This window comes from Ancylomarina salipaludis (assembly GCF_004122035.1).
Lineage (GTDB): Bacteria > Bacteroidota > Bacteroidia > Bacteroidales > Marinifilaceae > Ancylomarina > Ancylomarina salipaludis.
Map to the genome: position 1 here is coordinate 115,344 of NZ_SAXA01000008.1, position 57,671 is coordinate 173,014.

The window sequence follows — 57,671 nt, forward strand, 5'->3', positions numbered from 1 at the left end:
AATATTCTTGGCTTCTTCCAAAGGCGTGGGACTTTTCGAATTGATCAGTGAAGTCAGGCCCAACTGATTCAACAACAAATCAATTTCATTCACATCGTTCTGCACAATCTGTCCTCTTAGCTCGCTCATAATATCGAGAACTGCGGGCTGGTAGAATTGCGTAGGGTGTGCCGTCAAAACAATACGGACTTTAAAGGCGTTAAGTTTTTGAAAACGATCATCCCCATAGCCACCACTTTGGGTTTGACTCAACAGATCGGATAGCTTTAAATCGTCTGCATCCTCACGAATTTCGGGCAAAGCAGCATCTTCAATACTATCGAACAAAACCACCTGCCGCTCAACGTAAGAAATCACCCGAAATAAGAAATCGTTCCTCTCTTCTTCCGTCTTAAGATGGGTATGGGTATCAAAAAAAGAGTCGATAATTTCAATAGGACTTTTTGATGCACTCAGGCTTTCTTCGCAATAGGCAGACAGCAGAGGCAAAAGCTGCCCAACATCTACAACACCCTGATAAGGCAGATTCAGAAACAGGCTGTTATAAACCAGATATTTCTTTTCGATTAAATTCTCAAACTTCTTTAGACTGGTATTTTCGAACGGGCTTTTCATGGGCAGACAATTGCAAGAGTGATACAATAGTCTTAAAATACAAATTTTAGGGGGAATTTAGGTCTTTTGAGAAACTTTGTTCAAACCTGTCGCATCTCCCAAAGTTATCTGATGAATTTTCTTAAACGTGATCAATCATCAGATAACTTGTTAGGCTTCAGCTCAGAGGCTACCGTACGAACCCTTTCGTGTGGCTTCTACAGAACAAAGCTGCCCCTTTTAAAATAGAGTATTTGTTATTTTGAATTAGTTAATCACAGGATACAATCGTGCAACAACGAGGAAACTTTGTTCAAAAAACTCGCATCTCCCAAAAGTTATCTGATGAATTTTCTTAAACGTGACAAATCATCAGATAACTTGATAGGTTTCAGCTCAGAGGCTACCGCACGAACACTTTCGTATCGCTTCAACAGAACAAAGCTGCCTCTCTTAAATAGGGTGCCTTTTCAATGAACCAATTCATTTTATAGTGCTAATGCGTCAACTTTCCAAAATGTGAAGGCATTACCATGGACAATTCCACCAAAAGCATAAAAATGAACTTTTCCCTTTAATTATTGATGGTCTTTTCAATTTGTTGGCCTAGTGCCATCGAAAATTCATCAACTTCCCAAAATGTGAAGACATTGCCATGGGAAATTCCACGAAAAAGCAAAAAAATGAACTTTTCAATTTGATTATTGATGGTCTTTTCAATTTGACAACTTATTTCCATAAGAAATTCATCAGCTTCTCAAAATGTGAAGGCATTGCCATTGGAAATTCCACGAAAAAGTAAAATGGAACTCATTTCTGTTGGAAACAGCTCAACAGTTCAAAATGCCAGCTTATTTCTCTTGAAATCTAACACCTCTTTAAAGAAAAAGCTCTATAAAATTCGTTTTTTATAAAACTTTTTCCAAAAATCAAAAAACTCTCACTCAACAACATAGCTTTATATAAAAAATATTGTTAACAAAAAATTAAACTTCTCGGGTTACTTTTCCAGTTTTATAAGAATATAGAAGTACATTATTAATTTAACCTATGAAATTTTTATGAAGAATTATTTTTTATTAGCACTAGTGGCTATTTTTTGTTTTTATGGATGTGAAAAAGAAGAGTTAGGACAGCTTGATAATAAAGCTGAAACAAATTCCGCTTTCTTTAGACATTACAAGAGTGGGGATGAGTTTACAAATTTTATTATTTCATCTTTAAGTCATGCTGATGACTCCATTGCTTTTACAGGTGATTTTGTTAACACATATGGAATTCCTAAATGGGATATTGGATTTAGCATTAATGCAGAAGACAGAAGCTCTTTAATTATTCCAATTATTGATGAAGATAATCAATTTTTAAGTGCTTTATATTACTTAAAATATAAAAACAACTATATTGAAACTTATATTTTAATAAATGATGAAGATGACATAACGTATAATGAAACAAAACATTTAATACAATTCTTTGAAACTAAATTAGGTTTAGAAAGGTCCAACAAGAATTTTGAAATTATAAAGCAATCAGGCTTAAAGTATAGTGCAATTGTCGTTGAAGAATGCTATTCGTGGTGGCAAACAGTATCTTTTGCAGATGGTTCTTTTTATGCATCTCAAGAATCAGAGTGTAGTTATGGAACTGAAGTCATATTTGATGATTACACAAGTGGTGGTAGCTGGGCAAATAGTGGGGGTGGCAGTTATCCTCCTAATGGTTCGTATGGTGGAGGCGGTGGTAGTACAGGAGGTTCTGACCCAATTCCAGAAATATTACCAAGCCCAGATTTTAAATTAGCTAAGACTGGATGTATTTATAAAAGATTAATGTTAGAAACTAGTTTTATGCAAGATTTACTAAAAGACTTTGTTCCTACGAATAGTAAACTCGATATAAAATTAGAAGTCGGTTATATTCCTATGAGTAATGGTATGTTTGTAGCTGGAAGGACATATTCAACTCGAAATAGCTCAAATCCGTATGAAAATACTATATTAATAAAAATACACGAACAAATATTGGATCAATCGCTATTGAAAATAGCAACTGTAATTTCCCACGAACTGATTCACGCCGAAATATTTAGATGGATAGAGGAAGGGAATTGGAAAGAACCTGCACTACAAGAGAGTTATCCTGATTTTTTTAGTGACTTCCTTTCTTCAGGAAAAAATTTAACTGTAGCTCAACACGAATATATGACAAAAAAATATGTGACAGATCTAGCACAATTACTTAAGTGGTTCGATAGAGCTCAACACTCAGATGATGAATATAATGCAATGGCTTGGTTAGGTTTAGATAGAACAAGTGCATTTACTAAAACTCAAAATGCTGATGAAATTAAGAAACTACAATCAAAAATTACAAGTGAAGAAAATAATTGTGATGATATCTAGAATAGCTTTAAGCGTTTTACTGTTATTTTTAAATAGCAATAATACTTATTCTCAAAGATTAGACACTATTGAGGTATCTAATTCCAAAGAAAAAGATAAGCTTGAGATATCAGTATTGTCATATTTTGAAACAAATACTCTTTGTCTTAAAATTGAAAAAACATTACCCATTGCTAAATTTGAGAATAAATCCGATTTTAAATCTGAATATATATATCAAATTCCCAATAGTCAGAAAGCTATTATTCATTTATTTTTTATTGATTCTAAGTTTGTAAGAGGAACATTCGAAAAGAAAGCAATGAGAAGAATCTTTAACAATGGCTTCCAGAAAAAAGGGACTATTGAAAAAAAGAACATTACAATAGATAAACTTAATATTGAAGGTGATAATATTGAAGGTGTTTTGAAAATACAACTTCCGTTTGCTTTTGGTTGGTTAGATTCTGATACCCTAGTAAAGGTGAATTTTAAAACGAGAATCTTACACAAACCTGTTAAACAGATATTAAATCCAGGTTTCGTTCAATCATATTCGATTAAGCCTAACTTAATTGATAATATAGATGAGGTATATTATGAGCCATGTAGTATTAATAAGGATACACTTAATGTCGAGCTTAATTTAAAAATAGGTTCTGCAGGTGGTATGGGAGGTAGTCTTGTTTATATTAAGATATCTGAAGAATCAGAAAAAATCGAAATTACTTCTTACGATTACAGCGATATAGAGGATGATGAATCTTATCACTATCCTTATTATAAGTTGGAATTTAATCATGATCCTTTTAAAGAGTCTGATATTCCTCTAATTGGGAAATATTTAATTGCAACTGATAGTCTTCCTAATAAATATGGAGACCAAGTAGTTCGTTCAGGATTCTTTAAATGTAAATAATTCTAAATCAACGCTCATTAAAAAACAATATATTCATTAATAAATTGCACCTCAAAAGTTAAACACAACATTTGAGGTGTTTTTTCACTATAATAAAAGAGATAAATTGTTCTTACAACTATTATGGGAAAAGAATTTTATCATTCAATAGGTCTTAAATTTCAAACAAGTTTTAGCTCTCCTACTAATAAAAATAGATTCTTGTTAAATTTTCACCCATCATATTAAACATGAGTAGTCAAATCGCAATATGAGAGCTTATTGAGTAACATGAAAATAAATAGGACAACATGATCTAAATAAAATTCGATATGGATGAATCAAAATTGATCCCTTTATCGCATATCTGATATAATAAAAAAAAGACTTCCCCATTCCTTTTTTAATCCTAATAATATAGTACCCTCGAATGTTTAGACCAGAAAACCTTGTTTTTAAGTTGAACTTAAGCAGCATTACGATAGACTAAAAACAATACAAAAAAAAAGTTTCAATCTAACCAATGGCTAAATCGAAACTATTTATGTTTCTATAATATAAATCTGAGCTTAAATATCGATTAAGTGTATCCTATTTAAGAGCTTTATCTACTAACTGTGTCATTTCTTCGACACTTTTAAACCCGACATCATTGGAAACTATCTCTCCTTTTAAATTGAAAAAAATAAAAGTTGGGAAACCTGACACTTTATGTTCATATCTGGCTCTATTTTCAATACTTTTATCCTCAATAGGATCAAGTTTTATGCATACAAAATTATCATTCATTTTCTTCGCCAGACTCGGATTTGTATAAACGGTGTTTTCCATTATTTTACAGGGAGTACAACCTTTGGTTGAATAATTAACAAAAACCTGCTTGCCGTCTTTTTTCGCTTGTTCGAAAGCTTGCTCAAGACTCAAATTTAAAAAATTAACATTCCCCTTTTTTTGAGCAGAACAGACTGTTAAACTTAATAACAGAATACAAATAGTTAGAATATTTCTCATTGTATATTAATTTATTTTCAAATAATTCTATGTTAAAGTAGAGCATTCAATATTGTACGGATATTAGGACTGGAAGGTCGATCAGCATTAATTGTGACTATTTTCCCTTCTTTATCAAATAGCATAAAACGAGGAATTCCCTTTATTCTGTATGCTTGAACAACATCCGAATCAAAAGCTTTATCGGCCATTATTTGAACACCTCCAAGTTTCTTATCTACTACAAACTTCAGCCACTTATCACGATCTTGAGGCTTATCAACAGAAATACTCATAAAAGTGATTGGTTTGTCATGATACTCTTTTTCCAACTTTTGCAAGGCTGGAATTTCCTTTCTACAAGGACCACACCAAGTTGCCCAAACATCTACGTAAACAATAGAGCCTTTAAAATCTGACAAGTTATGCTCTTTTCCATTCAAATCTGTACCAGCAAAGTCAAAAGCCAAAGCTCCCTTTTCAAAATTGCGGATTTTCATTTCATGAGCCTTCACTTTTTCTTCAAGGTAAGGTGTCAACAAATAAGGTGTGATAATTTCCTTAAAAGCAATATAAGAATCATCATATGCAATAAAAGAACTTAAATAACTTATTGCGAAATGACCTTTTAATAAGTTATTTTTTATCGCCCCTAGAGACAGTCTAATCATTTCAGGAATAGGTAAAGACATTGCATTTTCAGATACTATTTTATTCATAGTAAACAAGTGCATGTATTCAGCTCCATTGGGCAAGTTTAGTAATATCTCATCTGAGGGGGCACCATTCTTTTGCAATTGAGTGTAAAATTCCGGATAATTCTCTTTTTGGGGATGTTCCCCTCTTGGAGTATATAGTAGATTAAGTGCTGAGCAATTGATATCATTATTTACCATTGCATGTAATAGTTTATCAAACTTTTCATCTCGGGTGTTTGCATGATCCTGAAATTCTTCAGCTTGCTTAATAACTTTCAGCAATAAGGGAAAATAAACTTTGTATGTACTGTTTGTATAAGTAAAACCATGTGAATGAGTAAACAAAGTATCTACGATGTTATTCCATTCAGAAAGCATATTATTTTTCTTACAATTTGAGTTTAATAACTTATAATTGCTTTCACTTAAACTTAAGTCTATTTTAACACCATCTTCCAAGTAAAATCGCTTAAGGTCGTGATCTTTATTTACATTTCTTTGATCAGATTCCCAAACAACATTAAGAAGGAAAATTCCAGGCGTTTCAACAGCATAAGTAAAAGCAAAACGTCCATCGTCTCCTAGTTTAGTGCTAGCCACTGTTTCCTTTTTACCATTCAAGACTTTACTCAAGAGGATTTCTTTATCTTTTAAGTCTCCCTTATAAACGCCGGTAATCTGAGTATAATTTACAGATTCACCAGCACAGGAAAGCATTACAATTCCAATAAAAAAAATGCATATGAATAAGCTTATTATTTTGTTCATATAAAAAATATTAGTGATGTAAACTCTTTAGGTTACATTAAAATCAAAAGCAAAAAGAATGGCCTTTAACAGCCATTCTTTTTAGTTATTTATTTTGAATTTTGTTCTAGATTTGGATTTCTTGTAATCGCTTCAATTGAGAAAGGTTGAATATACAAGTGTGAATTAGGCTTTAAAGTATAAGTTTTACCTTTAAAAGTTTTGTTTAAAGTTATAGCATATTCAGGCTCTGTATTCAATCTTCTTAAATCCCAATATCTGTTAGGTGTTAAATACATCTCTCTTGCTCTTTCGGCAATAATAATATCCATGGCTTCTTTGATATTAGACGCGTTTAAAGCGACATAACTCTCAGGCTTAAAACGTTTCTCTCTTAATTTATTAACAATATCAATTGCATCCTGAAACTTTCCTCCTCTTGCCAAACATTCTGCTTTCATTAAGAATACCTCAGCAGATCGAATACCTCCAGCATTTTGTTGAAAGCTGCCGGGAATAAGACCATAATACATGGTACCTTCAGGTAAAAATGGAGCAGTGGCAAAAAATGTTTCCAAACGAATATCACCAGTTTCGAACTTTTCAACAAATTCAGGACTAACAATATTCAAAAACAAACCATTAATTGCATCAAATCCATATCTAAACAAATTATGTTCCTGCATACCGTAATCCACCTGAACAGTGTATGGACTTACTTGGTATTGCTCATTATAGGCAACTAAATCGAATAGATAATCATTGTATTTTAAGGACTCTTCAGCAGCAGTTAATGCCAATCCAAACTCCTTTTTAAAAAGATGTACTTTTGCTTTTAATGCATACCCCAAAGCTTTTCCTGGGCGAAATGTGTTATTAGGTTGAGCAGGTAAATGTTCCAATGCATCAGCTATGTCCTGCTCTATAGCATCGTAAACCTTCTGTACACTAGACTGAGGAAGTATAGCTTCCATATCAAAATTAACCGATAGAATCACACCTCTATCAACAGCAGCATTATCCTTATTATAATGTTTAGCATAAAAGTTAATTAAATAAAAATTGTTAAAGGCTCTTAATATCTGAGCTTGAGCTTTCACCTTTTTCTTTAGTTTATCATCTCCTTCAGCTTCGTCAATCTGATTAATAATGACATTATAGTGAGCAATTCGCTTATAACAGTTATTATATAACATATCCTGCTCAATAAATTTAGCTCGATCAGCCGATTCATTAAAGGTGAAATTTGCCTTCAAAACAGGAAATTCATCTTCGGTTATCCATCTTTCATCCATCACCGAGGATTCATCTACTAAATAACCAACGTCACCAAGAGGAAATGTAAAAAGATGGTCACTCTCTAGTAAAGCTGAATACTCTTCAGCGTTTTGAAGAATTTTTCTTCCTTTAGGTTCAACATCCAAATAATCATCACATGCAGAGAATAAAAGCCCTACAAAAGTTATAAGTATTATTATTTTATTTTTCATGTTTTTTTTTTGACTTTAAAAACCAAGTTTAACTCCTACTGACCAAGATGACATTTGAGGAAATTCTCTACTCCCATACTGTGCGTTAAAGGCTTCCGGATCAATATTATTTCCTGCAGAACACCAATACATTGGATTAGTAACCTGAGCTTTCACCTGAAATGTTTTTGCATGTAACTTTTTTGCTAATGCTTGTGGTAAACGATAAGCCAACACAACATTCCTTAATTTTACAAAATCGGCATTTAACACGTGTGTATCAGCATACCTCCAGTGCTCTCCTCTATATCCGTTATAAGAATAAGTTGCCATTCTCGGAATCTCAGTCCTTGTGTTTTCAGGAGTCCATCTTCTAGTAATATCACTATGTATATTGCCATATCCAATTCCTTCATACAAAGGTGTCACGTCTTTTCTTAATTTATGACCTCCGTAAAATACAATCAAAGCACTTAATTCAAAATTCTTGTAGCTAACCCTATTACTAAAAGAACCATTATAAACAGGATCAAACTGTCCAACATGTACTAACCCTTTCGGATCACGCATTTGATCATTAGCAATAATATTTCCTTCCGGATCATAAATAGATGGGTCTCCATTTTCTGTTAATCCCGCGTATTTATAGGCGTACAGTGAATTAAAAGCTTTTCCTTTTTCGTAATAATTTCTAGGATTATCTAAAAGATCTTCGGCATTGATCACATCGAAATTCACTTTCTCAACTTTATTCTTGTTCCAAGAGATTACTGCCGATGATGTCCAATTAAACAATTTTGTTGAAATCCAATCGTAAGAAAGAGATAATTCAAATCCATTATTTGACATGGCCCCATTGTTCACTTTTGCTTTAGCAAACCCTACTGCCGGATCTAAATTTTTATTAGCCAACAAATCTGAGCTATATTTATGGTATATGTCTACAACTCCTCTTAATTTATTGTTGAACATTGAAAAGTCTAGCCCAAAATTATAGGTCGACGTTTTCTCCCATCTTAACAATGGGTTTGGAGGGCTCATAATAGTTGCTGCCAAATTACTTGTTTTATAATTATTGGACATAGCAGCAATCAAATATGGGCTGGATGACTGATCAACATTTCCATTCACGCCATATGATGCTCTTAACTTTAACATATTAAGCCAATCTGCATCTTTCAAAAACTCCTCATTTGACAGATTCCATGCTGCCCCTAATGACCATAGAGGACGATAACGATATTTCGGATCAGAACCAAAAAGATCAGCTTGATCGACTCTAACACTCGCATTAAAACTATACTTGTTTAGTAAAGTGTAACCTGCATTTCCATATAAAGAGAAAAACCTGTGTCTTACTTCTCTCACATAATCAGAAGGAGTTAATGTTTGTGAAAACCTATTATACAGCTCACCACTAATGCCACTTGCCAATTTCTGCCAATCCATATATTGGGTCGATAAGATTGTTGCATCGTAACCATACACTTTTGTTCCCTGAGATCGATAGAAGTTTTCTCTCACTTCGGTACCTGCAATTACAGTAAGAGCATGATTTTCACCAAAGTTTTTATCGAAATTAAGCTGATTCCTTAATGTGTAGTTTTTAGCCGTCGTAAATTTAGAATCTAATGCTCCGGCATCGGGGACATAATATTTCAATTTGGTATTTTCCTGTACTGCATACTTGTTAATCAAATTACGCATTTCAAAACTTTCTCTTTCAGAATATCTTTCACTACTTGAATGTATTCTTTCGTATTGAAACTTTGTATTGTACTTTAATCCTTTTAGTAAATGAAAATCTGCATTCACAAACATTCTTAGGTTTTGAGTGTTGTCTTTTGTGAAATCTTTTTCCAGCTCGTCTAGTATGTTATAGCCAATATCATGCAACCCATCTATTTGTTGAATTTCAGACAAGCGCTTAGGGTTATAATTGTAGTAATTCACTCTGTTTCCATTTTCATCCAATACTCTTTCATATGGAAGAATATCTGTCATGCTTTTTAAAGCATCGTGAGACTTACCTTGACTTACAGAAAGATTTGCCCCATACCCTACTGAAAACCAATTATACAATTTTATATCATTTTTCAAATAGAAATTATATTTCTCATCGTTATGTGTACGAGTAGTATGTTGGTTTAGTAAGGCATTGGCTGAAAAAATCAAATTTGACTTTTCACCTGCTTTCCTAAAACTTAAGTTATATTGTTGCTTTAGTGCATTACGATATACCTCATCGCTATATTGTTTTCGATAGTCGTTCTTTCGTAGATTATTAATTTCCCGACTAGCTTCCTCCTTAGATAGTTTTCCTTCAGCAACCATTCTATAGTAGTTGTAAACTTTAGAATAAGCAGTCTGATCACGATCCAAATTATTGAAATAACTAAGGTTATCTTTTTTATAGGTTGGGTTGTTTTCTAAATAATTAATTTCGTAATCAATAATATCACTAGTTGAAGCATAAGAAAAGTAATCCATAGCAGGTTTCTCAGTTATCGTGAAATCTGCATTAAAATCAACACTTGTTTCTCCTACTTTTGCTTTTTTTGTAGTTACTACAATAATACCATTAGCAGCTCTAGCCCCATAAATAGAGGCAGCACCAGCATCTTTCAATACAACAACACTCTCAATATCGTTAGGATTAATCGAAGACAAACCACTTTCAATAGGCAAACCATCAACAACAACCAATGGATTACTATTTACGTTAAAAGAGCCTCTCCCTCGAATCACCATGTCTCCTTTATAAGAGCTTAAACCTGCCACTTTACCTTCAATAACTGTCGATATATTCGAAACAATTTGGGTTTCTAACTCTTCATTTTTAAGAATAGAATATGATCCTGTAGATCTTTCTTTTGAGATCGTTTGGTAACCTGTTACAATCACTTCGCTCAATTGACTTTGGTCCACTTTTAAAGTAACATTGATTATCGATTGGTTGGTAACCACTACCTCTTTGGTTTCCATACCTACAAAAGAAAATACAAGTGTTCCTTCCTTATCAAGAAGAGTCAAACTATAATTACCATCAAGATCTGTAGATACTCCGGAAGTCGTTCCTTTAACAACCACAGATACACCAGGTAGTGTTACCCCTTCTTCATCTGTAACAATTCCCGAAATCAGCTTTGGGGTCTGTTCTTGATCAGTAACAACCGGAATCGCTTTCTTTTTACTCTCAGGGTGAATAACAATCACTTTATCCTGAATATTATATCCAAGAGAAGTTCCTTCGAGACACTTATCTAACACATCAATTACTGTTGCATTTTTAAAATCTCCTTTCAAGTTAGTAACTCTATTTATATCTGAGGATTTATATAGAACTGTAAACTCAGTTTGTTTACGAATTTCACTAAACACCTCTTTTAATTCGGCTCCATTAAGCTCGAAAGAAAGTTTCCCTTGTTCTATGTAATTACCTGTCGCATATACATTGGATGCAACAAGCATAATTAAAATTAGACTTTTAAGGCAATAAAATATTTTCTTTTTGAACCAATGCCTCATTAGGTTCTGTGAAATTGTTTTCATAAGTTTGTCTTTAGGTTTACATTTTATTAATAAAAAATAAGGTGTACTATATCTAGGGAAGTGTGCCAGCACTTCCCCTTTTTCTAAACAAATATTTAATTAATGGATTTTACTATTTATTACTCATTTGATGGACCTTTTTAACAAGCACCACATCATCATTCACATAAAACTTAACTGATCTTGTCATTTCTAACAACTGTAAAAGCTGATTCAAATCGTCATATTTTCTTAAAGTACCCGTAAATTCATAGCCCTTTAAATCCTCTGACTCAAAAAATATTTTTAAATCGTACCAACGTGCCAACTCATCCAAAATATCTCCAAGCTTTTCATCTTCAAACTCAAACAGTCCCATCATCCAATCAATTTCCCGGCTAGCATCAACTTCCCTTACCTCTATATCAGCACTTGTTCCTGTTATGGCCTGCTCATCAGGTTTAATAATAACCTTTCTTCCAAAACTATTTTCAACTAAAACCTGACCTTCCAACAAAGTTGTATAAATAGCTTCGTCTCCCTGATAAGCTTTGATATTAAACTTTGTCCCCAAGACTTTCACTTTTGTTGCCTCAGTTTCCACCACAAAAGGCTTTGATTTATCATGAGTCACATCAAAATAAACTTCACCACTAATAGCTACTTTTCTAGAATCTCCTGAAAATTTAACAGGATAAGTGATACTAGATTCAGCATTTAGCCATACCACTGTACTATCAGAAAGCACCAACTTAAAATCAGTTCCTCGAGGTATCTTAACAGTATTTAATTGTGTCAATTCGTCTTTCATTTTACTAAAAGCCGAATAATCAACCACTCCTTGTTTCTTTTTGATTTCACCATCCTTTTCCAGAATACTGACTTCTCCTTCTTTTTCAAAAAAGACTTTCTTTCCAGATGACAATATCAATTCTACTTTTCCTTCTTTCGCATTAATTAATTTAGCATCGCTTATGGTTTGATAATCGGGAACTCCTGTCAATACAGTAAGCCCAATCCAGCCTGAAGCTATAATTAAGGCCATAGAAGCTGCAACTTTAATAAAACGCAATTTATTTTTCTTTTCTAAGTTCGTCTGCTTTAAGAACGAATCGAAAGCAGATTGGTAATCTAACTCATTTTGCACATCACTTTTCTCTTGTTCTTTATAAAACCGAATGGCTTTCTCATAGTATTTTTGATTTTCAGAAGAAGCCGACAACCAAGAATCAAGCTGCTTCTTTTGCTCAACACTTAATTGTCCTACAACAGATTCTCTTAAAATCCGCCAATCAATATGGATGTTATTTTTGTTCATTGTTATTAGTTAGTAAAGCAAAATTAAAAATAGGGTGACAGCACAATCATTATTTTTTAATAAAATAACTTATCAACAAAGTATGAAACCATTAACACCGGGTAAAACTCCTTTCCCAACACTTCTCTAAATCTTTTATAGCCCCTTTTCACATGAGTTTTAACCGTATTAATACTAATTTCTAACTCATCAGCGATTTCTTGATATTTCCAATCGCACAGGGTATGATATTCCAATACTTTTCGCATTTGACTTGGAAAAGAATCTAGTGTTTCCCGAATTTTATTCTGGAGGTCTCTATCGGGGATAGCATCATATTCGTAGGCAAACAAACAAGCTTCTTTCACTTGTTCATGATGCTTGTCTATGATATTGAGTTTCTTTAAACGATTAAAAGACTTATACTTTACACAAGAAAACAGGTAGGTTTTAATAGTCGTTTCTATATAAGTCCGTCCATGCTTATTCCATAAGTCCAGAAATACTTCCTGTACGATATCTTGTGCTTCGTCTTCATCAAATAAAATACCTCTGGCAAACTGTACCAAAGAAGAGTAATAATCACGATACAATTCTTCAAAAAACTCTTTGTTTTTGGGAATTATCTGCAGTTTAAAGTTCTTGTCCACGCTCATAAATTAGAGTTTGAGCGCCCAAGATAAAATTATCTTTTTGCAAAACAAGGAAGATTTTAAGTCTTGTTGTTCTATTAATACGAATCAAAGGTTAAGTCACAATAGGAAGGAAAGACACCGTCAGACTTCCGAAAGTATGAATCATTAAACATTTAGTCAATCTAAATTTACAAGCTCTTTGAATATTTGTTTTTTCGACCAACCAGTTTAATATTGTTTTTACAAGTTGGCTCATTCGTGTCGCAGATTCGTCATTTTTTCAAAAAGTCGAGCTTTTCGAGACACGAATGAGGTAAAAAAGCAAAAAGACGAGCTTTCCGTGTCGAGAATGACCCGTCTTTTCAAAAAGTAGGCTCATCCGTGTCGCAGATTCGTCATTTTTTCAAAAAGTCGAGCTATTCGAAACGCGAATGGGGCGAAAAAGCAAAAAGACGAGCTTTCCGTGTCGAGAATGACCCGTCTTTTCAAAAAGTCGGCTCATGCGAGCTTAGAACAATAAAAGGCCCGGCAATTAGCCAGGCCTTGTGTGAAACTTATATTACCCATACCATTCAGTCAATATCAGTCATCAGCTTTACCCCAGTTGGCATAAATATCGTTTTCTGGACTATTTGTTAAATTAATCTGATTAGAACCATCAGCATTCATAACATAGATCTCCATATTACCATCCCGGTTAGTTTCAAAAGCCATTTTGTTTCCATCAGGCGACCAGCATGATTGTCCGTCTATAGCTGGATTATAAGTCAGGCGGGTTACATCAGATCCGTCAGCACCCATTAGGTAAACTTCCCAATTATTATCGCGATAGGAAGAAAAGGCTATTTGATTCCCATCGGGCGACCATGACGAAAATCCGTCAAAAGCTTTATTATTTGTCAGATTAACTTTATTTGACCCATCTGTGTTCATGATGTAAACATCTACATTCCCATCACGATTGCTATGATAGGCAATCTTATCACCCTTTGGTGACCAACGTGGATGGGCATCAAAAGCCCGATTATCAGTTAGTCGTATTTCCCCGGAACCGTCGGCATTCATTGTAAAAATCTCATAGTTCTCTCTGGGGTGTAAGTAATTAAAAATTCTCACAAATACGATCTTTTCTCCGTCCGGAGACCAATCTGCCTTCCAGTCTGCTTCCGGACTATCTGTCAAGCGGGTTATTTCAGATCCATCAGCATTCATCACGTAGAGATCCCAATTGCCATTACGAAAGCTTGGAAACAAGATCTTTTTTCTATCAGGTGACCAAACTGAAGGACCATCCCATTCCGGATAATTTGTAAGACGGGTTTGTTTCGACCCATTGGCATTCATAACATAGACCTCCGGATTTCCATCGCGCCAACTGGTGAATGTAATTTTTGATCCCAAAGGAGACCATACTTTTCCGGCTTTTAGATTGTTTTCGTCCTGCTCTTGACTGATTTCGATTAGTTTATCCGAATTTTCACTACAGGAGTTGAGGAGTAAAAGTCCTACAAAAATTAGGACAACATGGATTAAATTTTGCGTCATTTTCATAATCTTCCCTTCTTTTAATTGATTTTCCTAATCTGCTTTCTATCACATATATGTTTTTCACAAACGCAATTATAAAATTAAGGCTTATAGCTAAGAAAATCAATTATAAAGCAGTACCAGACCTTTCTTCGGAACTGAATAATTAAGACTTTCAATAAAAAGACTCTCTATTCCTTTTATAATCCTAATAAAGCACTTATTTTTGTGATCCATTTTTATAAGCGTTATTTTGAGCGATATGGCAGATGCTTATTGCAAAACAAATCCATCTCCGCAAAGACTAAAACTTTTAATTTAGTTTGTAAGCAAATATCATGATGAGAGATAAGTACAAAGAAATATTCGAAGCCGGCACCGATTTACCTTTGGTTGAGGACTTCTATACCATACAGGGCGAGGGTTACCACACGGGTAAACCAGCCTATTTTATTCGTATTGGCGGTTGCGATATAGGCTGCCGTTGGTGTGACTCTAAAATTTCGTGGAACCCTAAAGAACATCGATTAATCTCGGTTGAAGAGGTTGTTCGCAAAGCGGTTGAATCACCTGCCAAATCGGTGGTGGTAACCGGTGGTGAGCCATCGCTATACAATTTGGAACCTTTGTGTACCGAGCTAAAGAAGCACAATATCGAGAATTTCCTGGAAACTTCAGGCGCATACGAAATCACCGGTGAGTGGGATTGGATTTGTTTATCGCCCAAAGCGAACAAAGCCCCCGTTGCAAGTTCATACAAAAAAGCCAACGAATTGAAGTTTATCATTTTCGATTTGGAAAAAGATTTTGCTTTGGCTGAAGAGCATGCCAAACTGGTGGGTGACGATTGTTTGCTTTATCTGCAATCGGAATGGAGCCAATACGTTCACAATATTAAAGCCATTGTGGAGTATGTGAAGAACAATCCCAAGTGGAATATCTCCTTGCAGTCGCACAAGTTTATGCGTATTCCTTAGGCAGGAAATAGCCTTTTGAAAATAAAATGACCATGAATCAGAAAGATAAATTTCTCTCTAATTCATGGTCTTTTTTTCGCTAAAGCCGCTGGGCTCTTACTTTTTTCTTAGATAAAAAAGTAAGCAACCCCGAAGGGCTCATGAGCACATTTGAAATGTAGTTTGCGAATAAAAAATCAAGTCAGCCTGATCCTTGTTTTCTCTTTGATGGAGAAACTGTGACACGCCCCACGGCAGGCTGACAAAGCCCGCCTAAAACTTTTTAATAAAATAAAATTATAAAAACTATTGTTTTGTTTTGGCCTCAGCGACGCAGATGGGGTACCCATAGACGAAGAAGACGTATAAAAAAGAATGCTGTTTGAACGAGGAACGAGTGAGTTCATTCTTTTTAGTCTTTGAGTCGTAATGGGTCATCGAGCGCTGGAGCCGATGATTTTTATTCACAATAAAATGTTCATGAGCTCGCTTCGCTCGGTTGTTACTTTTCATCAAGGAAAAGTAAGAGATATAAAAAATAAACCAGACTTCATTTTTTGGCTTGATCCAAAAAACGAAGCAAAAAAAATCAAGGCTGCATAAGACTCTGGGCGATAACTTCAGCTATTATAAGTGTAGCCGGGTGATCTCCTCGTTCCTCCTCGGTTGACTTCGTCGATTTCGCAAGCTCAATTCCCGGTTTTACTAATAATAGCTTCGCATTCTTACCCATCGTCTTCTGAGGCCAATCTATGCTTAACTGTGAAAATTAAAATATAAGAAAGACTTAAACAGACGGATAAAATCTCTCTCGAAATTATGGTCATTCTTTTTTTAATCCCTAATTTCGGATTCAAACAAGAAACTGTCAGAACCTAACATTCGTGATTTTTTTTAAGAGGCTATCACTTATTGTAGGGTCGGCCTCAGCGACGCAGATGGGGTACCCATAGACGAAGAAGACGTATAAAAAAGAATGCTGTTTGAACGAGGAACGAGTGAGTTCATTCTTTTTAGTCTTTGAGTCGTAATGGGTCATCGAGCGCTGGAGCCGATGATTTTTTGCTTACTTTTTTATCTAGAAAAAAGTAAGAGCCCAGCGGCTTAAGCTTAGAAAAAACAAAAAAAACAAAACGTGAAGAAAACCATCCTTATTCAATATGCCATTCCCAAAGAAGGACTTGAGATTCTCAGTCAATCCTATCATCTGATTTATCCTGAAAAGGACTGTTTCTCAGAAGAGGAGATGATAGCACGGATTCCCAATTGCGAAGCCTTGCTTTCCATCTTTAATCAAGCCGTGAGCAAAAAGGTGATTGAGGCTGGTCAAAAACTCGAGATCATTTCCAACTATGGGGTGGGTTATAATAATATTGATGTGGCAGCTGCCACGGCAAAGGGCATTGCAGTTTGCAACACCCCTGAGGCTGTATGCGAGCCCACCGCAGAGCTTTGTTTATCGCTAATGCTCTCGTTGAGCCGACGCGTGGCTGAATGCAACCACAGGCTTCGTACCGATGACGATTTTAAATGGGGTGTGATGCGCAACCTAGGGCAAACCCTCCGTGGAAAAACGCTGGGCATTATCGGCATGGGTAAAATTGGCCAATCGGTGGCACAAAAAGCGCAGGCCTTTGGCATGAAAGTGGGTTACAACAAGCGCACGCAACTTTCAAGCCAGGAAGAAAAGGCTTTGAACATCGAATTTTGTGAGTTTGATGAGCTCTTAAAAACAGCGGATATCATTTCCTTGCATTGTCCTTTGAACGAAACGACCCATCACCTGATTGGCGAGAATGAACTCTCAAAAATGAAAGCTTCGGCTTACCTGATTAACACGGCACGTGGCCCTGTGCTTGATGAACAAGCCCTGACACAGGCCTTAATAAATAAACAGATTGCCGGTGCAGCTTTGGATGTTTTCGAAAACGAACCTGAGATCACGCCTCAGCTTTTGGAACTTGATCAAGTGGTTCTGGTTCCGCATATCGGCACAGCCTGCATCGAAACCCGAATTGAAATGGCTGAGGAAGCCGCACAAAATATGATTGATCATTGGGAATATGGAAAATCGAAAAATCAGGTTAATTAGAGGATGAGAGGATATGGTGATGAGTTAATTAGATAATGTGTGCTAATTATCACCTACTGACTATTTAAACGCACTTCAACTCCGCTCTGTGAACGATAACTGAAAACCGACAACTGACTTTAAGCTTTATCCTTTTGAACTTTTGGACTTTTAGACTTTTAGACTTTTAGACTTTTAGACTTTTTAAACCTTTTAGACTTTAAAACATGGCAACCGAAATAGAACGCAAATACCTAATCAACGAAAACCTGTTGAATTTACCCACTGAAGGAAACCGAATTGTTCAGGGCTATCTTTGGAGTGAGAAAGGCAAAAGCCTGCGGATTCGCATTACAAAAGGCAAAGGTTTTTTAACCATCAAAACGGGAACAAATCCTCTATCAAGATTGGAGTATGAATATGAAATTCCGATGACAGATGCCGAAGAGCTTTTAGCTCAATGTGAGAAAAAAATAGAAAAGACCCGGTTCCTTATTGAGTTTGCCGGAATGTGTTGGGAAGTTGATGTGTTCGAAGGAGAAAATAAAGGCCTGATAATGGCAGAAATTGAACTGGAATCGGCCAATCAGGAATTTGAAAAGCCGGAATGGCTGGGCAAGGAAGTTACGGAGGATAAACGCTACTTAAACGTTAATCTGATCAATCAGCCTTACAGCCTGTGGTAGTATCCACAATCGTTTCAGTTGTATCGATAACAAAGGGTGGCATGATGGCATCATAAAGACATTCCTGAATCTTGGTTCTCACGTCCATCTTCATCAACCTGGTGTTCCATTCATCAGGAAACACACGGTTCGATAAAAAAACATAGACCAAATCGTAATCAGGATCAACCCAAACCATGGTTCCGGTAAAACCTGTATGTCCAAAACTATGGAGAGAAGCCTTGCATGTTGTAGGACCTGTGGTATCTGTGCGATCTAAAAAAGGCTTATCAAAACCAATCCCTCTTCGGTTTTCACCATCAGGATAAGCACGAGAACTAAATGCCTCAAGGGTTTCGGGCTGGAAAAAAGTCACCCCGCCATAGCTGCCTTTTTGCAAATACATTTGCATGAGTTTTGCCAGATCTTCGGCATTACCAAAAACACCGGCATGCCCTGCTACACCCCCCAGCATGGCTGCTGTAGGATCCTGCACATAACCTTTAATCAACTGCTTTCTGAAAAACCTATCGTTTTGAGTAGGCGCAATTCTCGATAAACTAAATCGCTGACGCGGATGATAGCCCAATGTGCCTGCGCCAAGTTTCCTATAAATGTTTTTCTTCACGTAGCTTTCCATGCTACAAGACAACTGCTCCTCAAACAATTTCTTCAGCAAGATAAAACCCAGATCGCTGTATTTGTAACCATTGGTCTCGCGGTATTCTGTGGCTAATATTTGCTTGTAAATGGTATCGCAATACCCCTCTCTGATATACAAGTTATCAGCAACCTGAATGGGATATTCTTTTGATGCACTTGAACTGAAAATGGACTTACAAAAGCGATAATTCTTGTTTGCAAAAAGATGATTCCCAACCTTCACCCGATAGATTCTCGACGAATCGCGGCTAAACAGATCCCTGCGCAAACGTGCGGTATCCACAACTTCGCGATGGAAAGGCTTCCAGGGTAAAAGGCGAGCCTCATGCGCTAAAATCTTACGCAAAACCAGGCTATCCTTATTGGTTCCTTTCGCTACGGACAAGTAATCCCCCAATTGGCCATCGATATCAATCTTGCCCTCGTCAACCAGTTGCATTAAAATGGGTAAGGAAGCCGCCACCTTGGTCACCGATGCCAAATCGTACAAGTCTGTCGTTTTAACATTCACATTCTTTTTATAGCTGTGGTAACCGTAAGCCTTGTCGAGTATAATTCGTCCCTTGTGCGCGACCAAAATCTGACAGCCGGGCATTGCCTTTTGCTCAATAGCATCCAAAGCAATTGAGTCTATCTTTTTAAGCTGGGAAGAATCAAATCCCGTCTGTTCCGCATAAGCATAGCCCAGCCTGTTTTTTTTTGTATCGATGCCGGTTCCTTCTGCCAGATCTTTATTGACTGAAACAGGTAAGCGTCCCTTGGCTCCTATGCCTCCAAAAATGATTTGAGCTGAAGCCATTTGTGTCTCGACATTATCCTCATACGACACCATGATGGATTCCAATCTGTCGAGTTTCTTATAAAAGTCAAGTGCATACGGACTGGCAAACAAATCAAAAATAACCTTCTTGCGTTTCGACAAACTATTCACGAATGAGACCGTCTGATCGGTCACGCCAAATTTCTTCGATGCCCTTAAGTTACTGTCGTGTTTACTCACAATAACCAGATTGTACGACTCAAGATTCTTCAAAAGCGTGTTGTACTGTTTTTGAGAGGCATTCTTATCAATCTGATAGAAATCGATATTGGTATAGCGCCCCAGGTACTCCTGAAAATGGTTGCGTTTTCTTGCCCCCATCGCCACAGATGCAATTCGTAGGGTATCCAATCGTTTCAGAGGCAGCAAGTCATTTTTATTACTCACAACCGTCATGGCATTTTCAATCAACAGGCGTCGTAAAATCATGCCTTGCTGTGTGTTCAATCCCGACCACAGATGATCAGAATCCACTGCTTTATAATTATTAAGTCCCAACCAATATTTGGTTTTCAGAATTTTCAAACAAGACTGGTTGATATCCTCCTGCGTCAGTTCACCCCTGGCTATAGCAGCCTTTATCTCTTCTATGGCTTTTGGCACATCTTCTGAAAACAAAAGCACATCATTACCGGCAATGGCCGCCTTGGCATCCACCTCTCCGGGCTTATAAAACTTCCGAACCCCCTGCATATTTAAAGCGTCGGTAAAAACCAGACCTTTAAAATCCAATTCCTTTTTCAGCAATCCTGTTACAATAGGTTGAGACAGAGTCGCCGCTTTTGCCTCCTTATCCAGTGCCGGTACATTCAGATGGGCCACCATAATGCCACCAATCCCGGCTTCTATCGATTGTTTAAAAGGTTGCAACTCGACACTGTCCAATGCCGCTCTCGAACGATCGACAACAGGCAAATCGAGATGAGAATCTGTATCGGTATCGCCATGACCGGGAAAATGTTTCCCTACCGCAACAACACCTCCTGATTGAAGACCTGAGGCAAAAGCAATGCCCTTGTCAGCCACATTTGTTTTTCCCTCGCCGTATGAGCGTGAGTTGATAACCGGATTTTTAGGATTGCTGTTGACATCCAAAACGGGTGCAAAATTGACATGAATCCCCATTCTTCGGCATTCAACAGCCATTTCTTTACCTACCTGAAAAAGTAAATTATTGTCCTGAACAGCACCCATTGTGATTTGCTGAGGAAATTTTAATGTTTCCTTCAATCGGGCTCCCAAGCCATACTCAGCATCCATCCCAATCCAAAGTGGCAAGTGGGATCTACTTTGATACAGATTAGTCAAACGAGCTTGTTCCTGAGGGGTTCCCTGAAAAAAGATCAAACCACCAATCTGAAACTTTTCTATCAGGTTCAGAATTTTCTTTTCCTCAGCCGATGTCTTATTTGAATAAGCTGCCACCATAAACAACTGAGCAATGCGTTGATCCTGGTTCATGCCTGCCATTATGGAATCGGCCCAGGGCACATCATTCACAAAAATTGAAGACAAGGGCTCTGTACTCGTAGAAACTGACTGAGCACGACTTGACAAACTCAAAAAACAGAAAATAGCTAAAACTAAATGTCTTAAGTTTGGAATCTTTAAAATCATATTAACAAAAGGGTTTTTATCTAAGGTTAATGTTACGAATTGTTACCGTACCAAACAAAAGTAGGAATCCCAATTAGAATAAAATAGAAAATTAAGGAATAATAACAGAGAAAGGAAAAATAAAAAAAGGGGCCTCCGCCCCCTTTTTATTACTTACAACTAAACCATATTTAAAACTCGATCGAATGATACAAGCACTAATATGCAAATTAAACATCAAACTGATGTGATCAACAAAAGCAAGATTTATCTTCTTTTGTATCTGCTCCTGTAAAAGTATTAGATACCTGCATGATATCCAAGTGTCAAGTTTGTCAAGTTTGTCACGGTGAACATAAACACATCGTATTCGATATCGAACAGCCAGCACACAATTGCAAGTATTACAACAGATAGAAGAGCAATCAAAAAAATCAGCTTGGAATTATCGTAAATAAAAACTACATTTAAGAGACTTGAATAAAAATCGACTTTTAACTAAAATATTCGTAGCATGAGAGTATTCATGATTATTCCGATACTAATTTTGGCCCAGCTCTCCATTGTGGCTCAAAACAAAAACACCATCAAAACAAATCTGGATGCCAATGGTGAATTACAGATTGAACTTCAATTAGACCAGCAGGAATTTCAGTTTGATCAGTATCAAAACTGGATTAAATCTGTGGATCACTTTGTTTCAGGTGAGGTTGTTCAGGTCAGTTCTGAGAAATTCATTTACAAAGGAAAAACATTGATTTATTTGAGCGAAAAACCCTCAACATTTCAAACAGAACTCTTGTTCACACTCAATATCACACAAAATCAAAGGGGAACGAAACTCGTGCTAAATGATATTCATTACAAATCGCTTCCGGAATATGGCAAACAGGGAACACCCGCCATACAAACAGATTGTTCGGATTGGTTCGCTAAGAAAAAGCTTTATAAAAAATCGGGTAAGATGAGAACGCTTAATCAAAACCTGATGAACAACTCAAGCCAATTTGCCGAAAAACTCATCCTCTCTTGTTTAGATTAAATCACAAACCATTTATAGAAAAAGGACTGCAATATGAGCAGTCCTTTTTTATTATCTAAACTTTTTTCTGTCCAATATATCGAATGATAGAAGCTTCACCCTGATGAAAGGCGCCTTCTGAAAGATCCACATCCAGCTCCTCCAGCTTAATTGTTTCCAATTCTGAGAAATCGTCCAATAAGTCCTCTTTCGAAAAGAGCATTTCCACTTGACCAGGGCCTCCTGATGCCTTTCCCAATTGCTGCTTTGAAAAGCCTTCAAGGATCAAAACGCCACCGGGCTTTAAATACTTAGCAATCGAAACATGATAATCTTTTCTCTTATTCTCGGGCACATGCGCATAAATTAAAGCAATACAATCGAAGCGCTCTTCCTCTGAGATGAAATCTTCAAAACCTGCTGTCACATACTCAATCGCCACCTGATTTTCAGCGGCCAATTTTAAGGCTTTTAATCTGCCTTGTTTGCTCTGATCAAAAGCGACAACCTGCCACGATTGCTTTGCTGCAAATACGGCATTTCGACCTTCCCCCTCGGCAGGCAACAAAATCTGACCCGCTTTTAATTTTAAAAGTTCGTCCTTAAAAAACGCATTGGGTTCGGTGCCATAAACAAAGCTTTCATTCGCGTATCGGTCGTCCCACATTTCACTGGCTGATTTCATCATCTTATTTCCTTAAATTTTTAACTGTCTGAATAATGGCTTCTGATGCACGATCCATTTCATCTTCGGTACTGTATTTTCCAACCGAAAAACGAATGGTTCCCATCGCATAGGCCTCATCAAGATTCATTGCTGCAAGGGTTGCAGATACCGAAATCGAGTCGGTATGACAAGCTGCTCCGGCAGAGGCCGCAACTTGGGGTAAATTTGCCAATAGCGTATTGGCTTCAATATTCTTAAAGGAGGCACTTAAAGTATTGGGCAAACAAAAATCCGGATTCCCATTAAACTGCACCTCATCGAGAACAGACAGAGCCTCTTTCAATCGATTTACCAAAGCCTTATCGTGCGCCACACTGCTTGCCAGGTTTGCCTCACACAATTCAGCAGCCGCACCCAAACCTACAATCTCAAGCACATTTTCGGTTCCTGCTCTTAGATTATTTTCATGATCGGCACCATGCATGAGTTTTTGCAATTGAATGTCATCGCCAATATACAAGGCGCCAATTCCTTTAGGTCCGTAAAGCTTATGCCCGGCCACCGTCAACAAATCAACTCCCAAAGCCTCAATATCTACAGGAACTTTCCCCACAGCCTGAGCACAGTCGGAATGAAGAGCGATTCCCCGTTTCTTTGCAATGGCACTAATCCCAGAAATTGGCTGTAAGGTTCCCACTTCATTATTGGCATACATCACCGAAATTAAAATGGTTTCAGGACGAATGGCCGCCTCAACATCAGCAAGCTGAACACGCCCCGTTGCATCCACAGGCAAATAGGTGACCTCAAAACCCTCTGTTTCCAAATACTTGCACACCTCGCTCACTGCCGGATGCTCAATACGCGTTGTGATAATATGATTCCCCTTGCTTTTATTAGCAAAAGCAAAGCCCTTAATCGCATAATTGTTAGATTCGGTCCCACCACTGGTAAAAATCAAATTCGATGCCTGACAATTGAGTAAGGACGCGACTTGCTGACGTCCTTTTTCCACCGCTCTCTTGCACGTCTGCCCATAAACATGAGAGCTGGAAGGGTTTCCAAAATGATCGTACAAATAGGGTTCCATGGCATCTCCAACCTCTTTTGCAATTGGGGTTGTGGCATTGTAATCTAAATATATGGGTCGCATAGCTTATCGTTTAAGTGTACTCTGATTTTATTTTTTTATCACTTTAAATTCAGTCCGACGATTCATCGCCTTCCCTTCTTCTGTTTTGTTATCGCCAATCGGTTTACTCGAAGCATAGCCTTTAAATGACAGGCGATCTGCCTGGATGCCTCTCTCGATTAGAGCGGAATAAACCGCTTTGGCTCTATTCTCTGAAAGGATTTTATTATTGGATTCAGATCCTGTATTGTCTGTGTGTCCGGCAATTTCGATACTCAGATTCTTATTCAAAACAAGTAAATCGTAAAGGCTGTTTAATTCGCTTTCGGATTCAGGTTTTATCTCCCAGGAATCCGTTTCAAAGAAAATATTTTTTAAAATAACTTCTTTTCCAATCTGAATCGCCTGTAAAGGAATATCCTTCTTTTGAGCCTGATCAAACTCTCCCTCTCTCATTTTAAAATGATCGGAATAGAACAAATAACCATCCGCTTCAGCATGGAACAGATAGTCCTTGCCTTCTGGTAAACAAACCAGGTATTCACCTTTCACCCGATCCGAATTCAGGTAAGCGATCGTATCTCTGTTTTCAATATCGAGAAGAATTAATCTGGCTGACAAGGGCTTCTTATTCTCCACATCGTAAACCTTGCCCTTCAGATAACTCACCTTGGTTGGCTGCAAATCAAGAGGCATATCAAACTCATAAATATCGCGTCCCTTTGCGGCTATTCGGTTCGACGAAAAGTAGCCCTTGTCCCCTTTGGCAGTTATAAACAGGCCAATCTCATCATTATAAGTATTAATCGGATAGGACAAGTTTTTAGGTTCGGACCATTCCCCGTTTGCCAATCGATTCACTTGAAACAGATCGTAAGCGCCCATCCCCACCAAAGCATCGGATGCGAAAACCAAATAGGTATTGCTCGCGTGAATAAATGGGGACATTTCGTTTCCGGATGTGTTAATGTTCAAATTCTCAGCCTGAGTCCAGCGCTGTCTGCCATCATCCAATATTTCCAATAGTTCAGATTTCCAAATATCCATTTTGCCTTTACCCGATTTACGATTACTCACAAAGTAAAGGCAACGACCATCAGCCGAAATACTAGGCTGAGCCTCCCAGGCTTTCGTATTGATATTGGCTCCGCAATTTATAGGCTCCGACCAGGTATCACCCTCCTTTTTCGAATAATAAATATCGCAACGGCCTCTGCCATCCTTTCGGCCACAAGCTGTAAAATACATATAACGCCCATCAGCTGTAATGGTCTGGGCGCCCTCATTCCTTTCGGTATTAATGGCTTCTGATAAAGCTTTGGATTCCGTCCAGGTTTCACCTTGTTTTTCAGAACAACAGAAATCTTCCTGAAACACCTCTCTATTTTTTCTGTCCAATTGGCCTGTAGGGAGCAAACGGGTAAAGATCAGTGTTTGCTCATCAGCCGTTAAACTTGGCCAATACTCATCCGCCTCTGTATTGATCAAATCGCTCAAACATTGTGCATTAAAATCACTTGGATGCTGCATTGCTTCCAGAGCAAACTCACAACATTTCACCTTATACAAACTGATTTTTCTGTTTTGATCTGATATTTTACCCAGATTCAAAAAAGCCCGGTAAGCATTTAATGCCTTTTCATATTTCCCTTGTTTTAAATAGGCATTGGCGAGATTAAAAAGGGCATTGGGGAAAAAAGAAGGATTTATGGCTGTGGCTTGCTCATAAACAGCAATCATCTTCTGACTTTTCCCCTGATCGCTATAAAGATCTGCTGAAAAAAGAAGCGCCTCCATAAAATGATTATCCCGCTCCACAGCTTTCTCCAAATACACCAAAGCCTCATCCGTCTGTCTCAATCGACTTAATTCCAAAGCCTTTTGATAGAATTTAATCGCTTTTTTATCATTGCTTGTGTATTTTTTCTGGGCAAAAGACACAAGAGAGAAAGTCAGGAAAAGAAAAACAAATAGGATACGTTTCATAATGGCTTAGCTAATAATGGGAATTTCTATTTACCTGTGACAAACTTCAATATACGGACAAGTTCGGCAAACATCGACATCTTCAACCTGACGAAATGGAATCTCAGGGTTAAAGATCTCCTCTAAAAGATCTGTAAATCCATCCAGAAATTCTTGTTTGTATGCCAAATAACTGCCCACCGGAACCCCTTTGCTTCTGCCCTCTTTTTGTTCAAGAACGCAGGCAAAGTTTGAATTGAAAATTGACTTTAAGCCATATACATTCGGTGATATGGCCAGATCATCACCATGTTTCATATCGTAAAACAAGCAATACAAAAAGGTTTGAAAAGCCGCCTTATTTCGTTTCTTATTCTCAGAATCGAAGAGCGATTCAACATCTTTAAAAACCAGCTCAGCTGCTCCCGTTTTGTAATCAATCACACGAATGGTATTGTCTACCTGATCGACTCTATCGATAATTCCCGCAATATTAACCTTTCTCCCATCTGATTTTAAGGGGATTTGTATGCTGTAAGGCCCTTCAACAGCCAGCATTTTAAAAGGAGCAAACGCCATGTCAACATTCAATAACCTGTCGATAAATTTCATCAGAATATTAAAGATCAATCTGTTTCGGCCACCTATCTCCACTGATTTCTCTTTATCTAAATTAAAATACAGCTCTTTAAAGGCCTCTTCCAGGATTAAAGCCTGCTTCTTTTTATCTTTCCTCAAAGCTTCAAGATCAGCTTTCGTAATAGTTTGATTGATATAGGGCTCATACAGTTTCTCCATAGCCTGGTGAAAAAGATTCCCAAACATGGGCGGATCAATCTCTTCCAAAATGGTATCAGGCTCTTTCATTCCGGCCAGATAGCGGTAATAAAAACGAAGGCTACATCCCATATAGGAGTTAAGTGCCGAAGGCGAAAAACGTCGGTTATTGTCCCCGCAATACGCATTCAGTTGCTGAAGAATTCGTTCATTTTTTGCAATGCTTATGGGTTTGGCATTGGACAGAACAATATCGTATGACGGGTGCTTTTCCTCAACCTGAAAGGCCGATTCGTATTTTAACTGATACAGGAATCGACTCATTTCGCCTGTTCGAATCCCATCGCTTTGTGTACTATATAATAGTTTAATTTCTTCAGGACGCTGAATCAATCGATAAAAATAATAGGCAAAAATCGCATCCTGATGATCGATGGTTGGCATACCAAATCCCTGACGCAAATGGTAAGGCACAAAAGAATTGGAGGTTCCTGTTTTGGGTAATTTTCCCTCGTTCATCGACAGAATAATTATTTTCTTAAAATCGAGCAAACGTGTTTCGAGTATCCCCATTACCTGCAAACCTGCCAGCGGCTCTCCCTCAAAAGGGATGCTCAATGATTGAATCATTTTATCCAGTAAGCGATAAAAAGTATCCAATTTTATCTCAATTTTATGCTCGTTCAAAAGACCTGTCAGACGTTTGATAGCTAAAAACAGATGGTAGATGTATTCCTTCTCAATCTTATCCAATCGCCCCTCGTCTTCTTTATTCAAATCCAGATTTTTATAAATGGCTTGCAATAAATCGAGTAAATACTTCGAAACCTCTTCGACCGAACTTAAGGGCACAAATAATTTTTCCAATACGGGATCACCAACCAATAATTTGCGATCGACATGCACCCAATTGCTCTTTATAATTTGTTGTGACAAACGATCAGCCAACTCCGAATTAATGGCATTCAAATACTGGTGATTCAGTAGTGACAATACCTGCTTGTGATGAAAAACAAAGCCCGATTTTTGTTTTCGTCCCCCTTTTTGCAAATCGATAATCAAACCCAATAAGCTTGCAACCGGCGTGTTTTTTGCCGGATACCCCATGGTGACATTCACATGCTCCACATTCTTAGGAATCGAATTTAAAACGGGCAAAAGCAACTCTTCATCAGCCAATATAATTGCCGTTTCTTCCAAACGGACATCCTTTTGCTCAGCATATGTCTTTAAATAATTATGAGCAAACTTAGCTTGTCCAACTTCCGACGATAAGGAAATAAACTCGATTGGTGCTCGTTCTGCATCAATGTTTTTAAAGGAAATAGCACTCTTGGGAGCCGGGAAACGTTTCAGGTTTTCGCGCATAAACAAACCTGCTTCGTGATAAGGATTGTTCACATAGGATTCATCGTAGTCCCAATAATAATCGGCAAGACCCCTGTCCCTAAGACAAGAAAAAATATCCTTCTCACATTTATTCAAGGCATTGAATCCTGCAAAAATAATTTTCTCATAATCAATCTCAATTTCCTTTTTCTCAAGACGATCAGCAACCAATCGGCTTGCCATTCCTTCATAGGCAAGTCCATTATTTGTCAACTGCTCTCCCAACTTTGAGTAAATTGTGTATAAACTCTCCCAAACCGAAACAAACTGATGCTGGTGTTCCGATAATTTCTCAGGGTTGAAGGTGCTCCAAAAAGAACGGATGGCTTCAATCTGTTCTTCATCCAGATAATCGAATATCGTTTCAATCTCTTTCTCATCTGCTAAATTCTGAAACAGATGTTTGGCGTCCACACGATATTTATCCAAATCATCAAAATCACCCAATATCATTTCGCCCCAATGATAAAACTCATCGAAAGTTTCATTGGTTTTGCATACCGAGCAATAAATTTTATACAAACGACACAATAGAGCCAAATTGTCCTCAATCATCAAAGGTGACCATTTTTTTATCAGCTCATTAATCGTCAAAACCTCCGGCGAAAAGCTTGGTTTAGTCACCAGTTCGTTTAAATATTTTGAGAAAAATAAACCTGCACGTCTGTTTGGAAAGACCAATAAACAATTGGCTAACCGATCGCCATATTGCTCAAATAGTTCTTTTGTGACTTGTTTTAAAAATGTGGACATATATTGAGAATGTGTGTGTTAAAATTCTGACGCGATCAACCGCGTTCCTACTTTTTTTTTATTTTCTTTCTACTTTATCCTTTAACCTTGTGATTTACATTATTTGCTGTAATCGAAAACCCAATCGATCTCTTTCGATTCTGACATACCGTTGGGATTACAGCCAGGCTCGCCCTCAGGAATTTCAACCCCCAGCTTCTTATAATAATCAAGCCAAACCGGATGAAACTTTCCCGTTTTAGGATCCTTAAATGTCATAGGCTTTAACTTGAATATTTCAGAACCATCACCTGAATGTTTAAACATGTCGTAAATCAATTCAGAACAGTAATAGCTTGAATCAGACATTAAATAAATCGAATCGTAAGGCAAGCCGAGTAAACTTTTCCCATAAGTGACAGCTTCACCCATTCTGGCTTGATGGCGTTTTTTTAATCGGGCAACACGAACTTTAGGCATTCTGTCAGCATTCAGACTTCGGGTTAAAAAGCTATCCAAAGACGTTAACTGAACCGCCTCACCAATGGCCTCCAAAACCACTAAATCTTGATTTTCGTCAGGAACTATTATGCCGACATGGGAAAAACTCATTGCTTTTTCTTCGGCCGTCACCTCTTCAATCGCATCAGATAAGGAACTGCCATCCAAATCCTGAAACAAGAGATCTCCCGTTTGCAATTTAAACGTCTCAGAAGCGTTCCGTGATCCGCAAGAAAAAAGAAAAATTGATAAAAAAAGAAAACTAAAACGAGGTATAGTGTTGAATTTCATAGGATCTTTATGGTTAAAAACAGATAGCTTTTAAAACAAGCTCAATCAAAATTAATCAATTCCCATTAGCCATCAAATATTGCGCGATAAACTATGCTTTAAATTAAAAAAAGCACTTACAATTCAATTGATAGAAAACCTCTATGTGCTTATTAAAAAAAAAGATGATTTTTTTATCTTTTAATCCTTTATAAACATTCGGATAAGACCCAATTTTAATACATTTGTTAATGTACAAGCGTTCTAAATTATTTTTTATAATTTAATACATCCGTTCATTAACAGATGAGATGCTCTAAATATTGATGACTGGAAGCTAAAATTCTATCTAGTTTATAGTCTTAGAGTCATCTTCATCCTGTTGATTGAATCAGAACAAAAACAAAACTTGACCCAACAACTTAATAATTTTATGGATAAATTCAGTTTTTTAGGAAATAGCGAAATCGAATTCATCGATGGCTTATACCAATCCTATAAAAAAGACCCCAATTCGGTTGAAGAATCCTGGCAAAAATTTTTCCAGGGCTTTGACTTTGCTTCTGAAAAATTTCCGAGTAAAACTCAAACAGTTGCACCAGGCACTGTTCCTGCTGAATCGATGAGTAAGGAATTCAATGTGATCAACTTGATTCAAGCTTTTCGTCAGCGAGGCCACTTGTTCACAAAAACCAATCCTGTTCGTACACGTCGTAAGTATTTTCCAACTCTTGACATTGAGAACTTCGATCTGTCTCAAGCCGATATGGAAACCGTTTTTCAAGCTGGTAACGAATTAGGTATTGGTCCTTCAAAACTTAAGGATATTCTAGAACATCTTCAAGAAACCTATTGTCGCTCAATAGGTGTTGAATACCTCTACCTACGTACGCCGGATAAAATTAAATGGCTGCAAAACAAGATGGAAACAAGTAAAAACCTGCCTAATTTTACTGATGAGCAACGTAAGCATATTTATTACCATTTGAAATTAGCTGTTGGTTTTGAAAACTTCATTCATAAAAAGTTTGTTGGACAAAAACGTTTCTCTCTTGAGGGAACAGAAACCCTTATTCCGGCTCTTGATGCCTTGATTGAAAAAGGGGCTCAACTCGGCGTGGAGGAGTTTATTTTTGGTATGTCGCATCGAGGCAGACTTAATGTCTTGGCTAATATTCTTGAAAAACCTTATGAAAATATTTTCAAGGAATTTGTTGGTGAAGAATTTGAAGATGATATTGCTCTTGGCGACGTAAAATATCACCTGGGATACGGCAATACGGTTAAAACCGATGATGGCAATGAAGTCAAACTTCATTTAACGCCTAACCCATCTCACCTTGAAACTGTAGGCGCTGTAGTTGAAGGTATTTCACGCTCGAAAATTGACAACGATTATCAGGGGAATGAGAACAAGCTTGTCCCTATTGTTATTCATGGTGATGCTGCCATTGCGGGTCAGGGTATTGTATACGAGACTGTTCAAATGGCTGATCTTCAAGCCTACAAAACCGGCGGAACCATTCATTTGGTTGTAAACAATCAGATTGGTTTTACAACAAACTACCTCGATGCCCGTTCAAGTACCTATTGTACTGACGTGGCGAAGGTCACCCGATGTCCTGTTTTCCATGTCAATGGTGATGATGTTGAAGCTCTGATTTATACCATCACATTAGCCATGGAATACCGTCAGGAATTTAAAACGGATGTTTTCATCGATATTTTGTCATACAGAAAATATGGGCATAACGAAGGTGATGAACCTCGTTTTACTCAACCCCTATTATACGATCAAATTGCTAAGCACAAAAATCCAAGAGATATTTATGGCGACTTCCTAATCAGTAGAGGCATTTACCAAACTGAAAATCTGAAAGAGCTAACAACAGAATTCAATAATCTTCTTAATGAGAAATTTGAACTTTCTAAGCAAATTGAGAAGCTATACATTCAGCCCTTCTTAGAAGAGAATTATAAAGGTATTCGTTATTCTAAGGCGGAAGATTTTCTGGAAACACCTGCCTTTAAAACTGAAAAGAGCAAGCTCCTCCAATTGGCTGATAAAATCACGACTTTACCCGAAGATATTCAATTTTTTAAGAAAGTGGGTAAGTTGATGGCCGATCGTAAGAAAATGATTAAAGAAGATCGTTTGGATTGGGCTATGGGTGAGTTATTGGCTTATGCAAGTTTATTGGACGAAGGACATGGAGTCAGAATTAGTGGTCAGGATTCAGAACGAGGAACCTTTTCTCACCGTCATGCATCATTGACCATACATGATTCGGCTCAAAAGTATTTCCCATTAAAACATATTAGCGAGAAGCAAGCCCCTTGTCATATCTACAATTCACATTTGAGTGAGTATGCTGTGCTTGGGTTTGAATATGGTTATGCATTAGCGCATCCTTCAGGATTAACCATTTGGGAAGCTCAATTTGGCGATTTTCATAATGTGGCGCAAGCCGTAATCGACCAGTACATCAGTGCTGCAGAAGACAAGTGGGGAATTAAAAATGGTTTGGTTCTTTTCTTACCTCATGGCTATGAAGGACAAGGTGCCGAGCATTCCAGCTCAAGAATTGAACGCTTCCTAACTCTTTGCGCCAATAATAATATGCAGGTTATTAACCCAACAACGCCAGCCAATCATTACCATGCTTTGCGTCGTCAGGTTAAACGAGATATCAGAATTCCTTTAATTTGCTTTACACCTAAGAGTTTATTGCGACACCCCGATTGTGTTTCAACACTGGATGATTTGGCCGAAGGTAAATTTCAGGAAGTAATTAATGACACTAATGTGATAGCCGAAGAAGTGAGCCGTGTGGTTTTCTGCTCGGGTAAAATCTATTACGATTTACTAGCAAGGAAAAACGAATTGAACGCTCAGGATGTGGCTTTGGTTCGTATCGAACAGCTTTATCCTTTCCCACAAAAACAAGTTGACGAGGTTTTGGCTAAATATCCTAAAGCTCTTCTGCACCTCTGGGTACAGGAGGAACCTGAAAATATGGGGCCATGGCAGTTTATCAATTACAATATTAAAAATGTAGACCTGGTACCAATAGCAAGACTTGCCAGTGGTAGTCCGGCAACAGGGCTTTCAAAAATTCACAATATCGGACAAAATGAAATCATCCGTAAGGTATTCAGAAGATGCGATTGTGAACGAGAATTGAAATATTGTGGTTTGCAATGTGTGGTTGGAAGTTCAAAAGAAGACATCCACCGTCAACACGAATATTTCCAGGATCAGAAAAGCAAATTACTGATGTAAGAATCACAGTCAAACAATAAAACACAAAAACACCAACAACTAATAATATCAAAAACATGCTTGAAATAAAAATTCCCAGCCCGGGAGAATCCATATCCGAAGTTGAAATTGCCAATTGGTTTGTCGCCGATGGCGATATCGTCGAGAAAGAACAGGAAATTGCTGAAATCGAATCTGACAAAGCGACTCTAACACTTGTTGCTGACGAAGGTGGTAAAATTTCAATTATAGCACAGGAAGGTGATACTGTAGCTGTTGGATCGGTTGCTTGTACCATCGACACCAGCTTTGCAGGATCAGCGGCACCATCTACTCCAAAAGTTGAGGCCAAAGAAGAGGCTCCAAAAAAAGAAGTTGCAACAACTGCGGCCGAGCCTGTCAAAGCTTCAGAAGAGTACAAGGATGTTAAGATTTCTCCGGTAGCTAAAAAACTAATGGAGGAAAACCAGCTTTCAGTTGATGATGTGATTGCCGGACTACAGCGTCTTTCGAAAAAAGATATTGAGCAAGTTGTGGCGAATAAAAATCAGGCGTCTGCTACTTTAGCACAGGAAGAACCTGTCGCTCGCGATATCGATCGTCAAAAAATGAGTAATCTTCGTAAGAAATTAAGTGCTCGTTTGGTTTCGGTGAAGAACGAAACGGCCATGCTAACCACCTTCAACGAGGTGGATATGTCATCCGTGATGCAATTGAGAAAAAAGTATCAAAAACAATTCGTCGAAACACATGACATCAAATTGGGATTCATGTCATTCTTTACAAAGGCTGTGAGTATTGCTTTAAAAGCCCATCCTGCGGTTAATTCTATGATAGATGGTGATGAAATTATCACCCCAAACTATATGGATGTGGCGATGGCTGTTCAAACCCCAAAAGGTTTGATGGTTCCGGTGATCAGAGATACTCAAAATATGAGTCTAGCTGATATCGAAAGAGAATTGATGCGACTAGCCAATAAAGCCCGATCAGGAAAAATCAGTTTGGATGAAATGACTGGAGGTACCTTTACCATTACCAATGGTGGAGTTTTTGGATCACTTTTGAGTACCCCTATCATTAACCCACCTCAATCAGGAATTTTAGGTATGCACAATATTGTAGAACGCCCTGTAGCGATCAATGGCAAAGTTGAGATCCGCCCTATGATGTATATCGCGTTATCCTACGATCACCGAGTGATTGATGGAAAAGACTCTGTTGGTTTCCTTGTCAAAATCAAGGAACTAATCGAAAATCCACATCGTATGATTACCATGGGACAAGATCCTGATAGCTTACTGCTTGGAATTTAAGTTTCTTGAATTAAAATTTAAGAATAATATAAAGGCCGGATTCTCGATTGAGAATCTGGCCTTTGTTATTCACTCAATTCTGATTTGAGGGTCTCACTTTTTAGTGAGGTTCTCAATAAGAAAATGCAAAAGTTAGTCATACCCTGACATTTGCAGCATGTCTATAGTCAGAGCATGACGGTATAAAAAAAACCTGTCAGGATTCGGAATCCTGACAGGTTTAATAAATATGATTATCGTTATTTTTGTTCCATAGACATTCGTTTTTTTAATTCATTTGCAATACGATCATTTTCTTTCTTAAGTTCAATCCTTTCTATCAAATTAATTGGATCAGCCCCATTACTTGCCCAACTAATCTTAAAAACATTAAACTTACATTCTTCAGCATATTCAAGAAGCTTATTTACAAAATATTCGCTGTTTTTATTTGATACTAAAATACCTTTTAGAGCAGATTTAATATTGATATATAAATCTTCATCTGAATAAGCACGTATTCGGTATTCATTCTCCCCCACATAATCTTTATGCTTATGAAAGATATATTTGTCTATCTGTCTGTTTACCTTTTCTAAGCAAGATGTATAATAAGAATCACGAAGATCGTTAGAATCTATTTCAATCTTTTTATTTTTTAGATCATCATAATTTACATACTTAACTTTCTTGTATTTATAGCCTTTATCCAACTGTTTTAATAATTCAGCCTTGGAAAGTATTAGACAAACACCATTATAATTATTGCCATATTGTTCCCACATTCTTGGTTTCATACAACCATAAAACTCTGCTGGTTTATTATTCATTTTTTTGTATCGAATACTCTTTGCATTCATACAAAAACAGACTTGTTTAATCTGCTTCATCTTTTTCTCTATTTCCTTCCCATATTTATCCCAATTGTCATAGGTTTCATTTTCTAAACTTTCAACTTTTATCAGAGTTGGGGTAGTCATATTTTCGATTGGATCATTCGAATTTACCCGATCTGATAAGCGTAACTCTTTTTTGAATAAAATATGTTCGAGTGCTGTTGTTGTTTTGGTGTAATGATAAAGAATATCATCTGATTCAAACTCACTTAATGTATTCATATAAATATTTTTCTTTAAAGTTATGAAAAATATACAAGGCTCGAAAACTTGCATTAAAGACCATCCCCCCCCTTTTCCGATGAATCGGAACGGGTACTCCTCCTGCCCTTCGACTCCGCTCTGGGACCAAGAGGCGAAAGTTTAATCCAAAAGTTTGAGGGTCTCACTCTTTTGTGAGGCTCTCAATAAAACTAGGTTATAGTTATAGTCTGAAATTTACCCCCGAGAATTCGGGGTACTTAGAGTCAGAGCATGACGCAAAAAAGCCCCGACAGGTTTAAAACCTATCGGGGCTAATACTATATTGTGTGGTTTGCTATTAGATCTTAGCGTTTACCATTTCTACGATTTCGTTCTCCAAAGCTACAGCCTTGTCGACAATTGCTTGTCCTTTTGCAATGATATCTGCAGCCCAAGCCTTATCAGTTAAGTCAGCAGCATTGATCTTCACATTCATGAAAGCTCCAATAACACCCGAACGAGCAGCTAATGCACCAACGCCTGCATCAGTTACTGAATTCGGATTTCCAATTTCAGCCATAGCCTTACAAACATCCATACATCCTAGGCAAAGCTCCATAGTTTGAAATGGAACCATAGTCGCAAACTTAGTTGCTTCTTCCATAGCCTCAGTACGTGCCGCTTTTTCAGCATCAGTTCCTTTAGGCAAACGAATGGCATCCATAATTTTGTTGAAAGCATTGGTATCTTCATCAACTAACCAAGTTAGTTTTGTGTGATATGATTTCCCCTTTTCAGCCCAATCAGAAAACTCTTCCCAACGCTCGTCCCATCCTGGTTTGTGAGCCGAAAGGTTAGCTACCATTGAACCCAAAGCAGCACCCATGGCACCCATATAAGCAGAGATAGATCCTCCACCCGGAGCCATCGATTCAGAAGCGGTTTCTTCAACAAAAGCTGTTAAGCTCATATCAACCAATTTCTTTGCACCTTTTTTAGCTTCGTTTTCAAGAATGTATTCAATAATTTTTTTGTCAGGGTCGAATGGATAAAGCTCATCCAGACCTAAAGACTTAACGGCAATCTTGATAATCTCGCGATCAGCAATACCCGTAGAACGCTCTTGCATGCGTAGGTAGTGCTTACCTGCATCCAACATCGCTTTCAAAGGTACAACACCTACCAACTCTGAACCTGTTACGCGGATACCACGAGCCTGAGCCTTAGCACAAACTTCATCGAATGCCTGATGAATTGAAGTTACTGAAATATCAGTCATGTTCATTGAGATCTGAGCAACACCAAATTCTTCGATAAACCAACCAATCGCCTTGGTTGCTTTCAAAGTACCCGGTACCATTACAGGGTTTCCATTCTCATCGTTTACAATCTTACCTGTAGATGGATTACCTTCACGAAGGGTACGTCCACGCTCACGCACATCGAATGCAATGGCATTGGCACGACGAGTTGAAGTGGTATTCAAATTAAAGTTATAAGCCACCAGGAAGTTACGAGCACCAACAGCCGTTACCCCAGATTTAGCTACAGAAAGGGTAAATTCAGATGGTCCAAAATCAGGTTTCCAACGCTCAGTTCCAATACGATCTTTAACTGCTTCGTACTCACCAGCACGACAAGTAGCAAGGTTTTTACGCTCTTCGATACGAGCAGCACTCTCGTAACAGTAAACCGGTATACCAGCTTCTTCACCAATACGCTGAGCCAACTTGTGAGCATACTCAACAGTTTCTTCCATGCTAATGTTCGCAACAGGAACCAAAGGACAAACGTCAGTCGCTCCAAAACGAGGGTGAGCACCAGAGTGTTTGCTCATATCGATCAATTCTGCTGCTTTTTTAACCGCACGAAATGCCGCTTCGCAAACCTCATCAGGTGTACCAACCATTGTAACAACCGTACGGTTAGTCGCTTTACCCGGATCTACATCAATTAGGCTTACACCTTCTACAGATTCAATTTCGTTAGTAATCTGCTTAATAATATTCATGTCGTTCCCTTCAGAGAAATTAGGAACACATTCAATTAATTGTTTCATTATATTGTAATTAGTAATTATCAATGAGTAATTAATGATTAGGGATTATTACTAATCCTCAATTATTAATCGTTAATTATTTAAAGGACTTGTCCATTAAGAATAACGGTATCAACCAAATTGCTACCATAAGCATATGGCATAAACTCAATTGATGGAATTTCTTTAGTAATAAATACATTAGCAATTTTACCGCGTGCAATACTGCCAACCTCATCCTGAACACCCATAGCGTAAGCCGAATTGATAGTTGTTGCATTAATGGCCTCTTCAGGTAACATTTTGTAATTGATACAAGCGAGAGATAAAATAAATTTCATATTGCCCGACGGCGACGAACCTGGATTAAAATCAGAAGCTAAAGCAACCGGCAAACCAGCTTCCATCATCTTTCGTACCGGAGAGCAAACCATGTTTAAGAAAAAAGCAGCACCAGGCAATACGGTTGGCATTGTTTCCGATCCCTTTAATGCTTCGATTTCAGCCTCTCCTACAAATTCAAGATGATCAACCGAAAGAGCATTGTACTTCACTCCTACTTGAATGCCACCAGAATAATCCAGCTCATTGGCATGGATCTTTGGACGCATACCGTGTTTCATACCAGCATTCAAAATACGATCAGTCTCTTCAACCGTAAAGAATCCCTTATCGCAGAACACATCGATATAATCAGCCAAATCTTCAGCAGCCACCAAAGGAATCATTTCGTTGATTACCATATCAACATATTCACCCTGACGACCTCTATAATCAGCAGGTACAGCATGGGCTCCAAGGAAACTCGATTTAATTGTAAGAGGAGTTGTTTCTTTCAATCGCTTGATGACGCGCAACATTTTCAACTCATCTTCAACAGTCAAACCGTATCCTGATTTAATCTCAACAGCACCAGTCCCCAAACTAATAATCTCATGAATACGTTCCATAGCAGATTCATACAATTCATCTTCAGTTGCTTCATGCATACGCTTAGCTGAATTTAAAATTCCACCTCCGCGTTTGGCAATCTCTTCATAAGACAAACCTTTGATCTTATCGGTATACTCAATCTCGCGCGATCCTGCGTAAACCAAATGGGTATGTGAATCGCAGAAAGATGGGAAAACCATACGACCTGTTGCATCAATTTCCTGCATAACATCAGCGCCTTCCATCTCATCAAAATCCGGCATAGCTGACATGCTTCCAAAATCTTCGATTTTACCTTCGTCGATTAATAAAAAGGCATCATCAATACAATTAAGTTTTGCCATATCGGCACCAGCGACCCACCTTCTTGGCTCATCTTCAACCTGAACCAATCTTTTTATATTCTTAATAAGTAATTTCATTCTATATCAATTAATAACTAATGATTATCAATTCATTCACTGTTGTAATGAATTGATAATTGTTAATTTAACTCTTTGCGAAAGTAGAAAAAATGCTAGAATATTACACCTTAATACAATTAAAAATCGCAAGAATGCAAACCTTTTCGAAAACATACAAAACCTAATTCATTATATAAATAATATTGACCGTATTCTATGGAATGTTCTTATTTTTACGGTTCGAAATTTGAAGATCTGGGTTTAGAAAACGAAGCTCTTTCTGATAAGTCTCGAGACTAATACCTCAAACTAAAAAAATATGTTTAAGAAAGTACCTCACACTTACGTTATTGTATTTGCAATCGTGATTCTATCGGCCATTTTAACCTGGATTATTCCAGGAGGCGAATATGATCGAACCGTTGTAAATGTTAACGGCACCGACCGTTCTGTCATTGTTCAAGACTCCTATCATCAAGTGGAAAATAGTGGTCAAAGCTGGGAAGTTTTTGCTTCATTTTTCAAAGGCTTTGTTGATAAGGCCGATATCATCATGTTTATTTTAATCATTGGTGGTGCCTTTTGGATTATGAATGCCAGTAAATCGATTGATGTGGGGATTTATTCCTTTCTGGAGTTTACCAAAAAGCTCGAGAAGAATAAGTTTATTCGGAAAATAGGCGTCAACAACATTATTCTGACACTTATCATGCTCATCTTCTCCATCTTTGGAGCAACCTTCGGCATGAGCGAAGAAACCATTGCCTTCACCATTATATTTGTACCCATGGCCATCAAAATGGGATACGATTCGATTGTAGGAGTTGCCATTTGTTTTGTGGCTGCAGGACTAGGTTTTGCAGGAGCACTCCTAAATCCTTTTACGATTGGTATTGCACAAGGCTTATCAAACCTCCCTCTATTCTCTGGTATTGAATACCGCTTGTTCTGCTGGTTTGTGATTAATATTATCGGTTTCACTTTCATCCTGCGTTATGCAGCTAAGGTTCGTAAAACACCCGAAAAATCATTGGTTTACACCGATGATAACTACTGGAGAAAACACCATAGTTCTGATGTTGAAAACATTGAATTCTACACCCCGGTTTCAGCTTGGGTAACTTATATCATTATATTGGCTGCAATGATTGGTTTCTCATTTTATTACCCACAAAGCACATTGAGAATAGGTAATTCCGAAACGACAACTTACATACTACCAATTGTAACTGCATTATTTGCATTATTGGGATTCCTGTCATTGCGTAAATCGGTCCATTTCTTTATTCTGAACCTTCTCCTCTTCACAATCATTTTTCTGATTGTAGGTGTTATGGGGTACGGTTGGTACATTATGGAAATTGCAACCTTGTTCTTTGCAATGGGTATTTTCTCTGGTATCGCTTATAATAAATCGGCAAACGATATTACCAAACTGTTCCTTGAAGGTGTTAGCGATATTCTATCCGCTGCACTAATCGTTGGTTTAGCTGGTGGTATTCTGATTGTTTTGGAAGAAGGTCAAATCATTGATTCTATTCTGTTCTATATCTCAAAATCAATGAACGATTTTGGTAAGATTGCATCAGTTGGTATGATGTACGTTATTCAGAATGTGATCAATATAATTATTCCTTCAGGATCAGCCAAAGCTGCCTTAACCATGCCAATGATGTCACAATTTTCAGACCTGATTGGTGTATCGCGTCAGGCAACTGTGATGGCTTTCCAATTTGGTGATGGGTTTACCAATATGATTACACCAACATCAGGTGTATTAATTGGTGTGCTTGGTGTAGCTAAAATCCCTTACGACAAATGGGTAAAATGGATCGGAGGTTTTATGGCTATCCTTATCCTTTTAGGATTCCTTCTACTTATTCCTACGGTAACCATGGAACTGAATGGGTTTTAACTCTAAAAAAATAATATAAAAAGACCGCTTCAAACAATGGTTGAAGCGGTCTCATTTTTTTGCTCTTAACTTAAAATCTAACTAAATTAATTCCTTGTAAACACGAAATTATAGGTACCAAATGAACCTTCATCAACTGTAATTTTAAATTGCATTTCGAAAGATCCATCACAAGATTTGAACAAACCTCCACCTGGGCCATAATAATAGTTCGTATAGGATCCCCAAGGTGCTGTTGGACCTAAAACCGATGTAACAACACCAACTTTAAATGAATTAGGGTCAATATTCAGCTCTAACTTATTATCATTCGCGTCACCACCTTCCATTTCAAAAATACCGGTTACAAATATCTTATATGGATCATCTGGATCTGCAGTAAAAGTCACATCACCAACAACTTCCCAATCTTCTGAAACAACATGATAACTACCTACTGCCATTGCAGGATCGTACTCACATGTTACAAACACATTTAAAGCTGCAGTTGAACGAGATGAAGCTCCATTAGAGGTGGTTACAACATGAAAAAGAAATGAATCATCAATTGCAACATCACTCGCATTGATGCCAAGAATTGAAATTACATCCAGAGCTTCCAGTGTTACAGTTGTCGGAAATGTCGTTATTTCCTGAACAACAGCATTCTTACCTTTGTAGGTCACTTGAACTTCAGCCGCATCAACAGTCATCCCTTCAGGTAAGTCTACAACAAACTGCACATAAGAATTTGCTAAATCAGAAGTATAAAATGCAGGATTTACATCTGTAATTACTGGAATTACAGCAACCCCTCTTGATCCAACCAAATTCTTATTGGTATCGTCACATGCTACAAAAATCAGTGCAAATACGACAATCAGACTATATAATTTGTTTATTTTCATTGTTCTTATTTTTAAATTATAAAATATGAATTATCGTGAACCACCTGCCCACCATACATTTTCAGTATAAACATATGATCCGTCACCATAAGCTTCTCTAACATTTACATTAGTCGTAACATCCTCAGATCCATAAGTAAATCGCAATGGAAATTTTGTCGAATTCAATGGATTATCCAACTGAATAAAGTTATTTCCCATAGCTCGCAGTCTACGAATATCATTATATGCCTCAAAAGCTTCTTCTTCAAAAAATGCTAAATATTTCTGAACCATAATTTCCTTTAAAGTTGTTGCCTGATCTAATAAAACAGGTTCAACTTCATTAGTATAATAATCCATAGCATCAGCTTCTGAAATATCAATGTTCGACTTAGCAAAAGCAGCAACAATTCCTGCCTCTAAGGCAATTTTAGCATTTACCAAATCATTCTTTCTGGCATATGCCTCTGCTTTTAAAAACTCAATTTCATGATAACTCATAAGGTAAGTTGGCGCTGTAATAGAACTAATTGCAGAAATACCATATTTCCCTTGCTCCTGACTAGGGGCCCCATTGGGCGCAAACTCCAAAGTTCCGCCTTCATCGTAAGCCTTGAAGAAAATAGCATCTCGAGGATCATTTCTTGCGGTTAATTTATTATGCAAACTTGTGCTCGCACCAAAATAATCCCGATCTAAAAAGAATTGCTGAAACGGACTTTTTGAAGAGGTCCCATTGTAATCAAATTGACATTGCTCAGAAGCATCAGCAAATGAGTTATTGGCAAACGTAATGACATCATCATAATTGGGTGATCTCATTGACAACCTCATTGTATATCTTGCCTTTAATCCATAAGCGAACTTGATCCAATTACCTATACTAGCCTCATCACCTCCATAAATAAAATCTTGATTTTCCAAATATGGAAATGTGGATTCTTTTCCAAGATTAGCTATAGCATCATCCAAAAAAGTAAAAATATCAGCATATATAGCTTCTTGTTTATCTACAACGGGTGTAAAAATTACACCGGGCTGTAGAGCTTCAGTCCATGGGACATCGCCCATTGCATCAGTTAAGATTGCTAAATTATAAGCTGATAAAATTTGGGCAATACCTAAAGTATAGAAATTTCCTTCTTCAGATCCTCCTTCTGAACATTTTTCAATGATGTCTTTAAGATTTAGTAGATTCTGATAGATAGAGTTCCATGAGTTATTATAAGTCGTACTACTAGTTGGTTCATTCGATCTAATTTCAGCATTGTACATTTGGTTAAAAGAACCAACATTATGCTCAATATAAACCGATGAATAAAAAGCAATATCACTGCCAGTTACACTGAAAGCTGAATTGGTCATCACGTCTGTGATGATCAAATTTGAAGCCACATTTGCAGGATCGTTAACATTCTTGTTAATATTATCCATCAGATCTTCAGAACAAGAACTTAAAGTAATTGCAAATAAGACAATCGCAATATTATAAATATTTTTTTTCATATTGTTCATAAATTAATGGTTAGAATTTAACATCAACGCTGAATCCAAAACTTGTGGTTTGAGGCAATGAAAAACGCTCAAATCCCCCAGCCATATTATTATTTCCCTGAGAAGATTCCGGGTCGAAGTTATCCAACTCAGTCCAGAGCAAGATATTCCGGACAAATCCTGTTAATGTTACATCAACTTTAGGAATAATAGTTTTAGGGAAGTTGTATTTCAATGATAGTTCTCTGAGCTTGATAAAAGAATTCCCATGGATGTAGTATTCATCAATATTTGTCAAAACGTCAGAAAAAAGAACTTGAGTTGCATTAGGATCACCTGGGCCACCTCGGGCAATATCATTTTTAGATCCATCGGCTTTATAGCCATCAAAAATAAAAGTAGATTCACGATCTTCTGTTCTCTTGGACATTCCATACAAGTCTAACAAACCATTAGAACCTGAATACATTTGTCCTCCTTCTTTCCATTCAAAAGTTGCCCCTAATGACCAATTTTTGTAAATGAAATTAGTTGAAGCCCCCACAATAAAATCAGGAGATATAGATCCAATTACACCAGGTTCGCCTGACATCGGCATTCCATAATCTGAGGCATTGGGATCTTCATTAACTAAAATCTGTCCTAACTCATTCTTTTTATACTGAGATCCATAAATTACAGGATAAGTATCACCAATACCTGCTCTAACTTGTGGTGTTGTAAAACCTCCTAAAAAGATACTCTCAACACCAGGAGCTAATTTATCAACCACATTATCGATCTTCGAATAATTAATATTAATATCCCAGGTAAAATCAGAGGTCACAATTGGAGTTAGGTACAAAACAACCTCGTGTCCGTTTGTATGAACCTCACCACCATTAGCAGTCAGGCTATTAGCACCGGTTGAGCCGGCCAAAGGAATATCAAAAATCTGATCTTTAACATTCTGCCTTGAGTAAGTATAATCAACTCCAAAACGATTATTTACAAATTTAAGATTGACTCCCACTTCATAAGATTTAGTATTTTGAGGCTTTAGGTTTGGATCATACAGACCATTATTAGGTATATAGGAATTAACACCATCTAATGGATAAGTGATTGGTTCGTCTGTCCAAAATCCACCACCATAATTTGGTTTTGTATAGTAATTCTCTAAAAAAGTTCCTGCTTGACCAACCTCTGCATAAGATCCTCTGATTTTAGCAAAAGTTATCCAATTTAAGCTCTTAATAGATTCAAGTTCTGAAGCTACAAATCCAAGTGATACAGATGGGTAAAAGAATGAACGATTATTTCTTGGCATAGAAGAAGCCACATCATTTCTTCCTGTCATATTGAGGAATATCATATTTTTCCATGATAAAGATAAACTTCCAAATAAACCGAAAGTTCGATCCTTGTTTTGAGCTTCAGATGCAGTCACTGTATTAGCATTATTAATATGATTCCATCCACCAAAATTAAACTCCTGACCAAATTGTTCATAAGTCTTTGTTTCGTTATGATTCAACTCATTACCTAATATTGCAGTAAACTGAAGATCCTCATTAATTTTCCAATCAAAACTAGCAGTTACAAGTGAGTTATAAGTTTGATCGGTTACTCCGTAATTTTCTATAGAACCTGACTTCCCCTTACTTCCAAAACCAAAGATATCCTGGTAATGTGTTGTATAGGTATCAATACCTAATTGATATTTAATTCTCAAATCTAAGTCAGCACTTAATGCTTTTTCAAAGGTTACATAGGCATTACCAAAAAAACGATCTGTTTTCTCATTAAAAGTATTGTTATGTGCTAACCAGTATGGGTTATCAAAAGTTAATGAGCGATAGTAAATCTGGCTATAAGGATCACCAACTACATGATAAGGATATCCTTTAAGATTATAACTACTAGGCGCTGACAATACCCCCGCCAATGATGCATCATTGGCACCTGATAACTTATCCACCTCTGTTTTGGCATAATTTGCTGAAAATCCTACCGTAAAGTTTTCATTAAGCTTACTTTCTGCAGCTGCTTTGGCATTCCAACGTTCCATTCCTGTACTCAAAGCAATACCCTCCTGATCTGTATATCCAATACCAATAGAGAAATTACCTTTTTCTGTGGCTTGGCTGACATTAATTCCGGTAGTAGAAGTATAACCTGTCTCGTAATAATCATCCCAATTGTTAAAAACCTTAGGAGTTACCCATGGATCCAAACCACCATCCTCTAATTGAGGAACTTTATACATGCCTTCATGTCCATTTCCATTCCCACCATAAGTCGGATCATTTGGAAGTTCTGTAATTTTAGCTCCCCACGACAGTGAGGTTGTTGGTCCATAAACACCAGCATTACCTTGTGACCAAACTTTTTGATAATCGGGTGTTCTTGATACAATATCAAAACTTGTCGTTTGATTTAATGAAATAACAGGTTTCCCTTTTTTACCACCTTTACCACTTTTAGTTGTTATAATTACAACTCCATTAGAAGCTCGAAGTCCGTATAAGGCAGCAGCAGCTTGCCCTTTAAGTACATTGATGCTTTCAATATCATTAGGGTTCAGATCCAATGCTCTATTGGAAATATCAGCACCTGTAACACTGTTTCCAGTACTAAAAGCTGCAGTACTTGCAATAGGCATTCCATCCACCACATACAATGGCGTATTATTACCCGTAAATGAACGTGACCCACGAATTACAATTTGTGAAGAAGCACCAGGCATACCACTGGATAATTTAATATCAATACCTGAAACCTTTCCCTGAAGTGCTTTAGCTAAATCCGGGGTCCCTGTTTTAGTTAACTCATCAGATTTAACCTCCTGTACAGAATATCCCAGAGCTTTTTTAGATCTTTTAATACCTAGAGCAGTTACAATAACTTCATCTACTCCAATAGATTCTGTTACCATAACAACATTAATAACAGTTTTGTTTCCAATGGGGATTTCTTGGGAAACCATTCCTACAAAACTAAATAGCAAAACATCTGATGCCTTTGCTTCCAGAATATACTTTCCATCAATATCGGTACTAGCACCTACTGTTGTTCCTTTAATAACAACAGACACTCCAGGCATTCCCATGCCATCATCAGCACTTGTAACCGTACCAGTAATTTGCTTTGTTTGTGCATTAACAATTAGAGATGTTAACATGAAAACACAAACAATTAAGGTAAGTTTTTTCATAGATTAAATTTTTAGTTAATTAAAAACTTGTGGTCAACAAAGAGATAATTTAACTAATAAATTCATCTTTTAAAAATATTTAACACTTAACAAAATGCTGATAATCTGGATATTACACACCCAAAAACCGTATTATTGACAATCAATAATGAATTATGAAATATTTAAAAAATAACATAATTTAACTTTACAGAGAAACAATCACAAACAGAACTAAAGATGCATATATCTCTAATTCATGTATAAAACCCTAACTATATGGATATTTCATTCCAAGCTATTAATCAGATAGATATGAACATATTGATTTCAATATAAAAAATAAATAAAATTCAATTATGCTTACCTAATAAACCCGAAAAAATTCAAAAATATTTATTCCATTCTCTGATAAAAAAATGAAAAATCAATCAAAAAACAGATTAAAAAACATTGATTTCTATATTTAGCAGGATCTAATACACGCTCGAATCATGAGCTAACAACTACCAAATCAAACATATACTCACCACATCTTAAGTGAATATTTGATAATAATTACATTAAAATAATTTAAAGTCAGATAAGCTATATGCTTAAAAAGAAAGACTAAACTTGATATCAAAAAAACAGGATATTCATCATTGAACATCCTGTTTCTTTATTTTATAAAATAGGTTTTAGATTTCAGAGATTGCATCAACGGGACACACCTCGGCGCAAGCTGCACAATCAATACAATCATCTGCATTGACTAAAAATATATCTCCTGCTGAAATCGCATCAACGGGACATTCATTCATACAGGAACCACAAGCAATACATTCATCCGAAATAAAATAAGTCATAGTAAAAACTTTTTAATTAAACGTATAACGATAATTATACTCAATTTAAGACATGATTTATTCAATGTCAAGCAAAAGTATTTAAACTTATTTAGATTTTTTATAAATTAAATTATTTCTCTTATATAAACAGACAGTATTGCTACAATACTATTCTTACACATCAATTTCTAAACAAATAATGCCGCTAAATAATGAATAGCGGCACTAATAATTATATCTGAAAATCCAGATCAGGGAATAATCCTCTTTATTACTCTCAGCTTATGCGAGTATTGTTGAGTATCCACATTAAATATTCCAATATGATCCACATTATCAATTCGCACTTTTCCCGAAGCATGTATGATTTTATGCCTATCCCAAATAATACCTACATGCGTTATTTGTCCCTCTTCATTATCAAAAAAAGCCAAATCACCCGGTAAAGCCTCTTCAACAAAGGTTAAAACTTCGCCTTCTTTCACTTGCTGACTTGCATCTCGTGGTAAACAAATGCCATTCAACTTATAAACAATCTGACTCAGACCGGAACAGTCTATTCCATAAGGTGTACGCCCCCCCCATAAATAAGGCGCATTGAAATATTTGAGTGCTGATTCAATAAGAGAATTTCTCAACTCTTCAGGCTTTTTCCCATTTGATGACACCACCCCCTGATAATGATAAAGCTTATCAGCTAAAAAGAAGGTCTTTTTCTCTAAATCACAAAAAGGGAAAGAACTCCCCGGAACAATCAATTTATTGGAATAATCCGCTTCCTGAAAAACCAGATTGAACGTATCATTAGCAACAACAGGAAAATCCTTATTCAGTTTATTGAAGAGTTCCTCATCAATATTAGTAATCATCTTACTATCAACCCAACCTTCATATTGATCAAAAGCCAACCTAATCTTTGACCACTTTTCAGTTGTTTCAGTTATTTCGAAATGTTCACCAAACAGAATTTGACTCACCATCTCACTTTTTTCAGTGGGTTCTTTGCGAACGGGAATAATACTTAAATCAGAAATGCCATAAGTCATTTTCAATACAAGTTTTAAAAAAAGATTAATACTAAATACGTTTTGTTGAACGTAATTGTATCAAATATATAAATAAATCAGATCAATCTTCTTCTTTTTTCCCTTAGGCTCAAGATTAAAGTAAAAAGAAACAATCAGTCCTAACTTTAAAGGATAATGATTACTTTTATCTAAACATTTTAAATCTAAATTTAGATTTAAACCAGATTCCAATCTATAAAATATGAGAAAATATATTCGCTGGATTCGACAGAATATCAAAGCCATATACCGTGTATTATTATTTATTATCACTTTAGGCGTTCTATCTTTAATATATCCTAATATAGGTAACTTCAGATACGAGTATCAGAAAGGAAAGCCATGGATGCACGAAACATTGATTGCACCATTCGACTTTGCTATCCATAAAACAGAAGCGGAACTCGCTGCAAACAAAGACAGTCTTTTAGCTAAATACTCACCTTACTATGAATACAAACCTGAAATTCTGCAACAGGTAAGCAGTAAATTCAATGCTGATTTCGAAAAGAAATGGAATGCGTACATTCAAACTGATAATTTCAAAAATTTAAACTACAAAAAATCAACTATTTCAATAGAAAAAAAACGTATTCTGCTTTATTTTCAAGACATCATTTCCGGCATTTATGATATCGGAATTATCGAAGCGTCAACACCTCAACTTCAGATACCAGAGAAAATAAATCGCTCTCTGAATAATGTCAGCGAAAAAATTGAAACCAAAAGCTTATATACTCCCAAAATAGCCTATGAGTTTATAAGTCAAAGTCTAAAAAATGATTTCAAAAATCAGAGCTATCATGTCTTCTTTCAGGATTTGAATCTGGATACCTATTTAACACCTAATCTCATTTATAATGAGGATATGTCTGAGAAGGTTAAAAATAGTATGCTTAGCAATATTTCTCTGACCAAGGGTTTAGTTAAAGCGGGAACCCGTATCGCCCTGATTGGTGATATTATAGATGATGACACCTTCAGAATTCTGGAATCACTAAAACGAGAATATGAAAGTATATTGGGCTCTTCACAGAGCCACTACCTGATTATGGGGGGACAAAGTCTACTCATTTTAGCCTGTTTAATTTTGCTTTTTCTTTACCTGAGAAACTTTCGAACACAAATACTTGAAGACAATAAAAAACTACTGTTTATTTTGCTTTTAATTGTACTTTTTGTCGGGCTGTCCAGTCTGGCAATGAAGTTTCCAATCATCAATATTTATATCATCCCTTTTGTCTTAATTCCGGTCGTTCTTAGAACACTTCTCGATTCAAGATCGGCTCTATTTATTTATATTATATCCTTGCTTTTAAATGGATTCTTAGCCCCCAATAGCTTTGAATTTCTTTTCTTACAATTATCAGCAGGAATTATGGCCATCTACTCTTTGCCTCAACTTGAACGTAGAGGCCAACTTGTTATCACTGCCATTATTACATTCTTTACTTATAGCATCGTTTATTTTGCTTTCGCAATTACTCAGGAAGGAAGCATTCAAGAAATTGAATGGAAAAATTTCATATGGTTCGCCATTAATGGCCTATTACTGACATTTTCCTATTCACTTATTTATATTTTCGAGAAACTTTTTGGGTTTATTTCCGATGTGACTTTAATCGAGCTGGCTAATCAAAACCACCCGGTTTTACGTCAATTGATTCAACATGCACCCGGAACTTTTCAACATTCCCTAACGGTAGCAAATTTGGCAGAAGCTGCAATTAATGAAATCGGAGGCAACCCCCTTTTAGTAAGAACCGGAGCTCTTTATCATGATATCGGAAAGATGAAAAACCCAGTTTATTTCATCGAAAATCAAATGACTAACAGAAATCCTCATGATAATCTGGAATTTGATAAATCGGCACAAATCATTACTGACCATGTCAAGTACGGTATTCAAATCGCAAAAAAACATAAATTACCACAGCAAATTATAGATTTTATTCAGACCCATCACGGTGCAGGACGTGTTCAGTATTTCTACACCTCTTTCAAAAATAAATATCCCGATAAAGAGATTGATGAAGAAAAATTCACTTATCCCGGCCCCGATCCATTTTCAAAGGAAACAGCTGTGCTAATGATGGCTGACTCAGTTGAAGCTGCTTCGAGAAGTTTAAAAGAAAAAACACCCGAGAGTATCGAAAATCTGGTTATTAGTCTTATCGACAAACAGATTTCTGAAAATCGTTTTGAAATGGCAGATATCAGTTTTAAAAATATCCATCAGGTCAAAAACATATTCATCCAGATGCTCATCAATATCTATCACGCCAGGATAGAATATCCCAAAGAAATAAACCGAGACTAAAACAAAAACTTGACTGAAAACAAACAGTCAAGTTTTTTTTTGATCCATAATAGGAAACTAATATTTTTAATATGTATCCTTTTCATTAAGCTGTTGCTTAAAAATGAACTCAAAAAAATTTCTTGTAATTAATAGAAACAATCCTTAACTTAGAAATTAAACAATTCATTATTATTTGTTTGCACAGAATAATTACTAACAGAAATCGAATAATTTTCTAACGCCAAACTCTCTCTATTATGAAACGTTATAACCTTTATTGCCTAAGTATCTTCATGCTTCTTTTATCTATCAGTGCCTGTCAATCCCCAAAAAAAGAAGTAAAAACCACAAAAGACACTGTCATGCAACGTAAGTTGGCTAATTATGCTAAGGTTAAGCTGAATGCCGATTTAAGTAGCTTATCTGAAGGGCATGTCAAACTTCTCTCTCACCTATTACAAGCGGCAGATGCCATTGATGAAATATACTGGCAACAAGCTTATGGAGATAAAAATACACTTCTAAATAAAATTGGTGACGATCCGGATATGAAAGCCTATGCCATGATTAACTACGGTCCCTGGGATAGGTTAGATGGTAATGCTCCTTTTACAGATGATTTCCCTCCTCGCCCACTTGGTGCCGGCTTTTTCCCAAGCGATATGAACCAAAATGATTTCTTTGCAATTCCGGGAAATAAAAAGTTTGAGCCATTAACAATCATAAAAAAAGATGCTAAGGGAAGTCTTAAAGTTATCCCTTATTATGAAGCCTATAAAAATCAAATAAACAAAGCTGTTGATCATATACGTAAAGGTGCAGAGTTTTGTGACTGCCCGGATTTTAAAAAATACTTATTACAACGTGCCGATGATTTATTAACCGATAATTTTGAAAAAAGTGATGCACTTTGGTTGAACTTAAAAGACAATAAAATTGACTTTATTGCTGGTCCTATCGAAAATATTGAAGACCATTTGATATGGACAAAATACTCATATGGAGCCTTTATTCTACTAAGGAATTTGAAATGGACAGATGAGGTTAAGAAATTCTCTTTACTTCTTCCTTACCTACAAAAGAACTTACCTGTTGATGATAAATACAAATCAGAAACCCCGGTAGAAAATTCCGATATTGTGATTTACGATGTCCTGTATAACTCAGGTTATTGTAATGCAGGTAATAAGTTAATTGGGTTAAATCTTCCAATTGGAACTGAACGCGTCGTTGCCCATTCCAGAAAAGTTCACTTCAAAAATGTAATGGAAGCCAAATTCCAAAAAATACTGCAACCCATTACCAATCTTGTTATCGATGAAAAACAAAGAAAACATGTGAAGTTTAATTCTTTCTTCCAGAATACAGTTTTTTATGAAATCAGTAATAGTCTTGGTATTTCGCAAACAATAAATAATAAGGGAAGCGTTAAAGACGCACTAAAAGAACATTATGCAATTATTCGCGAACTTAAAAACGATGTTCTGAGAATGTTTTTCATTACCAAATTACATGAAATGAATGAGCTTAAAGATGTTGATCTTGTGGATAATTACGTGACTCATATGGCCGATGTTTTCCGCTCAGTCAGATTCGGTGTAACCGATGCACAAGGAGTTGCCAATATGATTCGTTTCAATTATTTTAAAGAGCAAGAGGCTTTTAAATACGACTCTAAAACCGGTACATATAAAATTAACGATTATAAAATGAAGAAAGCCATCGAATCTCTTTCGAAACTCGTTTTGGCAATTCAGGGAGACGGTGATTATGAAAAAGCTGCTGAACTAATTCAGGATAAAGGTTATATTCATAACGAACTTCTAAATGACTTATATCGCATTCAAAGAGCACGAATTCCTAAGGACGTTGTTTACGATCAGGGAGATCAACTCGCAATGGAATAAAAACAAATTGTCCTAATAAAAGTAAAAAGCTTGTCGTGTTCGACAAGCTTTTACTTTTGGATATTTTGTATTATTCATAACCCCACCCATTGAGGATGTTTACACCTATACAAAAAAGATATCACCAATAGTTTGAAGAATGATCAGGAAGATTTATCCAAATTTTCAAAAGACGAATATTCTTTTTCCAACATCAGAAAGTTCTTATCGAAAATATTTTTGACATAGCCCGCCTATTCCTATCATCAGGAAGAGATTTTATCCTGAGTTTATCTTTCAAAATTAAATCAGCCATTAAACTAATCTTCAGAAGATTCTTTTTCAGAATTCCCGTTTGCATCATAAAGCTTATCCTCATCGACAATTGGATTTATGATTAAAGGAATATCCTGAATTTTTGCAGTACCAATTAGGCCAAAAGTCATAATTAAGCTGGTAGCAATAATAATGAATAAGAGAATCCCTGAATCAAAAGCTTCGCTCCCGTATTCCGGAGGTATGGCATAATACAGTAAGACAGTTATTAATCCTCGTGGAGCAATCCAAAGTTGTGGAAAAATATCACTTCCCATAAAAACACGAAGAAACAACCAGCGAATTCCATAAATACTAAATAAAAGAAGGAGGCTAACTTCCAGAACCCGGAAACTGAATATACTCGAAATAAGAATACTCGCTCCAAAAATCACAAAAAAGAAGGTTCTAACTACAAAAGCTGATTCTCTGGTTATAAAATGCAACTCACGTTTAAGCGTTTCGAACTTCTCTTGATGCAAGTATTTACGTAGAAAACCCCGATAAAAGAGTTCATTATTCTGAACAACAACTCCAAAAACCAGAATGATAATTAGCGGAGATAGATGCAATATTTTTCCAACGGCATAGAGTAAAATCAAAAGTGAGATTAGCAAGAATAGACGCGCCCCATCATTAATAAACTGGAAGATATATAAGAGCAAATAACTCGCCAAAAAAGCAACAATCAAAGAGACTCCGGTGCTAATAAAGAAACTAAAGGTTGGATGCATAACTACAGAATTTAATAATGGATCAGGATTCTGGTACTCAATCAAATTAAGCATGAAATAGAAAATCATAATCCCAATAATATCCGAAAACGTGCTCTCATATACATGAAATTCTTTTTTTTCCTCACCAAGCTTTCCAACGCTTGGAATTATAATAGCACTGGATAAAATTGATAAGGGCGTGGCATACAATAAAGACGTCAACCAATCCATATCAGGGATCGAATAATGGATGATTGCAGAAGCTGCAAACAATGACACAACGAGTCCAAAAGTGGCAATTAGCAGAGATTTTACAATCAACTCTGTCTTCTCTTTTTTCAGTTCCAATTCGAGTGCTGCTTCCAGCACAATCATAATCAAACCAATAATCCCAATCACTTCAAGAATTGGAAAAAAATTAATTTCATGTACATGAATCAATTTCAACCCATACTGAATCAGAACACCTAAACCAATCAGCATTAAAACTGAAGGAATATTGGTTTTATAAGCCAACTTGGAAAAAAGAAAAGAGAGCAAAATGATTAAACAGCCTGCAATAATTAACGGATATGAGCCGAATTCTACCATGTGAAAAGATTAAGTAATTATTTCATATCCAAAATAAACATTTTTTAAGATAATTAGATTAATCAGAACAAAATGCTGCAATAAAAAAGCTCCGGGAAAACCCGAAGCTTTTTAAAATCATCTTATCATGAAGATTTTTTCTTTCGTTTTAGAAATAAGACCAGACCTGTGATCAGTATCCAAAGTATAATTAAACCAGCCAAAGGGATAAATAAAATGTAAAATTTACCAAAAAGGTATTGATAAATTCGCCCCGTATGAATTTCAAGACAAAGATTCCATAAAGACATAGGTGCTTCTTTGATTTGCTGAGGCATCTCAACAAAATGCCTATCATCCGTCATATTTCCGACACCCAGATTATAATCGAAAACAAACTCCCGTCCATTAGCATCTCGCAAATATCCTGCTATCGGATGTGCTGAGATAGGTGGTCCCATTCTTTTAACAGGCATATAGGGCTTCCTGGTAAAATAATCGAAAATTAAGTTTCGTTCCGGTATCCAGTAAAATAAACCGGAAAATGAACCAATGAGGTATTGTCCGGGCTTAATCACCTCAAATACATTAACCCCCATTACTGAAACAGGTGCCTGAGATTGAAACAATACTGGTGCTGTTTCAAATAAATCATCGGAATAATAAATAGCTTCGTTGGTTGCTAAAAGCACTCTGTTTAATTCCTCATCGTATGAAATTCGTCTTAACTGATCGTACCAGGGATTGGGATCATCAAGATGTGTGAAGGGTAACTTTTCAACTTTTGCATTGGCAATAGAAATTAATAAAGGTGGGCGTAGGAACATACCCGTTAGTGCCGATAAAAGCAAAAAGATAATCATCCAATATCCCAAACGATTGTGCCATTTCAGATTAAATTTTAGAAATTTGGCTTTCCCTTTTACGTTTTTACTTTTAGCCTTTAGTCGTTTCATCCATTTCGGGTAAATAAAATAGATAATACCTGAAATTGAAAGCAGAATAAAGATGAGACCTACAAAATCAACAAAAAGTTTTCCCAGAAAACCAAATGCTTCTCCTGAATGCACCTCCCAAAGTGTTTTAAACAATGAAATTTTTCCATTGTAATCCGATTTTGGTAAAAGCTTGATTTTCTCAAAACCACTTGAATTTTTCTTGAGCAAATTGGAACGAGTCAGAACATAGAATTCCCCCTGCATCTCAAGCAAATCGACTACCCTTTTTTCTGAAACAGGTAATTCAATTTTTATCCAGGCTGCATTCTGAAGCTTATAAAGTCCCAGTAGAGTACCGGCATAAATATCACCAGAACTCGTCTTCAATAGTTTTTCTATCTTGCAATTATCAATCCCCTCAGGAAATCCCTGATTAAAATTCGCAAAAGTTTGATAATTATCAGTCGATTTCCAAACACCAATATTTCCATAAATAAGAGCTGTATCGCCTTCAAGCTGCAAGGCAGATTTCACAGCCGCCTTATTCCAATTGTGATACTGGTATTCATGCCCTAAATAATTGCGATTAACATCTATAGACGAAAAGGTCTCCCTGTGATTCATCACAATACCGGAAATGGCAAACAAGAGTATAAAGAAAGTGAGAACCAGAGATGGCCACTTATGATGTTTTTTAAAAAACTTAGTCCAATTCTTCATCGATAATTTTAGTTTTTACAGCTCAAAAACTGATGTCTAAAATAGACAAAAACCGCTCAAAAAGAATATCCCCTTTCTGAACAGTTTAAGCCATTACCCCAAATATGATCTGACTACAATCCCGACAAACAAGATTATGTCCACTTACTTGATAGTTACCTATCAAAGACTTAAAAAAATACGTAGTGACAAGATTGCCACTACATATCTATCGTTTAGTTGTAAAGTTTAGTTTAAAAACATTTTCATGTCCTCGTCAACAGTACCAATTCCGCCAATTCCGAAAGTATCAATCAATACTTTAGCCACATTGGGTGAAAGGAAAGCTGGTAATGTTGGTCCAAGATGGATATTCTTAACACCTAATGAAAGAAGAGCCAACAATACGATAACCGCTTTTTGCTCGTACCATGCAATATTGTAGGCAATTGGCAGATCATTAATATCATTTAATTCAAATACTTCTTTCAATTTCAGTGCAATTACAGCTAATGAATAAGAGTCGTTACACTGACCTGCATCCAATACTCTTGGAATACCGCCAATATCACCCAACTCTAATTTGTTGTAACGGTACTTAGCACAACCTGCAGTCAGGATAACTGTATCTTTTGGTAAAGCTGCAGCAAACTCAGTATAATAATCACGACCTTTCATACGACCGTCGCAACCAGCCATTACAAAGAATTTACGAATAGCTCCGGATTTAACAGCATCAACAACTTTGTCTGCTAATTGCATCACCTGATTGTGAGCAAATCCGCCAACAATTGTTCCGTTTTCAATCTCAGTTGGAGCAGCACATTTCTTAGCTAATTCAATAATTTCTGAGAAATCTTTCTTTCCGTTTTCATCCGCTTCAATATGCTTGAATCCCGGGAAACCCGATGCACCAGTTGTAAATACCTTATCCTGATATGTTGAATTTGCCTTTGGAGGAACAATACAGTTCGTTGTAAACAAAATCGGTCCGTTAAACGTTTCAAATTCTTCGTTTTGTTTCCACCATGCATTTCCGTAGTTACCTACAAAGTGCTCATACTTTTTAAATGCTGGATAATAGTTTGCCGGCAACATCTCAGAGTGTGTGTAAACATCAACACCTGTTCCTTCAGTTTGCTTCAACAACTCTTCCATATCCTTAAGATCATGACCTGAAATTAGGATACCTGGCTTATCGCTTACTCCAATGTTGACTTCAGTAATTTCGGGATTACCATAAGCGCCAGTATTCGCTTCGTCCAGAGTTGCCATAGCTGTTACACCATTAGCTCCACATTCCATAACAAGAGCTACCAAATCGTCAGCACTTAATGTATCATCGGTAGTTGCCTCTAACGCCTTTTGCATAAAAGCATACATTTCAGCTTTTTCAACGCCAAGATTATAAGCATGCTCAGCATAGGCAGCAAAACCTTTTAATCCGTATATCAATAATTCTCTTAAAGAACGAATATCTTCATTTTCAGTAGAAAGGACACCAATCACGCGAGCTTTTGCATCAAAATCATGCTCTGCATCAGCAAACCAGATTGCAGAATGGTGAAGATTTTCAAAAGTCACACCAGCAGCCTCAGCTTGAGTTTTGATCTCTTCACGTAACTTAAGACCTTTACGAATCGCATCAACAAACTTTACTTTATCGAAGTTGGCATTTGTAATAGTCATGAACAAACCATTCATAATAAAGTTGTTCACTTTATCGTTTTCAACACCAGCTTCACGAGCTTTAGTACTGAAAACAGAAATCCCTTTCATCACATACATCAATAAATCCTGAATGTTTGCAACCTCATCGGTTTTACCACAAACACCTTTAACTGTACATCCAGTTCCTTTTGCTGCCTCCTGGCACTGATAACAAAACA

The 57,671-nt window shown here is 36.7% G+C and carries 36 protein-coding genes (2 of these 36 cut by a window edge); 11 read left to right on the plus strand and 25 right to left on the minus strand.

What is annotated here, in order from left to right:
* Nucleotides 1–615, minus strand: partial view of a phosphoenolpyruvate carboxylase gene (locus EO244_RS10195; RefSeq protein WP_129254573.1) — the beginning only. The gene continues 1,926 nt to the left of window position 1, outside the view; the window shows 615 of its 2,541 coding nt (coding positions 1–615); it begins with the start codon at nucleotides 613–615; its stop codon lies beyond the left edge, outside the window.
* Between the two features lie 1,040 nt (nucleotides 616–1,655).
* Here EO244_RS10195 and EO244_RS10200 point away from each other — a divergent pair.
* Nucleotides 1,656–2,999, plus strand: a complete 1,344-nt coding sequence (locus EO244_RS10200; RefSeq protein WP_129254574.1) for a hypothetical protein — start codon at nucleotides 1,656–1,658, stop codon at nucleotides 2,997–2,999.
* A complete protein-coding gene (locus EO244_RS10205) occupies nucleotides 2,938–3,897 on the plus strand; it encodes a hypothetical protein (RefSeq protein WP_129254575.1) in 960 nt (319 codons plus the stop codon). The genes EO244_RS10200 and EO244_RS10205 overlap by 62 nt, the downstream gene beginning before the upstream one ends.
* A gap of 570 nt (nucleotides 3,898–4,467) precedes the next feature.
* On the opposite strand, the gene EO244_RS10210 is transcribed toward EO244_RS10205, so the two are convergent.
* The 7 genes from EO244_RS10210 to EO244_RS10240 form a co-directional block, all read right to left on the minus strand.
* Nucleotides 4,468–4,887: a thioredoxin family protein gene (locus tag EO244_RS10210; protein WP_129254576.1), complete on the minus strand. Its 420-nt coding sequence runs from the start codon at nucleotides 4,885–4,887 to the stop codon at nucleotides 4,468–4,470.
* 32 nt (nucleotides 4,888–4,919) lie between these two features.
* The gene (locus EO244_RS10215) at nucleotides 4,920–6,332 is read right to left on the minus strand and encodes a TlpA family protein disulfide reductase (RefSeq protein WP_129254577.1); all 1,413 of its coding nucleotides are present in this window, start codon (nucleotides 6,330–6,332) and stop codon (nucleotides 4,920–4,922) included.
* A gap of 89 nt (nucleotides 6,333–6,421) precedes the next feature.
* Nucleotides 6,422–7,801, minus strand: coding sequence for a RagB/SusD family nutrient uptake outer membrane protein (locus EO244_RS10220; protein ID WP_129254578.1), 1,380 nt, complete (start codon nucleotides 7,799–7,801; stop codon nucleotides 6,422–6,424).
* A 15-nt stretch (nucleotides 7,802–7,816) separates the two neighbouring features.
* Nucleotides 7,817–11,332 (minus strand): SusC/RagA family TonB-linked outer membrane protein, encoded by a 3,516-nt coding sequence (locus EO244_RS10225; RefSeq protein ID WP_129254579.1) that lies wholly within the window; start codon nucleotides 11,330–11,332, stop codon nucleotides 7,817–7,819.
* Between the two features lie 112 nt (nucleotides 11,333–11,444).
* Entirely contained in the window at nucleotides 11,445–12,629 is a 1,185-nt protein-coding gene (locus EO244_RS10230) for a FecR family protein (RefSeq protein ID WP_129254580.1), read from the minus strand.
* A 56-nt stretch (nucleotides 12,630–12,685) separates the two neighbouring features.
* Nucleotides 12,686–13,264, minus strand: a complete 579-nt coding sequence (locus EO244_RS10235) for an RNA polymerase sigma-70 factor (protein WP_129254581.1) — start codon at nucleotides 13,262–13,264, stop codon at nucleotides 12,686–12,688.
* A 561-nt stretch (nucleotides 13,265–13,825) separates the two neighbouring features.
* Nucleotides 13,826–14,794 carry a TolB family protein gene (locus tag EO244_RS10240; RefSeq protein ID WP_129254582.1) on the minus strand — a complete coding sequence of 323 codons (969 nt, stop codon included), beginning with the start codon at nucleotides 14,792–14,794 and terminating at the stop codon, nucleotides 13,826–13,828.
* Nucleotides 14,795–15,108: 314 nt separating this feature from the next.
* Between EO244_RS10240 and EO244_RS10245 the strand changes: the two genes are divergently transcribed.
* From EO244_RS10245 to EO244_RS10255, 3 genes are all read left to right on the plus strand, one after another.
* Entirely contained in the window at nucleotides 15,109–15,747 is a 639-nt protein-coding gene (locus EO244_RS10245; protein WP_129254583.1) for a 7-carboxy-7-deazaguanine synthase QueE, read from the plus strand.
* A gap of 1,114 nt (nucleotides 15,748–16,861) precedes the next feature.
* Nucleotides 16,862–17,818 carry an NAD(P)-dependent oxidoreductase gene (locus tag EO244_RS10250; RefSeq protein ID WP_206734534.1) on the plus strand — a complete coding sequence of 319 codons (957 nt, stop codon included), beginning with the start codon at nucleotides 16,862–16,864 and terminating at the stop codon, nucleotides 17,816–17,818.
* Nucleotides 17,819–18,024: 206 nt separating this feature from the next.
* On the plus strand, nucleotides 18,025–18,483 hold the full coding sequence (locus tag EO244_RS10255; protein WP_129254584.1) for a CYTH domain-containing protein: 459 nt from the start codon (nucleotides 18,025–18,027) through the stop codon (nucleotides 18,481–18,483).
* Here the strand turns inward: EO244_RS10255 and EO244_RS10260 are convergent.
* Nucleotides 18,458–21,562 carry a glycoside hydrolase family 3 N-terminal domain-containing protein gene (locus EO244_RS10260; protein ID WP_129254585.1) on the minus strand — a complete coding sequence of 1,035 codons (3,105 nt, stop codon included), beginning with the start codon at nucleotides 21,560–21,562 and terminating at the stop codon, nucleotides 18,458–18,460. The two genes, EO244_RS10255 and EO244_RS10260, sit on opposite strands and share 26 nt — an antisense overlap.
* 493 nt (nucleotides 21,563–22,055) lie before the next feature.
* Here EO244_RS10260 and EO244_RS10265 point away from each other — a divergent pair, with 493 nt between their 5' ends.
* Nucleotides 22,056–22,583 (plus strand): hypothetical protein, encoded by a 528-nt coding sequence (locus EO244_RS10265; protein ID WP_129254586.1) that lies wholly within the window; start codon nucleotides 22,056–22,058, stop codon nucleotides 22,581–22,583.
* A gap of 55 nt (nucleotides 22,584–22,638) precedes the next feature.
* Here the strand turns inward: EO244_RS10265 and EO244_RS10270 are convergent, their stop codons facing one another.
* From EO244_RS10270 to EO244_RS10290, 5 genes are all read right to left on the minus strand, one after another.
* Nucleotides 22,639–23,250 carry a class I SAM-dependent methyltransferase gene (locus EO244_RS10270; protein ID WP_129254587.1) on the minus strand — a complete coding sequence of 204 codons (612 nt, stop codon included), beginning with the start codon at nucleotides 23,248–23,250 and terminating at the stop codon, nucleotides 22,639–22,641.
* Between the two features lies 1 nt (nucleotide 23,251).
* Nucleotides 23,252–24,382 carry a cysteine desulfurase family protein gene (locus EO244_RS10275; protein ID WP_129254588.1) on the minus strand — a complete coding sequence of 377 codons (1,131 nt, stop codon included), beginning with the start codon at nucleotides 24,380–24,382 and terminating at the stop codon, nucleotides 23,252–23,254.
* A gap of 27 nt (nucleotides 24,383–24,409) precedes the next feature.
* Complete coding sequence (locus EO244_RS10280; RefSeq protein WP_129254589.1) at nucleotides 24,410–26,347, minus strand: OmpA family protein; 1,938 nt, start codon at nucleotides 26,345–26,347, stop codon at nucleotides 24,410–24,412.
* A 30-nt stretch (nucleotides 26,348–26,377) separates the two neighbouring features.
* Complete coding sequence (locus tag EO244_RS10285; RefSeq protein WP_129254590.1) at nucleotides 26,378–29,245, minus strand: PD-(D/E)XK nuclease family protein; 2,868 nt, start codon at nucleotides 29,243–29,245, stop codon at nucleotides 26,378–26,380.
* A 99-nt stretch (nucleotides 29,246–29,344) separates the two neighbouring features.
* Complete coding sequence (locus tag EO244_RS10290; protein WP_129254591.1) at nucleotides 29,345–30,016, minus strand: YiiX/YebB-like N1pC/P60 family cysteine hydrolase; 672 nt, start codon at nucleotides 30,014–30,016, stop codon at nucleotides 29,345–29,347.
* 412 nt (nucleotides 30,017–30,428) lie between these two features.
* Here EO244_RS10290 and EO244_RS10295 point away from each other — a divergent pair, with 412 nt between their 5' ends.
* Nucleotides 30,429–33,278 (plus strand): 2-oxoglutarate dehydrogenase E1 component, encoded by a 2,850-nt coding sequence (locus EO244_RS10295; RefSeq protein WP_129254592.1) that lies wholly within the window; start codon nucleotides 30,429–30,431, stop codon nucleotides 33,276–33,278.
* A gap of 56 nt (nucleotides 33,279–33,334) precedes the next feature.
* Nucleotides 33,335–34,573: a 2-oxoglutarate dehydrogenase complex dihydrolipoyllysine-residue succinyltransferase gene (gene odhB / locus EO244_RS10300; protein ID WP_129254593.1), complete on the plus strand. Its 1,239-nt coding sequence runs from the start codon at nucleotides 33,335–33,337 to the stop codon at nucleotides 34,571–34,573.
* A 239-nt stretch (nucleotides 34,574–34,812) separates the two neighbouring features.
* Here the strand turns inward: odhB and EO244_RS10305 are convergent, their stop codons facing one another.
* From EO244_RS10305 to hutI, 3 genes are all read right to left on the minus strand, one after another.
* The gene (locus EO244_RS10305; protein ID WP_164977465.1) at nucleotides 34,813–35,670 is read right to left on the minus strand and encodes a DUF2971 domain-containing protein; all 858 of its coding nucleotides are present in this window, start codon (nucleotides 35,668–35,670) and stop codon (nucleotides 34,813–34,815) included.
* A 319-nt stretch (nucleotides 35,671–35,989) separates the two neighbouring features.
* Nucleotides 35,990–37,690, minus strand: a complete 1,701-nt coding sequence (ftcD, locus tag EO244_RS10310; RefSeq protein ID WP_129254595.1) for a glutamate formimidoyltransferase — start codon at nucleotides 37,688–37,690, stop codon at nucleotides 35,990–35,992.
* An 80-nt stretch (nucleotides 37,691–37,770) separates the two neighbouring features.
* The gene (gene hutI / locus EO244_RS10315; protein WP_129254596.1) at nucleotides 37,771–39,024 is read right to left on the minus strand and encodes an imidazolonepropionase; all 1,254 of its coding nucleotides are present in this window, start codon (nucleotides 39,022–39,024) and stop codon (nucleotides 37,771–37,773) included.
* Nucleotides 39,025–39,325: 301 nt separating this feature from the next.
* On the opposite strand from hutI, the gene EO244_RS10320 reads away from it, so the two are divergent.
* On the plus strand, nucleotides 39,326–40,921 hold the full coding sequence (locus tag EO244_RS10320) for a YfcC family protein (protein ID WP_129254597.1): 1,596 nt from the start codon (nucleotides 39,326–39,328) through the stop codon (nucleotides 40,919–40,921).
* Between the two features lie 86 nt (nucleotides 40,922–41,007).
* Here EO244_RS10320 and EO244_RS10325 read toward each other — a convergent pair whose 3' ends face one another.
* The 5 genes from EO244_RS10325 to EO244_RS10345 form a co-directional block, all read right to left on the minus strand.
* Nucleotides 41,008–41,808 carry a hypothetical protein gene (locus EO244_RS10325; RefSeq protein ID WP_129254598.1) on the minus strand — a complete coding sequence of 267 codons (801 nt, stop codon included), beginning with the start codon at nucleotides 41,806–41,808 and terminating at the stop codon, nucleotides 41,008–41,010.
* Between the two features lie 30 nt (nucleotides 41,809–41,838).
* Nucleotides 41,839–43,296, minus strand: a complete 1,458-nt coding sequence (locus tag EO244_RS10330) for a SusD/RagB family nutrient-binding outer membrane lipoprotein (protein WP_129254599.1) — start codon at nucleotides 43,294–43,296, stop codon at nucleotides 41,839–41,841.
* Between the two features lie 19 nt (nucleotides 43,297–43,315).
* A complete protein-coding gene (locus tag EO244_RS10335) occupies nucleotides 43,316–46,480 on the minus strand; it encodes a SusC/RagA family TonB-linked outer membrane protein (protein ID WP_129254600.1) in 3,165 nt (1,054 codons plus the stop codon).
* A gap of 659 nt (nucleotides 46,481–47,139) precedes the next feature.
* Nucleotides 47,140–47,307 carry a DUF362 domain-containing protein gene (locus EO244_RS10340; RefSeq protein WP_129254601.1) on the minus strand — a complete coding sequence of 56 codons (168 nt, stop codon included), beginning with the start codon at nucleotides 47,305–47,307 and terminating at the stop codon, nucleotides 47,140–47,142.
* Nucleotides 47,308–47,540: 233 nt separating this feature from the next.
* The gene (locus EO244_RS10345; protein WP_129254602.1) at nucleotides 47,541–48,335 is read right to left on the minus strand and encodes a C40 family peptidase; all 795 of its coding nucleotides are present in this window, start codon (nucleotides 48,333–48,335) and stop codon (nucleotides 47,541–47,543) included.
* A 223-nt stretch (nucleotides 48,336–48,558) separates the two neighbouring features.
* Here EO244_RS10345 and EO244_RS10350 point away from each other — a divergent pair, with 223 nt between their 5' ends.
* Nucleotides 48,559–50,676, plus strand: coding sequence for an HD family phosphohydrolase (locus tag EO244_RS10350; RefSeq protein ID WP_129254603.1), 2,118 nt, complete (start codon nucleotides 48,559–48,561; stop codon nucleotides 50,674–50,676).
* A 239-nt stretch (nucleotides 50,677–50,915) separates the two neighbouring features.
* Entirely contained in the window at nucleotides 50,916–52,565 is a 1,650-nt protein-coding gene (locus tag EO244_RS10355) for a Zn-dependent hydrolase (RefSeq protein ID WP_129254604.1), read from the plus strand.
* Nucleotides 52,566–52,864: 299 nt separating this feature from the next.
* Here the strand turns inward: EO244_RS10355 and EO244_RS10360 are convergent, their stop codons facing one another.
* The 3 genes from EO244_RS10360 to hcp form a co-directional block, all read right to left on the minus strand.
* Complete coding sequence (locus EO244_RS10360) at nucleotides 52,865–54,166, minus strand: cation:proton antiporter domain-containing protein (protein WP_129254605.1); 1,302 nt, start codon at nucleotides 54,164–54,166, stop codon at nucleotides 52,865–52,867.
* A 125-nt stretch (nucleotides 54,167–54,291) separates the two neighbouring features.
* Nucleotides 54,292–55,803, minus strand: a complete 1,512-nt coding sequence (locus EO244_RS10365; RefSeq protein ID WP_129254606.1) for a PepSY-associated TM helix domain-containing protein — start codon at nucleotides 55,801–55,803, stop codon at nucleotides 54,292–54,294.
* A 228-nt stretch (nucleotides 55,804–56,031) separates the two neighbouring features.
* Nucleotides 56,032–57,671: the 3' portion of a hydroxylamine reductase gene (gene hcp / locus EO244_RS10370; RefSeq protein WP_129254607.1), read on the minus strand. Its footprint extends 7 nt past the window's final position; the window shows 1,640 of its 1,647 coding nt (coding positions 8–1,647); its start codon lies off the right edge, out of view; the stop codon is at nucleotides 56,032–56,034.

Excerpts from the sequence above, each read along its gene's own strand:
- ftcD (WP_129254595.1), bottom strand. The coding sequence starts at position 37,690 with ATGAAACAATTAATTGAATGTGTTCCTAATTTCTCTGAAGGGAACGAC.
- EO244_RS10210 (WP_129254576.1), bottom strand. The coding sequence starts at position 4,887 with ATGAGAAATATTCTAACTATTTGTATTCTGTTATTAAGTTTAACAGTC.
- EO244_RS10330 (WP_129254599.1), bottom strand. The coding sequence starts at position 43,296 with ATGAAAAAAAATATTTATAATATTGCGATTGTCTTATTTGCAATTACT.
- EO244_RS10230 (WP_129254580.1), bottom strand. The coding sequence starts at position 12,629 with ATGAACAAAAATAACATCCATATTGATTGGCGGATTTTAAGAGAATCT.
- EO244_RS10350 (WP_129254603.1), top strand. The coding sequence starts at position 48,559 with ATGAGAAAATATATTCGCTGGATTCGACAGAATATCAAAGCCATATAC.
- EO244_RS10320 (WP_129254597.1), top strand. The coding sequence starts at position 39,326 with ATGTTTAAGAAAGTACCTCACACTTACGTTATTGTATTTGCAATCGTG.
- EO244_RS10280 (WP_129254589.1), bottom strand. The coding sequence starts at position 26,347 with ATGAAACGTATCCTATTTGTTTTTCTTTTCCTGACTTTCTCTCTTGTG.
- EO244_RS10225 (WP_129254579.1), bottom strand. The coding sequence starts at position 11,332 with ATGAAAACAATTTCACAGAACCTAATGAGGCATTGGTTCAAAAAGAAA.
- EO244_RS10345 (WP_129254602.1), bottom strand. The coding sequence starts at position 48,335 with ATGACTTATGGCATTTCTGATTTAAGTATTATTCCCGTTCGCAAAGAA.
- EO244_RS10340 (WP_129254601.1), bottom strand. The coding sequence starts at position 47,307 with ATGACTTATTTTATTTCGGATGAATGTATTGCTTGTGGTTCCTGTATG.
- EO244_RS10290 (WP_129254591.1), bottom strand. The coding sequence starts at position 30,016 with ATGAAATTCAACACTATACCTCGTTTTAGTTTTCTTTTTTTATCAATT.
- EO244_RS10295 (WP_129254592.1), top strand. The coding sequence starts at position 30,429 with ATGGATAAATTCAGTTTTTTAGGAAATAGCGAAATCGAATTCATCGAT.
- EO244_RS10220 (WP_129254578.1), bottom strand. The coding sequence starts at position 7,801 with ATGAAAAATAAAATAATAATACTTATAACTTTTGTAGGGCTTTTATTC.
- EO244_RS10275 (WP_129254588.1), bottom strand. The coding sequence starts at position 24,382 with ATGCGACCCATATATTTAGATTACAATGCCACAACCCCAATTGCAAAA.
- EO244_RS10365 (WP_129254606.1), bottom strand. The coding sequence starts at position 55,803 with ATGAAGAATTGGACTAAGTTTTTTAAAAAACATCATAAGTGGCCATCT.
- EO244_RS10200 (WP_129254574.1), top strand. The coding sequence starts at position 1,656 with ATGAAGAATTATTTTTTATTAGCACTAGTGGCTATTTTTTGTTTTTAT.
- EO244_RS10235 (WP_129254581.1), bottom strand. The coding sequence starts at position 13,264 with ATGAGCGTGGACAAGAACTTTAAACTGCAGATAATTCCCAAAAACAAA.
- EO244_RS10355 (WP_129254604.1), top strand. The coding sequence starts at position 50,916 with ATGAAACGTTATAACCTTTATTGCCTAAGTATCTTCATGCTTCTTTTA.
- EO244_RS10240 (WP_129254582.1), bottom strand. The coding sequence starts at position 14,794 with ATGAAAATGACGCAAAATTTAATCCATGTTGTCCTAATTTTTGTAGGA.
- EO244_RS10205 (WP_129254575.1), top strand. The coding sequence starts at position 2,938 with ATGAAATTAAGAAACTACAATCAAAAATTACAAGTGAAGAAAATAATT.
- EO244_RS10260 (WP_129254585.1), bottom strand. The coding sequence starts at position 21,562 with ATGATTTTAAAGATTCCAAACTTAAGACATTTAGTTTTAGCTATTTTC.
- EO244_RS10305 (WP_164977465.1), bottom strand. The coding sequence starts at position 35,670 with ATGAATACATTAAGTGAGTTTGAATCAGATGATATTCTTTATCATTAC.
- EO244_RS10325 (WP_129254598.1), bottom strand. The coding sequence starts at position 41,808 with ATGAAAATAAACAAATTATATAGTCTGATTGTCGTATTTGCACTGATT.
- EO244_RS10270 (WP_129254587.1), bottom strand. The coding sequence starts at position 23,250 with ATGATGAAATCAGCCAGTGAAATGTGGGACGACCGATACGCGAATGAA.
- EO244_RS10245 (WP_129254583.1), top strand. The coding sequence starts at position 15,109 with ATGATGAGAGATAAGTACAAAGAAATATTCGAAGCCGGCACCGATTTA.
- EO244_RS10360 (WP_129254605.1), bottom strand. The coding sequence starts at position 54,166 with ATGGTAGAATTCGGCTCATATCCGTTAATTATTGCAGGCTGTTTAATC.
- hutI (WP_129254596.1), bottom strand. The coding sequence starts at position 39,024 with ATGAAATTACTTATTAAGAATATAAAAAGATTGGTTCAGGTTGAAGAT.
- EO244_RS10335 (WP_129254600.1), bottom strand. The coding sequence starts at position 46,480 with ATGAAAAAACTTACCTTAATTGTTTGTGTTTTCATGTTAACATCTCTA.
- EO244_RS10285 (WP_129254590.1), bottom strand. The coding sequence starts at position 29,245 with ATGTCCACATTTTTAAAACAAGTCACAAAAGAACTATTTGAGCAATAT.
- EO244_RS10265 (WP_129254586.1), top strand. The coding sequence starts at position 22,056 with ATGAGAGTATTCATGATTATTCCGATACTAATTTTGGCCCAGCTCTCC.
- EO244_RS10215 (WP_129254577.1), bottom strand. The coding sequence starts at position 6,332 with ATGAACAAAATAATAAGCTTATTCATATGCATTTTTTTTATTGGAATT.
- EO244_RS10255 (WP_129254584.1), top strand. The coding sequence starts at position 18,025 with ATGGCAACCGAAATAGAACGCAAATACCTAATCAACGAAAACCTGTTG.
- odhB (WP_129254593.1), top strand. The coding sequence starts at position 33,335 with ATGCTTGAAATAAAAATTCCCAGCCCGGGAGAATCCATATCCGAAGTT.